This is a genomic window from Bacillus cereus group sp. RP32 (genome assembly GCF_040459735.1).
Taxonomy (GTDB): Bacteria; Bacillota; Bacilli; order Bacillales; family Bacillaceae_G; genus Bacillus_A; species Bacillus_A wiedmannii.
Map to the genome: position 1 here is coordinate 4,381,596 of NZ_JARVHO010000001.1, position 56,691 is coordinate 4,438,286.

Sequence of the window (56,691 nt, forward strand, 5' to 3'; positions counted from 1 at the left end):
ACTCACCATTAATTGTGTGAGATGCATTTTTCCAGTTCACTATATCTATATCTTTAACGTATTTTTTTCCAGTTTCAACTGCTTTTACCGAATTGTGCATTGTACTTTTTTCAGCCATTAAGGCAAGCACTGGAACATTGATATTTTTTAAGTCTTCTTTACTAAATAAATCAGGCGCCGGTGTTTTCAATTTATAGTTACGCATGCCCGACTCGATTAACTTAGCGATCGGCTCATCATCATTTGTTTCTGCTCCTCCAGAAACATAGCTTAACATCTTTTCTCTTAAAAACTTAGGTACAATAGGAACGGAAGCTGGAATAGATGCCAGAATCATCTTTATGGATATTTGTGCAAATACAAAGACTGGGTCCAATAAACTAGCCGTCGCAATATGCTTAGGGTTATATCTGGCCAAATTCATTGCTGTCCAACCTCCAATAGAGACACCCACGATATGCACTTTTTTTAAACCTAATCCTTCAATTACTTCATTTAACCATTCTGCTTGTTGTTTTTGGTTTTCAATCACCTTCGTTTGCACGCTCATTCCAGGTTCACCAAGTAAATCGATTGTGTAAACAGGCCTTTTCTCCCTTAACCCTTCTAAATTCGGTACCCACATTGGAGTAGATGCACCACGTCCAGGGAGTAAGAGTATTGGTTCCTTATGTTTATTTTCCTCTTTAGTAAAGTAATACGTACGAATTGTGCCAAATGTAGTTTCTATATCTTTCATATCGTTAGGTGTTGGAAGAAGTGCCATTGATTCATCGTAGGCAATTTGAAAGTCTTCTTTTCCTTTTTCAGATATAAAGTGACCAACCTTATTATCCTCTCTCTTCATTTGAATCCCTCCTTGCTACAAATATATGGATAAACTTTATTTATATATTCATGGGAATCATCCATTGAAAATTTATCTTCTTTAAGCCAAAACTGTCATTTAGAAAAAAGAAAAAGACACCCTAAGGTGCCTTTCTCTGACTTGAACCATCTTAATTTTAATAATATGTATTGGACTCCCATCCCATAACAAAAACGCTACCTTTTAAAAAGATAGCGTTTTTGTATTATCCTTGCTTATTCTTCGCTTTCATTTGCTCTTCATAAACAAACTTTGCAGTCATAAAATCGTTAGGAAAATCTCCCAATGCCTTCTTCATCACATTTAATTCTTCTTGTGATTTGATCTCTACTCCGTTTAAGAAATCAAATGCTTTTGATTGTTCATCCGCAACAAAGTTTTGCGTCATATAGTCATCTTGGAAGTCTTGCTTCGCTTTTTCTTTCACTTTGTTCATTGCATCTGTTTTATTTATACTTTTCACAGGGTTTGCGAATGCGCCTGTAGGCTGTTCTGGTTTCGGCTCTTCTTTCGTTTCCGGCTGTGGAGCTGGGGCTGGTTGTTGCTTAGGTTTTTCTTGTTGAACTGGCTGTTGTACTACTTCTTGCTCTTTTTTCGCTAATTCATCTTTTAACTTCTTAACTTGCGCATCAAGAGATTTTTTTTCAGTTTCTAATACACTCATATCACTTTTTAACTTTTGCATTTCTTCATAATGTTCATCTACTAATTTATTGTATTCTTTCTCAGTGTACATTTTTTCACTAGTTGATGTCGTTTTTCCCTTCGCAATAACTACATTAATAATTACAAGTAACACTATGATCCCTATTAACGCAGCTAAAATCTTCTTTTTATTCATTATTAATCCTCCAAAATGTAAAATTACCAAACTCATCATAACAGATGTAGCTACGTTCCTTTGTCATATTTTGTCGAACTAAAATAATAAAAAAGCATCTGAAACAGATGCTTTTTCTCAATCTCACTACATAAACATAATCGTCACTAAAGAATATCCTTCTTTCGCATTATACGGCTCAGCTTTATAAGAAACACGGTTCGCCCCTTGCGGATAACCGATTTCTCCAATTACTTTTTTCACATCTTGCAATGCGCCATCCATTGATTGTTTATAAAGGATTTCAACCTTTGGTGACTTTGCGTTATAACGTTGCTGCATTTTATTTTTGAATTCATTATAGTTGTTTGCAATGTATTCATTTCCTAAATAATTTAACTTTGTATCTTTTAAAATTTGCTGATATGCAGGGTTTTTCGTACTACCTGCCGCAATTTTATTTGTTAATGTACTATAATAATTTGTTGTAGCTTGCGGATAGTCACTTCTGTTCCACTCATGATTTCTTGCGATTTGCTCATCTGATAAGTTGAAATAGGAATACGTAACGCGGCCTTGTTCATCTGGCACTGGATCATCGAATGTTGTATCAAGGTGATACCATTTGTTTTCGATTTTCACTAAATTCCAAGCATGAGGCTGACCGTCCCCAGTTCCTACTACAAAATGATTCTCAATACCTGCTTCTTTTAATAATTGATAGGTTAATAGTGCGTAACCTTGGCAAACCGCAGAACGATTTACGAGTGCTTCATATGCTGTGTAAGCTTTATAAGACGTATCGTAAGAAATATGCTTTACGACATAATCATGAATCGCCTTCACTTTTTCATGATCATCCATTCCAACTTGCGTAATAGAAGAAACAATTGCCTTTGCTTGCTTCATTACATATTCCGTTTGTTCTTTCGTTTCACGATATGTAATCTTTAACGTAAACGTATAATTTCCAGGTGATCCAGAAATTCCATATGAAACATTCGACCTATTATAATTTGTATACTCATTTTTACTTGCAACTTCTTTATAGGCATTGAAAAGTGTCTTCATTACTTCTTCCTGATCACTATTTTTCGTTTTATATGGAAGTGTAATATTCGTTTCATACGTATTAATACGCTTTTGCACTTCATCTTTAAATGCTGCTAATAATACCGCATCCCCTGTATCTTGCACCGCAACTTCAGGCTTTTTATATTTCAAAGTATTATATAAAAACTGTGCATACTGTTCACGTTTTACTGTGCTAGTTGGTTCAAACTTCCCTTCGCCTGTACCAGAAGCAATCCCGTTTGATTGCACTGCACTTATCGCATTTTCGCCCCAAAAACCACTTGGAACATCGTTAAATGTATGCTTTTGTTTCGTAGAAAGATGGAAAGCGTTTGTAAGAATTTGTGCCATTTCTGCGCGGCTAACAGAATCTTTCGGTCTAAATCCACCGTTTGCATCACCTTTAAAAACCCCTAATTTCGTTAACGTTAAAACCTCTTCTGGAAACAATGTTGAACCTGAGCGAATATCTCGATACGGATTATTTAAAGTAGATCCATCTTTTAATACGTAACGAGCACCTTCATTACTGAACGTACCACCTTGCTTATTTGGTTCTAACACACGATAAATTAAAGCTGCAACTTGCTCTCTCGTCGCAACATCACCGAAACCAAACTTCCCATTTCCATAACCGGAAATAATATTTTTACTCGCTAAATCTTTAATCGCGGGATACGACCAATGCGATGTAGGCACATCAGAAAAAATACCCGCCTCAGCAGCTTTCACATCACTGCCATTCGTATATAATAAAGCGCCACCAATAAGTGTTAATGATGTAATTGATTTTAATAGTTTTGTGTACATAATTCCTTCTCCCAATACGTTCTCTATTTTTATATTTTGTCGAAAAATCTAAAATAATATGACAAAACATATTATACTATTAAAATTTTTTGAAGGATATATTAAGTTTTGAAATATGCAAAAACTCATATTATTATATTTTTCCGTATTAATATTATGTTGTTTTATTTATGAATATGTATAGGTAGTAACTCGTTATAACTCCCCTCATGGTAATCTCTAATTTTATATTGAAATTCTTTAAAATAATTATTCTTTATTTCTCAATATAAGGAGCCTTGGATTTTCATTAACACTCCTGTAATATTATTATCAAAGAGTAAGGTAAGAGTTACTCTTTGCCATTTTAGAAGAGGTTCTGTTGGAGACAACAGAACCTTTTTTCATATAGAGATAGTTTTATTGAATTTTTCACCGCTAACTATAAAAAAACATCTTATAATCACAATGTAACAAATTAATGCATTTAGGATAAAACAAATGCCAGTTACAATAGAACTTATTCTTTTCATTCTTATAGTAATCAGTGCTGTTGGCTATTTAATAAAAGAATACCGACTATCATAATCTAATTTATAAAACATGAATTCCTTCGAATAAAACTCAATATTATGTCCATAATGTTGATAGGCTGTATGCCAAAAAATTCATTTAGTTTTCTCTGTATCTCCTTGTATTGAGCAGTTAGCCATTGCTAGCTGCTCTTTTATATGTAACCTTGTTAGACAGGTTTTCATATAATGTAGTCATTCCTTTCTTATAAAGTGAAACTTTAATCAGTAGGGGTTTTGTTCATCCCCCACTGATTATCAGCCCCGCAAATAGTGGGATAAATTAAACTCGTCACTTGAATTATAAAAATTGAATTATATCCTATAACATTTTCAGAAATAATCCATATTTTATTTCTAAAAAAGTGCTTTACTTTACTGAAAGGTGGTTGTGGAAACAACCGTCTTTTTATTTATGGCAAAATGAGATTTCTATTAAGATTCATTACAAAGTATGTTATTACTGGTACAGGCTGGTATAATAAATACAGATCGAACATTGAAAGGAAATATGACAATGAAAAGATATTTTAACTTCATTTCACTTTTCTTAACTGTACTTGTAATAATTAATCTTACAAATATACATACGAAGTACCAGTTCTTTATAGGTGCATCTATAGCACTATGTTTAACTATTATTTCTACAAATGAAATTATAAAATTCCTTGCTACTAGTAGCTTATTAGTTTACGCATTTGCCGCTTTTACTCTTTTAAGTATTGCTTGCTAACTTTCAATTTCGCTTTGTATTAAAATAGCGTTTCTATGTAATTCTAATATTGAGGCACATACGACTTTTTTGTTTATGGGTTCTTACGTAATAGTAAGAACCCTTTTTTATTCCAATCACGATTTGTTCATTTTTTTGATACATTTATGGAACATTCATATGTTACGTTGGATAAATCCTTTTTTGACAGAATGAATAATGAGTTATATCCTTTTCTCAATGAATTTAGGTATTTAACATGGTAAAATAATATTCGTATGGGATTCCAATACATATTATTAAAATTAAGATGGTTCAAGTCGCAGGAAGGCACCTTTGGGTTTCTTTTTTGTACATATTAAAATCCTCACCACCTTATGAAAACGGTAAGCCCTTTACAACAAACAATAATTGCAACTACATTGTTTTTACATTACATTAAGGTTAAGGAATATTCTTTTACTAATAAAGTGCTAGATAGTAGGTGGAAAAATGGAATTTAATGATTTGGGTATTATCATTAAAGAACTTAGAATGAAAAAAAATATATCACAATCCGAATTATGTCATGGAATATGTTCACAAAGTCAAATTAGCAAGATCGAAAAAGGTATGATTTATCCATCTAGTATATTGTTATATCAGTTATCAGAAAGACTTGGTATTGATCCAAATAATATATTTGCACTAACTCAAAACAAAAGATTAAAATATGTAGAAAATGTAAAATATGTAATAAAAGACTGCTTAAAGCAAAAACAATATAAAGAACTTTATGAAATAGTAAAAAAAGAGAAAAACTTAAATAATTTTCAAACAAAAGAAGAGAAACAGTTTCTAATATGGCACGAAGCAATTGCTATATTTATGGTGGATAGATCAATAAAAACTGCTTTAGATCTTTTAAATAATGCATTAAAACTGACTTTAACTAATTCTGATTTTTTATCAGAAAGAGAAATAGATATTATGCAAACAATGGCTATATTTTATGCAGAAAATAAAAATTATGAAAAAGGTATTAATATATTAAGAAGATGTTTAACTAATTTTAATAAGTTAGATTTTCCTAGAGATAAAGAAATTAAATTAAAAATCATGTTAAATTTAGCAAAATGTTTAGACTCCACATATCAACATGAAGAGGCAATAAAATACCTTGATAAGGGTATAAAATTAGCAATTAATCTAAATACTTTATACCTATTAGGTGAACTATTCTATTTAAAAGGTCAGTATTTATTAAAGATTAAACAACATAATGTAGAAGATGTTGTTTATAACTGGAAAAAAGCATTATTTATATTTGAACTAACAGAAAAAGAATATTATACAAAAACGCTACCAGATGAACTTATTGAAATACAAAATAAAAAACACTCATAATTTCGTAAAAGCTGCTTACAAAAACCACAGGAAAAATCCCTGTATTTTTAAAATTAAAGTGGTTCAAGTCGCAGGAAGGCACCTTTGGGTGTCTTTTTTGTGGAAAATCAGTTTAAAAACTAAAACTAAAAGAACCTCAATAAATGAGGTTCAAAAAATCTACTATTTTAAATTACCTTCTTAAAAAGCAACTCCATTTTGAACATGTTTTAAATACCATGTAATCGTCCCGCCACAAACATTTTCATTAAAACTATTAGCATATACTCCATTTGAGTAATAAAGAGTTCTTTTGAATTTACCATTAGAATACTCATAAGGAATTGAGCATGCTGCTTGCTTCGGAGAGTTCACAGCTTTTTGCGTATCAGCCGAAGCTGCCCCAATTCCTCCTGTTAATGCAATACCAGTTGACAATAGCCCTACTACTAATTTCTTGAACATAATAAATCCCCCTTTAATAGTTTTTATAGCTTACAATTTAAATGTATCACTTTTGTAATTTATGTAAATATCTTGAATATGTAGAAATATTTATTTATTTTTTGGTAATATTAGGATTTTATTTTATCAAATGAAAAATAGAGAAGTTAGAAAATTATGTAACAATGCATAATAAATCAATCAGATATTATGATATACTCACAAAGAACTGATACCAAATTTATTTAGATTGGAAAACTAAAGTCTTATCTACCTAACAGGAAGGCGCCTAATGACGTCTTTTCTTTATTTTCAAAAGGACCTGCTCCATTCATTCTTTAAAACATAAAGTAAAGTGAACCCATTAAAATCCATGGAATGAACCCTAGTTTTACCCTCTTATCTAAAGGAGGCACTATTGTTATGGGATATGGTGGTAGTTGCGGCGAAGGCTGCGGTTTCGCTGGAGGATTTGCTTTATTAGTTGTATTATTTATTCTATTAATCATTATCGGATGCAGTTGTTTCTGCTAAAAAACTATTAGAAAAGGTACCTATATATAGGTACCTTTTCTTTATGTGCCTTATTCATTATCTAGTTCCAAACTTTTATCACGATTGGATTCGGTTTTTTCATTTTTCGCATTCATCATACCTCAAATATGAATCGATTTCAGACATGAGCTTTTAACTAAAAGAATTTGGGACCATTTTTTCCCACAAAGGAAATACCTTTTTGAAAACCTCTACTATAGAAGGATCAAATTGTGTACCAGATCCTTCTATAATACGTCTATAAGCTTCTTCAGGAGATAGAGCCGAACGATATGCTCTTGAAGAAGTCATTGCATCGAATGCATCTGCTATTGCAACAATTCTTGCGCATAATGGTATTTGATTTCCTTTTAATTTTTGAGGATAGCCCTTTCCATCCCATCTTTCATGATGAGAAAGAATTATGTCTTCACTACCTTTTATTAAAGATATATTTTTAAAAACTTCTAGTCCTAATTGTGGGTGTGTCTTAATAATATTATATTCTTCTTCTGTAAGAGAAGATGCTTTCTTTAAAACTTCATCCGGAATACCTATTTTCCCTATATCATGTAATAAACAAATAAAATGAAATTGTTTTAAAGAATTATCATCATATTCATTTGTTTCTTTAGCAAGAATAGTAGCATAATTGGCTACACGTTCACTATGTCCTTTCGTATATTGATCCTTTAATTCCATTATCCTCATTATCGATACAGCTGTTTCTTTCATTTGTTTTTCATAGGATGCTTTAATTTTTTGTACTAAAAATTTTAATGAAAGAAATACAAAAAATGACGTAACAAAAATTGTCAGAAACAATAATATTAATGATATCGGATAGTTAATTTCAAAATAATAAATAGCAATTAAAAATCTACATATCATACAGATAGATACCGATAGAAGATAGTGAATACTTAAAAATAAAGGTGCAGAAATTACTAAGAAGCACTCTAAATAAGGGATATGTAAAGAAGCACCTGGATTACGTATAAACATAAGATCGTATGCCAAAAGATAACTAATACTAACGCCAAGAAAAATATATTTTGTAAACATTTGTTTATTCATTTTTTGTAAACACTTATTATATAAAATAAATGAAACAAAAATAAATAAAAATACGAGTTCAAATAAAAGTTTCTGTAGTGAAAAGTCCTTTCTAAGAATAAAATGTTGATAAATATTATCAAACAAAAGAATACTACAGGGAACCAATAGAAACATTTTTATCGGTTCTTTCGTTTCAATATTTTTAATACCTTTAATCATTTTACACACCGCCAAACCTTTTTTAATAAAAAAGAAGTTCATATAGATATTATTAATAATATCCAAGAATAGATAATAGTGCAAAAAACATCATTTCTCATAACCTATAAATGGGGTACCGCCATGATAGGAATGTATAAAAAGATGAATAGGGTTATAGAAAATGAAAAAGGCGAATTCCTTTTGAAAGTAGGAATTCGCCTTTTTCTTTTATGTAAATAAAACATATGCAGAAACTTCACGTACAATAGCTTCACCAATTCTTTTAGAAGCTCAAACAAAAACTCCATAGGTATATCACCCTTACAATATACAGTTAATTCTATTCTTTCATACTAGTACAATCTCACCAATATAAAAAAAGGCTCCATTGCTGGAGCACTCAAAAATAAAATAAAATAAGTAAATGAATTAAAACAAATAACAGACAATTTAACTATATAGATTAAATATAAATAAATCTATATATATATTAAATATTACATATTAAAACCTATTTATTGATGCTATAATAGGCTTACTCGATGATTGTTATATTTTTTATGGTTTTTAAGCAATATAATACCTTCTTAACACCAAGTGTACAAGTAAGAGAAGACATCTTAATCGATGTCTTCTCTTACTTGTACACTAACAACACAATAAAATTAAGTTGATTCAAGCTGCAGGATGGCACCTTGATATGATAGTAAAGAATACATCATCACGGTGTCAGCAAGCAAAAGTATATTCTGCATTTCTGAAAACAGTAGATGGCAGATTGTGACCTGCTGAATCTGCTAAGAAAGAATATACAAGAACATCCTTAACATCATCTTTATTTCCACTAATAATAACATCAAGAAAATCTTCTATTTCGAATTCTGGAGTAAACAACACAATCTTAGTTGTTCTGTTTGGTTCTAAAGAAACAAAAGTACGAGAGATTTCAACTAATTCATTTTGAGTTGGGAAAGAAGTGTTTGGACTTCTCTTAACAGTTACCGTTACATTACTAGTATGACAGCGTGAATCATTGTTTAACATAATGTTGAGAGCAGTTGGAATAATCCCATTTTCAGAAACTGGAACTCGAAACACTCCAGTAGATTTATGAGCCATATAATCACATCCTTTCAAAATAAAATATATTTACAATATATTAGATGCAAAAGACGTTCATTTTGATAGGGACAAATTATGTGATTAATATATCTATAATAACCCTTGGTATTACTAAGCCAATGTTTTAAAAGATTAACAAATATCGTGAGAACCAATCGAATGTATATTAAAAGTAAAAAGAATAAGGTATCTAAAAGATTCCCTATTTTGAGCCAATAATGAGACATTAAGTTAATCTTATATGTATAGTTGCACAAAATTGAGAAACTTAAGGAGACAGATTAATTTTATGAGAAAATCATTCATATTACTTACTTTCATTCTAGTATTAGTCAGTTTTACGGCTGCTTGCACACAAGATAAAAAAGATAGTGCCGTTGAAAATGGTCCAATAGAAGAACCAACCGCAAAAAATGAAAATGAAGAATTAATAAATCTTGAAGAAAAAGAAGATATGAGCCGCTTGGAACAAGGTATTTTATTAGTTGGTGAGAGTGTTAAGGGAGGCTATTACTTGACCGCCGTTCAAAATGCATATTTAAATGCTAGTAACGATTCCGTCGTTGTTAATGTCTCTGTAAAAAATGTACGAGGTCAAACGATTGGACTATCAGAATTAAAATATAACTTAAAAGATGAAAAAGCCGGAAAGGCCTATGAAGGAAAGGTGCTTGATCAAAACCCTTCTGATATACAAGTTAAACCAAATGAAACGTTAGAATTAAAAATAGCTTTTGAAGTACCAAGTACCGCAGATGAATATATGTTTTATATTGAAAGCTCTTTAGATCCTCTAGGAGCACACTGGAAAATCGATAAGCTGCAATCACAAAAAAACTAAGTCTAACATACAATTTGATTGAAGAAATCTCTCAAATAAGCAAAAAGTACCGAAAGAAGTCTTCTACATATTAACTATATAAAAGTCCCTCCGACTTAAGACAGAGGGACTTTCTCATTCCTATTTCAAACTACCCGCAATCTCCGTAAAGATAACTCCAAGCGCATGTGCACCTGCATCTGGATAGCCTAAGCTTCTTTCACCAACTGTACCGGCGCGGCCCATGCGAGCTACGATTTCTTTCGTATACTCTGCTCCTTTAACGGCTGCTTCTGCTCCTTTTTCAAAGGCAGTTTTTATTTCTACTTCGTTTGAAGCGCTGTCTAACCAAGAATCTACACATGGAGCAAGTGCGTCAACAAGTGTTTTATCACCAACTACTGCTCCTCTACCGAATGATCTTTCACCGATAGATTGTATACCTTGCAGTGCCGCTTGTAACATTTCAGCGAATTCTTTCACTGTTAGTTCACGTTTTTCGCCTGCTGCTTTACTAGCTGCGCGGAATGCACCGCCCCAAATTGGGCCAGATGCGCCGCCGCAATGTTCCATAATAATCATCGAACAACCGTCAAGGAATGATCCGATCGTTACGTTCTCTTGATCTACAATAGAATGCCACTCACGTTTTAGTTGCTTAAATCCTTTTGCTACACTCATTCCAAAGTCGCCGTCACCAGCGTGCGTGTCTAACTCACAGAACGGTACTTCATTTTTAATAATAACGTCGCTCATTTTATCAACGAGATAAATCATGTTGTTTAATGTAATGACATTATTTTTAATAACAGCGTGCTCTTCCGCTGTTTCTATTTCAAAGGAAACTTCTTTCTCTTCTACATCTTCAAGTACATTCACGTACTCTACACTTTCAACTGGTCCATCTACTTTAAACGCTGGTGTATTACATTCTTTAGATAGTAATGTTTTTAGCTCATCATCTAGTTTCATTACTGTTAAAGACATACCAGCCATATCGATACTCGTCATATAGTTTCCGACAAATACTCTATTAATTTTAATGTTTCTAGCAGCTAATTCTCGCGTCACTGCGTTGTTAAATAAGTAAAGTTCTTGTAGTGGTGTTCCGCCAAAACCGTTAACTAGAAGTGCGATTTCCTCGCCATCTTTTACTCCTAAATCTTTTATTAAATCATTTGTCATACGGTTAGCTAATTCATCAGCTGACATCGTTTTTTCACGCTTAATTCCTGGTTCACCGTGAATACCTACGCCGTATTCCATTTCATCTTCCGCAAGTGTGAAAGTAGGTGATCCGCTCGCTGGAACTGTACAAGAAGTTAACGCTAAACCGATTGTACGCACGTTAGCCGCTGCTTTTTCCACTACAGCTTTCACCGCTCCTAAATCCATACCTGCTTCCGCTGCTGCGCCGGCAATTTTATGAACGAGAATAACGCCCGCAACGCCGCGACGTCCTACTGTATACAAACTATCTTCTACCGCAATATCATCGTCCACTTTTACGTAGTCGACTTCAATTCCATCTTCCGTCGCTAAATGTGCACCGTTTTTGAAATTCATAATATCGCCGCTATAATTTTTAATAATTAATAACGTACCTTTTTTACTAGCTGTCTCTTTAATTGCTTGATATACCTGAATTTGTGAAGGCGAAGCAAACACATCTCCGCACACTGCCGCATCTAACATTCCTTTTCCGACTAATCCTGCATGCGCTGGCTCATGACCACTACCGCCGCCACTAATTAACGTTACTTTATTTTCGTTCATTTCTTTCTTCTTAATTACTTTATATTTTTTCAAAAGCTCAAGCTCTGGGTGCGCCATCACCATTCCGTTGCACATTTCCATTACTAATGTTTCTGGTTTGTTTATAATCTTTTTCATTGTAGTTCTCCCTCAATTCCTTTAATATATTGTGATATATTTGAAATCTTCTTCTTACTACTCATGTTAAAATGAAAGCGTTTTATAGTAAACGGACAAAATGGACAATCTGTCTAAAGACACCGCTCTCATTTATGGGTAGGATTTTCATATTACTAACATTCTAGGGATGATTGAGATGACCTCTTCTATAATTTCTAAAAAGATAATCGCGAATTCATTGAAGTATTTAATGGAAACAGAATCGTTTCATAAAATATCAGTGAGCGATATTATGTTACACTGTCAAATGCGTAGGCAAACTTTTTATTATCATTTTAAAGATAAATTTGAACTATTAAGCTGGATTTATAGAGAAGAAACGAAAGAAAACATTATCGACTTTCTCGACTATGAAACGTGGGAAAATATTTTTGATTTATTATTTGATTACTTTTATGAAAATCAAAAATTTTACCGAAATGCTTTTAAAGTCATTGAGCAAAACTCGTTTAATCACTATCTATTTGAGCATACGAAAAACTTATATATGAAGATTATTGATGAATTATCTGTGAGCTGTGGATTCAGCCTTTCTGATGAGACAAAAAATACGATTGCCTCCTTTTATAGTCACGGCTTCGTTGGAACGATAAAAGATTGGATTGAAAGCAAATGCGAAGTAGATCCTTCCATTATGTCTTCTCTCATGAAAAATATGATAAACAATCAATTACTACTATTACTGGAACAATCAGCAAAGTAATTAAAGGGTGGCAAAAGCAATGAAAAAGATTATGAATGATGTAGAAAATGTTGTTCAAGATATGATGCATGGCTTTTATTTTGAACATAACGAAAAAGTAAATTACGACGAAACAAATAACATCATTTATGTAAAAGATATCGAAAAACTGAAGCAAAACGTTGTCATTATAAGCGGTGGTGGTAGCGGTCATGAGCCTGCCGATATCGGTTATGTAGGAAATGGTATGCTTGCTGCGGCCATAAACGGCAGTATTTTCACTCCGCCTACAGTAGAACAAATTGTAGCGGCTACTCGCCTTATGCCAAAAGATAAGAGTATTCTATTCATCATCAAAAACTTTAAAGATGACGTTGAAAACTTTCTTGCGGCTGAACAAATTGCTAAAAAAGAAGGAAGAAAAATTGACCATATCATCGTAAATGACGACGTTTCAATTGAAGATAATGCTTCGTTTAATAAAAGAAGACGCGGCGTCGCTGGTACTGTTTTCGTTCAAAAAATACTTGGTGCGGCTGCTGAGTGCGGACATTCTTTAGAAGAACTAACAACAATTGGCCGTTCTATCACCGAAAACTTACACACATTAGGAGTCGCCCTTTCACCTGCAAACGATCCAGTGAAAGGAAAAGCTTCATTCACATTAAACGACGATGAAGTCTTTTATGGCGTCGGTATCCACGGCGAAAAAGGTTACCGTAAAGAAGCACTATCCTCTTCTGAAATATTAGCAATCGAACTAATGAATAAATTAAAAAGCATTTACCGCTGGAGAAAAGGTGACAACTTCGCCATCCTCATTAACGGACTAGGCGCAACTCCATTAATGGAACAATATATTTTCGCAAATGATATTCGCCGTTTATGTGAGCTGGAAGGATTACATATTACATTCGTAAAAGTTGGTACGCTGCTTACTTCTTTAGATATGAAAGGTGTTTCGCTCAGTTTGCTTAAGGTAGAGGATTTCGATTGGGTGAAGTGGTTGAAGGAAAATACGGAAACTGCTAGTTGGTAATACAAATAAAAATAGGATGGCTTCAATTGTCCATCCTATTTTTGTACGTAATTCAGCTATTAAAAAAATTCTGCCCTCAATATTACAGCAAATTTACATTAAAAATGTAAATCCTCATTTCCTTCGTATTTTCCTTTACTAAGTCTTTTTCTTATGAATAATTCTGCAACAATTAAATTGGGTACCCACGCTAACCAAGCAATAATAGCGTAACTAAGTTCAAACCGCTCTATTCCAAATAGAACGATAAACAACGGTAGCCAAATTCTTAATGTAACTGCTCCAAAGGTTAAAGAATAATTTCTAACCATCCAATTCCGATGGTCTTTAATTTTTTTATTCTTAACTCTATTTAACGCTTGATATGCTGATGTTAGCCAAAATACGGATAACGAACCGAAACCTAGCTTCGCTACCAATCCTCCCGTAGCATAAAAGGATAGATATAGTCCAGAAACGCCTCCTAATAATATACCAACCATATAGATTCTCCCAACTATTCGATGACGGTTGATATTCCTTTCTCTAAATTTAGTGGATAATGTAAAAGGACCAATTACTAATGCTACTATACTAGTTGTAATATGTATAAATAACATCATATACCAGAATTCACTTAATTTAGATCCAAACATAAGCTTCGCTTTTACAAGCCCTGTTTGAAATCCATCCATAATAAAATATTGGACAACAACATAACCAGATACTAAAAGAGCAAAAAAAGTAAATACAAACCAAATTTTCCTGTTCAAATTTTACTGCCTCCCCATTACATTCACGAAAATTAGATTATATATTACTGTTCATTCTCGGGAAAAATAGAAAAGCCTTCTTCATACATAAAAACCCTCAAGTATATCGTTCTATACTTGAGGGTTTATTCATTTATTCCTTCTCGTCTCTCATTTTCTTACATCAATAATTAGCTCTTCTGTAATCTGCTCAAGATGGAAAAATCTTTTTATATAATGGATATGTGACCATTTCTCTTCTCCACCAATAATAAATAATTCTTGCGCATCATACATAAATGAAAAGCTTGGGTAAAAACTGTCAGCCTTTATTTCAATCTCATCATTACGATTACTGATCATCTTACAGTCTGCTGAATAGCTTAATAACGTATAGAGAGAATCTTGTGCTGATTGGAAGAAATACGAGAATCATTTTATAAACGAGATAGCACAAGAACATAATCACCTCACTAAAGGATGACAGGTCTTCCAAATAAAGCTGGATGATAAATTAACATCGCACCTACAAATGAACACACTAAACAAAAAACGGCCTCGTATTTTATGACTAGAGAAGCGTTGGTATCAAGCTTTTTTCCCTCTCTTTTACATATCATTTTAAATAATGCTCTATATAATACATACCCAATAATCGCCCCGAGGGTATTCGTAAATACATCATCAATATCTGTAATTCTATTATTTAGTAATTGATTTAACTCAATTGCCAATGAAAAAAAGAATCCCGCACATACGGTGTTTTTCATTTTTCTAAACTGTGGCCAAATAGTCGGTAATAAAAAACCGAACGGCATAAACAGTACAATGTTCAAAAGATAGGTAGTACTACCTGCCGTATCAAATAGAGTCAAGTTAATTTGGCTTACGCGAATCCACGTTTCATATCTACTTATATCCCATACAGTCGCGATTTGAGTCACCTTATACACTAGCGAAAGGTAGAACAGAAAAACATATACCCATAAAAAATGCCGAATAGATATATTGTTTTTCACTTTAAAATAACATCCAATTTGAAACACAATACAAAAAATAATAGTAAAAAAATAAGTATACAAATAACTCATCAAAACTTCTGTATGCATGCAGAATCCCCTAACTTTACATTTTCATCTATAACTTTATCGTTTTTAATATCCTTCTTGATGTAACTCATTTATAGGATAGGAAAAACTTTTAAAATAAAAAGTGGGGTAAACATAAAATTTTTCTTAAATCTTCAGTTAGGTTTTATTATTACTCTTCTTAGGAATCCGCCATTGATAGCTAGGCAACAACATGCTTAAACGTAACAAGATTATCATTTTTGCACGTAATCCTCGTAGTACTTTAATCGATGAAACATATATAAAATCATGTGAATCGTTTGTTCAGTTTTAACATGAAATTAAGAAATATATGACGTACTATAATCATTCTTGCTATCAATAGAATTTAAAGAAGATGACTCCTGTTTGCATACAGAAATCATCTTTTTTAGGCTGCCTAACTTTTTTTAGAATGTCCTTTACAAAGGGTACAGATCAAGAGCACCTTATTCCTATTCAAGGGGATCAACTATACCTTCTTCCCTTAAAATTACTAAAACCCATTTACAAATCTATAAAAGTAGATATAATATCCTTATGGAACCTTTATTAATTTATAAAGCATTGTCAAATGAAACAAGATGTCAAATTTTATCATGGTTGAAAAATCCAGAAAACCATTTCGATGAAAAACCTTATCTAGAACAAGACCTTAACTTTCAAGTTGGCGTATGTGTAGGAGATATCCAGCTTAAAACTGGCTTAGCCCAATCGGTTATTTCTAGTTATTTATTAACTATGAAAAAAGCAGGATTACTAGAGTCTGACCGAATTGGAAAATGGACCTACTATCGTCGAAATGAAAAAACAATACGAGAGTTTTCTGAATACGTCCAAAACAAATTATAAAATGAAAGCTAATAATCAATCAGAATACTAATTGATTATTAGCTTTCACACATTCTGCTTTTTTACAGGTATCCAATGACTTTTATATAAATTGCACTGCCTATAAAAGCAAGAAACATCGAAAGGAGAAATTTTTTTAACATATCATATCTAGTTATTCAGATATCTGTTATTGTATTTAGAATTACATACTCCTGATAATATTGGCATCCAATCATGCTTATAATAATACTTCTTTGTTAATGAATTTATTTTCAAAATACTGATACGAATGGAGAGTTTTATAAATGAAAAAAGTAAATCCTTTACTTATTCTGACACTCGCAATAGGTGTGTTCGGAATTATTACTACCGAGATGGGTATTGTCGGCGTATTACCACAAATCACTGAAAAATTCGGAATTTCAACTACACAAGCTGGATTTTTAGTAAGTATATTTGCACTAGTTGTTGCTATTTCTGGTCCATTTTTAATTCTGCTCGTCTCTAGTATGAATCGCAAAATAATTTTATTAACAGCAATTTTCATATTTGTTATTTCAAATTTAATCTACGCTTATACAACGCAATTTGAAATCATGCTTATTTTTCGTATTTTACCGGCAGCGCTTCATCCACTCTTCTTTTCAATCGCTCTTGTAACAGCTGCTAAACTTGTCCCTCCAGAAAAGAGCGGTCAAGCGGTTACAAAAGTTTTCATGGGAATTACTGTTGGCTTTGCTTTAGGTGTACCACTAACCTCTTACCTTGCAGACCAATTTTCACTCGAAATGGCTTTCTTATTCGGAGCATTCGTTAACACTGTTGCATTCATTGGAATACTACTCCTACTTCCTTCTATGCCTGTTAAAGAAAAAATGTCTTTCGGCAAACAAATTCGTATACTCGGCAAACCAGGATTATGGTTAAATATTTTAACCGTCACATTCCTTTTTGCAGCCATGTTTTCCGTATACAGCTACTTCGCTGAGTACCTTGCAAAAGTAACTTCCATGAATGGATCTCTCATCAGTATCATGCTATTCATATTTGGTATAGTTATGATTTTAGGTAATCATTTATTTGGTGGTCTCCTGCAAAAAAACATAATAAACACTGTAATATCATTCCCTATTCTATATTCTATTGTTTACGTATTGGTTTATTATTTAGGTTCCTACCTTGTTCCAATGATTTTTATAGTATTCGTTTGGGGAATCGTACATGCTGGTGGATTAATTGTTGGTCAAACATGGTTAATAAGTGAAGCTAAAGAAGCACCCGAATTTGGTAACAGTCTATTCGTTTCATTCTCAAATCTCGGAATTACTTTAGGAACCACTATTGGAGGCTGGTTCATTTCAAACTTAGGTATTCACCAACTTATTTGGAGCGGATTTATATTCACACTACTCTCATTTCTATTAATTATAATAAAACTAAAATTTTTCAATTCTAATAGCCAGGCTTCATTATCAAGCTAGTACATTTTCAGTTCCAAATTCGATAAAAAACATTATAAATTCTTCTTATAAGATTTTATTAACTAAAAAGTATAATGCTCAAAGCCTTTAGCCATAATTACGACTAAAGGCTTTTTTGTATATAAAAATAATTCTAAAAGGAGCTAATTTTATGGAACATAATCAAAATGGAGTACTTGCTTTAATTGTTTTGTTTTTAGGATTAGTGTTTTTTGTTAGTGGAATGGTTTATCATTTATGGGGTTCTTTTTAATGGTATGATTATAATCACTCATAAAAACCCTCAAGTATATCGTTCCTTTTTTAATTTCAACTTTTAGACAGATACATAATTCAAAAACTAAAACGTGTACTGTAATTATCGATATGGAATATTTCCAAAAACAACTTAACATGGTAAAATAATATTCGGACGGGAGTCCAATATTATTAAAATTAAGATGGTTCAAGTCGGAGGAAGGCACCTTAGGGTGTCTTTTCTTTATTTTCAAAAGGACCTGCTCAATTATTGTGTAAAAAACATAAAGTAAGTTGAATCCATTAAAATACATGAGTGCCCCCTTGTTTTCCCCTCTTATTAAAGGAGGAACTATTATGGGATTTGGTGGTAGTTGTAGTAGTGGTTGTGGCGGCGGCTTTGCTTTACTAGTTGTATTGTTTATTTTATTGATCATTGTTGGAGCTTCTTGCTTCTGCTAAAAAACTATCGGAAAAGACACTCTTATAGGTGTCTTTTCTTTGTAATAAAAAGCTCTCTATAAAGGAAGGTTTTTAGGCTTTTACATTCAAATCATCCAAATTAGTTATTTACACAGCACTTTATTCCTTCGCATCCCTCATACTGTAATACCCTAAATTAATAATAATTAAGAAATACCCAGCCATAATTCCAGCTGCAAATGTCCACATGAATTCATGGTGTTCAATTTCATACATAATAATCGCGCCTAGTATTGCGGCTGCAAACCGGTTCATCATGCCAAGCATTGGTGCTTTTTCTTTTTTTACGATGCTATCTCCGAACTTTTCGATACGCCTTCCTAAAATCCAGGCGCAGTACATACTTACTAAAAGGCCAATGCTTATCCCTACAAACTGGGCTGAGAAAGGTGTCATCAACCATCCCAATAACATCACGCCTAGCAAACAATATATTTGTATGTTGAATGATCTTAATGCCATACGAATCATGGTATGCTCCTTATCTTTCCTATTAATCCCATCTTTCGGACTTCAAGCTTTCCGATATATCCTTTTTAAAATGGGGGAATTTGATTTTGCTCACCATTAAATAAGAAAGTACACATGTGCCAAATGCCACGGAAACTGGGTTATTTAGGAGGCATAAAATGAGAAGACACATTGCCGCAAATGGGATGGGCATTCCGATAAATGTTGGGAGTTTGCTTTGTTGTGTATTAAATCTAGCAAGCCGCAGCATTCCGCAAATACTATACGCGAGGGCACATAGCATCCCGATAGACTGCAAATCTTTTAACGAGGCACTATATGCAAGAATAGACGGTGCCACACCAAAGGTCACTAAATCCGCAAATGAATCTAGTTCTCCGCCCATTTCCGAAACAGCATCAAGTTTCCGAGCAACTATACCATCAAACAGATCAAATACCATACCTGTAATAATGAACATAACTGCACCATACATATCGTGAACGAAAACAGCGTGAATAGCCAAAAGCCCGCACACAAAATTTGCTATCGTAAGCATATTCGGTATGTAACTCATAACACGCTTCTCCTCCTTTCTACTAATTGCTTCATCTTCATTCTCACTCATTGGACTCAAGATCCTTCTGTTTTTCTTCCAATATCACTTTATTTATTTTCGTTAACGTGTCAGTCATTTGCTGCAAAGCTTCAATATCAATTTTCGAGAAATACTTCTCGATTAATACATCATCTAACTTCGACAATCGCTCCATATACTTACTACCGTTTGGACCAAGTGTAAGGAAATACTCCCTTTTATTATTCGGATTAACTTGCTTTGAAATCATCTGTTGCTTTTCCAATTTCGATAAAACTTGGCTCACAGCACTTTTCGTTATATTAAAAGTACTCGCAATGTTATTTGCTGTCGTGTTTTCATTTAAATTAATATGAAATAGCATGCTCTCTTGCTGCCCAGTAAGACCGAACTCATCCTTTAAATCCTGAAATAGTAAAATGTAGAGTTCCGTGTAGGCTCGATTCACTTCATTAATTACTTCTTTATACGATCTAGTCATAGCGTTCTTCCTCCAATTATGGTGATCTTTTATCTTATCTAACAGTTTAGTTTAGTTAACTTAACTATATTACACCTTTATGTTTGTGTAAAGGGGCATGTCGATAGCACTGAATAAAATACGCTCTTTTATCTTTTTTTACTGCTTTTAATTGGTCAAATTTCTATCTCTCTGGCACATTACATTCGTAATTCCTAATAAATAAACATATTCATTCCGAAAATCCCATATAGACCCAGTAATGGTTAAAATGTTATAATGAAATTACCCTACATAGTTACTCATATTTAGATTGAGGAACTAGCGTCTTATTAAGCAATGCGCATAACTCAAATAAAAAAGACACTTTACAGTGTCTTTTTTATTTATTTTCATAAGAATTATCTCTTTTATAAACAAAATCTATTAAACAACAAAGGAGACTATCGAATGGAGAATACTGTATCGAGAGAACTACGTAACATACGTATATGCCTTATCATCTTGATCATTGTCATTGCATTTTGGGATCGTGAGAAAACTGTGGAAATCACTGACCACGGTAGCGATCCTATCGTAAACACCAGCAATATGACCCCAGTTGGCAATAATACATTTGCTTATAAAGACGAATCTAATCAAATTAAAATATTTAAATTTAACCCAGATACAAATGAAATAAAACTAATAAAAGAGTTTTATGCTAACGAATATTAATGAAATTACATTGGACAAAAGGCACCTCAAGGTGTCTTTTTTATTTTCAAAAGGACCTGCTCATGTTTATACTTCAAAACATAAAGTAAATGGAATCCGTTAAAAAACACGAGTGACCCTTTGTTTTCCCCTCTTATTAAAGGAGGAACTATTATGGGATTTGGTGGTAGTTGCGGTGGAAGCTGCGGTTTTTCTGGAGGATTTGCACTATTAGTTGTATTGTTTATTTTATTAATCATCGTTGGAGCTTCTTGCTTCTGCTAAAAAACTATTGGAAAAGACACTCTTATATGGGTGTCTTTTCTTTGTAAACTAAAATGTATGTGAAATGAAAACATAGTAAAAATGGGATACTTACTCAAATTGTTTTTCACCTTATAAATTATATCCAAAAAGTTGGATAGCTCCTTTTACTACTCATATTATTAATAAATAAAGCAATAACTACAATAACAAGGGAACCAACTAAAACCGGTGTTACTAAATAACTCCAACTGTATGCTCCTAAAATAACGACAATGGGATCAGCCCCTGCCGGAGGATGCGTTGTTCTTGTTAACATCATAATAGCAATCGACATACCAACTGCTAAAGCAATTGTCCAATATTCATTTCCAAACAAATGATATATTGATAGACCAATGAAAGTTGAAATCAAATGTCCTCCAATAATATTACGCGGCTGAGATAGCGGTGCATTCCAAACTCCAAACGCTAATACACAACTCGCTCCAAATGGAGCCATTAGTAATTCTGTAGAAGTTATACTCGTTAAATATGTTAAGGTGAGAATCGTTAAAAATCCCCCCAATAATCCCGTTAAAGAGTCCTTTATATTTACTTGTAATGGACTTCTTCCTTTCCCTTTCATTTTTGCAAAATATCGTACACTTATTGGTTGATCCTCTTTCTGCTTAGCTGCTGTTATATTACTCATCATTCTCCTCCTTTATTTACCAATAATTATATCCCGAACTAACTAACCAGTCAACATTGATTTTAGAGGTTAGTTTAAAGACACAGAAAAAAAAAGAATCAACTGTTATAAGTTGATTCCCTAAACTTCTTCAGATTTTCGAACCTGAAATTTTGCTACCTTTTTTCGATTCCCACATATTTTCATAGAACACCATTTTCGCTTTCCACTTTTATCTATAAATAATAAAACACAGTCAGGGTTTGAACACCTTTTAAGAGAAATAAGCTCATTTTCTGCTATTAACGTTAAAGCATCAAATGCAATTAACGATACAAGTACATCCTCAATTTCTCCAACTGGAATAGGTACTAAACTCTGTTCAATAACTTTATATGTAAATGGTGCCTTCTCAAGTTGTTTTTCTAAATACGTAATAAAATCATCAGAAATTTCGTGCTGATCGGCAATTGCCTCAAACTGTTTTCTCAGTAATTCTCTTAGCTCTAGTATGCTAGATGTAATTTGATTCATTCGCTCTTGAATTCCTATAAGTGTTTTTTCATTCCAGAAAGGAAGATTAACCTTTACTACATGTAGCCATTCTAATACATCTTCATCTGTTATTAATAAATCATAACGGTGTCCACGCCTAACTAACTCTGTATTCACTAAATCTAATGAGAGATTTCCAGATATAAGCGGGAATTGTTTTCTTTCCTGCATGTACTCATCACCTACTCTTTAAACAATCATATTCCAAATTAATACAGAAGTGCAACTTTTTTATAAACTACAAAGTATGAAGACCAAAGCCTTTAGCCATAATTACGACTAAAGGCTTTTTTATATGTAAATAAAAAAGGAGCTGACTTTATGGAACATAATAAAAACGGGATGCTTGCTTTAATCGTTCTGTTTGTAGGACTAGCTTTTTTTATTTTCGGTATGGTTTATCATTTATGGGGAACGGTGTGAACTACCCACCACTGAGTATCTCTTACGAGCCTACCCCGAGTGGGGGCTTCTCGGTTCATCGCTACTTTTGACAGCTAACGAATTTGTCCTAGGACAGCCGAGCTAACTCCCTTGTTCCAAAGGTTATTTTGTTACTATTTATGCCAACACTAATAAGCGGATGGCTTCCTTTTTGATATTGATCGCTGCATTATAATCACGGCCAATTATGAGTCCACACAAACACGCATACGTGCGTTCACATAATGGCATTTCTTTTTTATTTCCACAATTACTACACATCTTTGTAGAAGGAAACCATTTATCTATTTTTACAATCTGTTTTCCTTGTTCTTGTAGCTTATATGCTAAAAATGTCGTAAACATCCTCCAACCGTTGTCCGCTACACTTTTACCAAAGCGAAGTGCTCGTGACATACCTTTCATATGTAAGTCTTCGATTGCTACAACGTCAAAACTCGTAGCTAATTCTTTAGACTTATGATGAAGAAAATTTTTACGTTGATTGGCGACCTTTTCATGCAACTTCGCTACACGAATGCGTTGTTTATTCCAGCGTTCTGAACCTTTCACACGTCTTGCTAACACTCGCTGTGCCTTTGCTAATCTATCTAACATCTGACGATAAAAGCGAGGATAATTGGCTTTCTCATCTTCGCTACTCACGTACAATTCAGCCATTGCGAAGTCTAATCCAACTACACGTTCTACTTCTTTTGGTGTGATTTCTTTTTCATATTCGGTCAAAATAGACACGTAATACTTACCAGTTGGTGTCATCGAAATTGTGCACGATTTGATGATATGGTTTTGCGGTATCTCTCTATGTTGCTTCAGTTTCACCATTTTCAATTTCGGTAATTTGATATAACCATGAAATAACATAATATTTCCATTTACTCGATTCGTTGTATAGGATTTTCTACTCTTTTTGCTTTTGAATGTTGGAAAATCATTTTGACCACTAAAAAAATTCTTATACGCAGTTTGCAAATTTAATTGCGCGTTGGCCAATGCTAAGGAATCGACTTCTTTCAACCATTCATACTCCATTTTGTATTTCGCAGGAGTAGGGAATTTTTGTTTCTTCAGTTCTTCCTTATTCGCTTTGTGTTTTTCATATGCTTCTTTTCGTTCAGCCAGCATTTTATTATATACAAATCGTACGCAGCCGAATGTTTTACGTATGAGATGTGCTAGTTCTTCTGTTGGATACAGACGAAATTTGTAAGCCTTATTCTGCTTTGCCATATCCATTCACCCCATTTTCCGCTTCATTTCCCATAAGCTATGACGGTAATCACACAACCTGAACACTACAAAATTATTATCTACTTCCATTGTTATACCAAACTTTACCTCTTATAAGAATAATTATATCAAAGGCGAAATAAATAGGAAAACCAAATGTTTGGCTACGCCAAACCGAAATTCATCTCCCACCTGCCGCTAGACTATCGTCTTTCACACGCCTGAGGAAGGAGACTTCTTTCGGATAATACGTTAAAACAATTATAAAAAAAGGCCCCATTAATGGGGCGCTCAAAAAATAATATAAGTAAATGAATTAAAACAAATAACAGACAACTAAAATATATAAGATTAACATCACATAATCTATATATATGCAAAATTACATAAAATTATTTACTATTACATGCTATACTAAAAAAGGAGTCGACAATCGTTATTTTCTTCTTAGTTTTAAAGCAATATGGATATATACCTTCTTATCGCATTTGGATTGTACAAGTAAAAGAAGACATCTTACTAGATGTCTTCTTTTCTTATATTTTTATGAATTCCTTTGAGCAGATGCTCTCCAAGCACGAAAAGATGTTGGGTGTCCAGAATGAGCTCTTTGCTTTGTAGCAGCAACAGCTGGTTTTTCTTCAATAGTCGTTGGTTTTTCTTCCACAATCGCTGATTTTTCTTCAAGAGTAGTCACAGCTGTTTGTATTTTTTCCAGCTGCTCTTTTAAAGCTTGCTGTTCAATCTTTAAATCCGTAAGTAATCGTAAAATCATTTCAGAATTGGCCATAAAGATCCTCCTTCCCCCAATACACAGAATAAAATACAATATGTCATCAGCATAATACCCGTGACAAAAATAAGGTCGTCAACTCTTATAAAATCTAAGCACCTTTTATTTTTCAAAAGGACCTGCTCAAGTTTATCCGTAAAAACATAAAGTAAATTAAATCCATTAATTAATGGTCTTTATGGAAGGAGGAGTTAATATGGGCTATGGAGGTACTTGTGGTGGAGGCTGCGGTTTCGGCGGCGGTTTCGCTTTACTTGTTGTACTCTTTATCTTATTAATCATCGTTGGCGCTAGCTGTTGGGGCGGCGGATTCGGCTGCTAAGGAGAGGCACTCTTGAGAGTGTCTTTTTTTCGTTTCTCAATATGTATCTCGTATATTAATATTAAAATTCGATATTTCTTTATTACTTTACTAAGCGGCGAGTAGTTCACTTATGCTTGTTCGATGCTTTGCTAACGATTTAGCTAACTTGTTGGTCTCGGAAATATTGTAGGATCGAGATGAATTTGTTGCCCTACTATTTTTATCCCCCATCCAATATGTTGTTTACAATTTTATATGTCTAATTAAGAAAAAGTATACTATACCAATTCCAGTGAATACTGTAGCTTTATATTACAGTTGAAAAAGCACTCGATTGGATTGATGGTAAATTTTGTTTAGGTAATGAATCTGCTGGAAAGCTTTAGAGTTATTGTGGACCAGGTTGCGGAGATAACATGAGTTTAGGTGGAGGAACACCTATTAACTCAATCGATAGTTGCTGCCGTGCTCATGATCGATGCTGGATTAGTTTTGGTAACGGTGATAAATGTTGTGATTAAACGCTTGCAAGTTGTATCGCTCCCTACCAAAATCAAGATTATTGGAGCTGGTTACAAATCAACTCTTACTTCCAACTTAAAGGTGGGTTATGCTAATAATTAAACATGAAAAGGAATTTTATGTTATTTTCTTGTTAGTTGTAATATTGTTTTATGAAAGGTGGGATTTGTATTAAAAAGCTATCAAGTTTTGTTCCTTTTATTTTGTTATTAGTGGGCATAGTTTTATTGGGTTTATATTTACTTACCGGAAATAGAATAATTGATGATAATTTTTTAATATCTACAACCTTATTAGTTTTAGTCTTAACATTTATTACATCATTATTTTCGAAGAAAGACTTTTTTCAAAAGTTTTCATGTATTATTTCTGTACTTTTATTTATCATTTTCATTGCATATTTCGCTATTTCTTTACTATTTTGGAGTACACCATAGATTGTATATAAATTAAAAGCTTCCATTTGAGTTTGTATAAAGTGTATCTAACATATGAGCTCTTTCTTATTTATTAATTCCAATATATTTAAGTGGGCATTTTGTAAATCTAATTATAGATTAAAAGAAAATGCAAAAAGTATGCTGGAGCATTTAATTTCACAAATGTATTCTCTCATAAATTCTATGCAATCCAGAGCATCAAACTGCGAAATACTTTTGGCAGAATCCTTCAAGAATTGAGTGCATATCCACTTATAAAAATTCATTATATATAACCGTTTATACGAACTAACAATACATAAATTAAGGAAAATTCATTTGTTTAAACTTAATAATTTCTCCATATTAAAACAGCCGACTATTATACATTAACTAGTCGGCTACTTTTAGTACATCAATTTATACAGAAGCTTTGAATTTTACCTTTACTATTTTCACCATAACTGAACCAAGAATGCCCAAAACTGATAAAGTTGTTACTGCCCAGCAGAAGCGTCCCCCATACCAATTTTTAAATATCCTCTCCTTCATTTATTTCATTCTCATTTATGCTTTCCTCGTAACAAGTTTTCTTACACCTTCTTCAGTACATGTAACATTAACATTAAAATTGACATAACACTTCATGCACCATATACTGTTAACAACAGTATACTGTCATTAACAGTATAAATCCTAATTCATTCTAGGAGGTATATCCATGAAACATACAGGAAGACATACAGGTGCATTTCTTTTGTTATTTTTAGCAGAAGGTGATAACTATGGCGGGCAATTACTACAAAAGTGCGAAGAAGAACTTCCAGTCAATCCAATAGATAGTGCCATTTTATATCGCACGCTAAAAAAGTTAGAAAGCGAAGGTGCAATCGAATCTTACGTAAGTACAGATCATCAAGACAAACCGAGAAAGATGTACAAAATTACGCCTGCTGGAAAGGAACAATTGGCACATTTCCAAATGGATATTGAAGAAAAAATGAAGAACTTATCCTTTTTCTTAGACAAATATAAAAACTTAAAGGAATCCAATCATGATTAACGGCGTGATTCTTTACACTTTAGCCATTATTCTTACCGGGATTTCTTTTATGAAAGACCGCAATAAAACGAAAGAAGCTCTAATGAAGTCGTGGAAAATGTTTCGCAATCTTCTACCTGCGATGCTCTCCATCATGCTTTTCGTTGGCTTATCGCTTTCTATATTAACGCCGTCTTTCATCTCTTCTATTATTGGGGAGCAGTCTGGATTCATCGGCATTGTTTATTCAGCAATACTCGGCTCCGTTGCACTTATTCCAAGCTTCGTCGTATTCCCACTTGGTAATACGTTAGTACAACACGGCGCAGGCCTTCCTCAAGTTGCGGCACTTATATCTACACTCATGTCAGTAGGGCTTACAACATTACCGATGGAACAAAAGATATTTGGGCGAAGCTTTGCTTACGCACGTAATGCATCTGCATTGCTCATGTCCCTCCTATTCTCCTATATCATTTGGATGGTGATGGTATGAAAGAACTAAAAAAATATCGCTTCTTTTTCATCTTATTACTGGGACTCTTCGTATTAACTTTTATAAATCAATCTTTAGGATGGAGCGCATTACAACTAACAGGCAATAGCATTTTAGATATGTTGTTTCTCCTTCCCCCTGTTCTACTATTTGTAGGATTACTTGATCAATGGGTGAAAAAAGAAACGCTCATGAAATATATGGGCAAAAATTCCGGTATATACGGAATCTTATTATCTCTCTTATTAGGCGGCATTGCAGCTGGTCCTCTCTACGTTGCCTTCCCAATTGCAGCACTCCTTCTAAAGAAAGGCGCAAGTATTCGGTACATCGTATTTTTCTTAGGCGTTTGGACAACTGCGAAATTGCCAATTCTCGTGTATGAATTCTCTTCATTTGGCACTATCTTTACACTTATTCATGTTGGTTTCGGTTTAGTATTCTTTTATGTAATGGGGCTTATTTTTGAGAAGGTTTATGATCAGGGGCAGTTGCTAAAATATGATGTTACGAAAGAAATGTAAAAAGACATCTTTATCTCTTAAAGATGTCTTTTTATATAAACCTTAATTCTCGTTCTGTAAAACCCTCGCTGCCGTTACTCCCTGTTTCTCTTCTTTTAAAAACAACGATACGATAAAAGCAACAATGATAAAGACTAACCCTAGTGTAAAAGCACCTTGGAATCCTGATGTTAAACCGTTTAACTTCTCTACTGGATCCATTGGATTTGCGGAGCTTTCCATATAGCTAGCTGTTCCTGAAGACATTTTCGAAATAAAGATAGCCGTACCAATTGCGCCAGCTACTTGTTGCAACGTACTAAACAGTGCTGTTCCGTGTGGATATAAATCTGGTGTTAATTGATTTAAACCGTATGTTTGTGCTGTCATGACAAACATGAGTCCAACCATTAATACGCTATGCATAACGATAATTTGTACCATTGATGTGTCAGGAGTAATGCCTTTAAACAAGAACATCGCAATCCCTACTAACACAATACCAGGAACGATAATAACTTTCGGGCTAAATTTATCAAATAGTTTACCCGCGATTGGTCCCATTATGGCGCTAATAACACTTCCTGGAAGCATGATAATCCCTGATTTAAAAGCTGTAACGAGTAACACTGTTTGCAGGAACATCGGTAATAACGTCATCGTTGAAAATAATGACATCATCACAATGACGATTAATCCAACTGATAATGTAAACATCGGAACTTTAAATGCGCGTAATTCTAAAATTGGATTCTCAATTTTCAATTGTCGAACGGCAAAAATACATAATGAGATAAGCCCAACAAGTAAAGTGCCATACACTTTCGCATCAGACCACCCTAAATCACCCGATGCACTAAAGCTATACACAAGTCCTCCAAATCCTAATGTCGATAAAAGGATTGATGGATAATCTACTTTTGGTCTTGTTAACTCTGAAACATTTTGAATGTACTTCATACCAATCATAATGGAAATGATCACGATTGGAATAACAATATAGAATAACCAGCGCCAATTTAATGAATCCACAATTACTCCAGATAATGTAGGACCAATTGCCGGAGCTGCCATCATCACAAGTGCGATTAATCCCATTGTGGCACCACGTTTTTCAGGCGGACAAATGATTAAAATCGTATTCATTAATAACGGTGTAATTAATCCCGTCGCTACAGCTTGGACGATACGGCCGACTAATAAAACGGAAAATGTCGGTGCGAATCCCGCAATTAATGTACCGACTAAAAACGTTACCATAGCGATTAAAAACATTTGTCTCGTTGTGAGCCATTGCTGAAGTAACGCTGTAATCGGAACTAAAACCCCAACCACTAACATGTAAGCTGTAGAAAGCCATTGAATCGTTGAAGCTGTTACACCAAACTCTTTCATTAATACTGTTAACGCATTACCAAGTAATGTTTCGTTTAATAATGCAACCATTGCCCCTAAAAGTAATGCAATTAAAATGGGGGTATGTTTCAAATTAGAAGTATCAACTTTGCCACTTGCTGGGCTCTTAGTTGTCATATTCATTTACAAATTCTCCTCCTATTTCTTACTTAAAAAACTTTAAATACACCAGAACACATGTAATATAATATACATATGTAGATTAAAAAGGGAGAATCAATTGTCAGCCACTGTATACTTAATCTACAAAAAAGGAGAATTGTAGATGAACGATAATGAAAAACAACTCGATTTACGTATTAGACGTACACATAAATTACTATGGGATTCCTTATTTGAATTAATGACGCAATCAAAACAAAAATATAGTACGATCACCATTAACCAAATTTGCGACCGTGCGATGGTACACCGAACAACCTTTTATAAACACTTTGAAGATAAAGATGCTTTATTAGCATTTGGATTTAAACGATACAGCAAGATGATTGTTGAAATACCAGTTTCAGATCGATTAAGTAAACCATTTCAAGTAATGGAACAATTTCTACACCATGAAGAAATCGGTAAAATATTAGAGACGCAAATGTCAGATGAACAATTTATTAACCGGACACAGTATTTAAGTCACGAAACGAGAAAACAAGAAATAGAAGCGTTAAATCAACTACGCAAAAATCATACGATGCCAAATGATTTAATCATTGAATTTTATTCAGGGGCAATCACCTCATTAAGCGCATGGTGGTTTAAAAATGAAAGAAGCGTTTCTGCTGCTGAAATGGATAAGTATCTCCACCAACTTATTAACCGGGATATTTTTCAGTTTGAAGAGGAATAACTTCCCCATCAAAAAAACGCCTATATGAAATAGGCGTTTTTTTGTACATACTACATACCAATCTTCTTCAAATCCGAACTTTCAATAATCGAATGAGAATATCCATCTTTCCCAACTCGCACACATACAGGCCTTATCTTTTCATCAGAACCTGTATTTTCCGCAGGTTTTGCTTTCGTTTTCACAGGTGAAACGCTCACAGGAAAAGGATACTTAGGCGCGACGCTTATATTGTTGCGGGTTGTTTATAAAAAGAATGTGGAATAGGTATTTCACTAAGATAGATAAACATACCCCAGAAAAATATGAGTTTATACTATTTTAATTTTCTTCACTTAGATCTTCTTTTAAATGAGACTTTTTTAAAGAAATTCCCCCTGGTATCTTCTTATACTTTATGTAGCCTGCATAGTTAACCTTTTCTACATTACTTACTGCACATAGTCATACAGATTTTTCGCTAACAATAAACAAGTTACTGTAATGAAGAGGGCGCGAACATACCCGCTTCCTTTTTTTATAGCAAATTTGGAGCCAACAATCCCTCCAGCAATTTGAGCAATCCCCATTATAAAACCATACGCATAGTTTACTTGCCCCACATACATAAATATCAACAATGCACCAACATTACTTCCTAAATTAAGAAACTTCGCATTACCTGCTGCTTTTAAAAAATCATACCCAATAAATAAAAGAGCAAACATTAAAAACGAACCTGTGCCAGGACCTAGAAATCCATCATAAAAACCAATAGCAAAAATAAAAAAGGTAAAAATAATGAAGTGTCGACCAGATAATTTCTTATGAGTAGAAATACTACCCCAATCCTTTTTAAATATTGTATAAATAGCAACTGCACCAAGCATTACCAGCATCAATGGCTTCAGTACTTCTGGGTTCATTAAATGAACGGTCCATGCCCCTACTATAGAGCCTATGAAAGTGATTGGAAATAATTTTAAAGCCGATTTCAAATCAAGATTACCAGAACGGTAAAACACAATATTACTAGTTGCACTTCCCATTGTTGATGCTAATTTATTCGTGGCTACTGCACTTGCTGGATTCAGCCCTGTAAATAATAAAGCTGGTAAGGCAATCAATCCACCACCACCTACAACTGAATCAATAAATGCAGCCACAAACCCAAAAACAATCAAAATAATTAATATAGATGGGTCTAAATACAAATCCATACTAGTAGCCTCCCCTTTAGTCACTATTGTAATAGTAACTATCAATTTGCTAAATGTAAAGAGTTATTGTAACGTTGAAATATAAAGTGAAACTTTAATCAGTGGGGGGGTTGTGTTCATCCCCCACTGATTATCAGCCCTCACCAATCGGGCTTTTACGGGCAGTTGATCCCCACCTAACTTCTTTGCTTCCGCTGAATTTTGAGGTGGGGGTCTTACTGCCCGTTAAAGCGGGATAAAAGCAAACATCGGAGGACGAAAAAGTGGACTACATAGTACAACAGCTTAAAAAAATTGGTTTTAATGAATATGAAGCTAAATCTTATGTATCTCTTGTGAAACAGGGGCCTGCTACAGCCTACCAAGTAAGTAAGGATTCAGGGGTCCCAAGAGCGCGAATTTATGAGATTTTGGGTAACCTTGTAGAAAAAGGAATTGTCATGAAGGAAGAAATAAATGACACCACTCGCTATTCACCTCTACCTGTTGAAATCTTTTTACAGAAAGCTCAATCAGAATGGCAATCTACTTATGAAGGAATCAGTGATTCATTAAAAAAACTCGAAACTTCCGAGGAAAAAACGGATAATCGAGTGATTACTTTAAAAGACAACAAAACAATCATTAGCTATTGTCAGGCATTAATAAAAAAAGCAGAACACCGTATTGTCATTTCAATGTGGGATGAGATGTATGAAGCGTTAAAAGAGGAACTATCTGAGGTAGCTGATAAAGTTTCAGTACAAGGTATTACCTTACATGTTGAAAATCCAATTAAAAATCTAGAAGCTCATCGTATCACACCCTATACAGAAACTCTGTCTACAGAACATTGGTTTATTTTATCGATAGATTCTAAAGAGATGATTTATGGACCATCAATTGAAGAGCGTAACATTGCTTTTTATACAGATGACCCCGTTCATATATACTTACTAGAGGATTATGTATGGCATGATGTTTTAGTGAATCGACTTGTCCGACGTAGCCAAGATGACTTGGAGCAATGGATTACTATAGAGAGAAAATCCTTCTTTATGGGAAAATAAGAAACATATTCAAGAGCAAATCAAAAAATTTGCGTATTAAACCTAACAACTTCTCCTTATAAAAATAGCCGACTATTACATAATAGTCGGCTATTTTTAACATGTTGATTTATGCAGACACTGCCACTTTCTCTTTACGAAAGATTCCCATTAGCCCACCGATTAATAGTAAAACTGCAGGTAAAATATAAATGAAAGAAATACAAATAAATCCTCCAATTGCAGCGATTGTCATCATAGCTCCGCCAACTTTTGCTTTGCTTTTTACCATAACTGATCCAACGATACCCAAAACAGATAAAGCAACTGCTGCCCAGCCTAAACCTATAACATTACTTGCTCCTTCTGCCTCCATAGCAGAAGCGACTCCACCTATAAATAAAGCGATAAATGCACATAAAATACCGAAAATACCACCAATAAGTCCTAATACAAATTCTGTTGTACGTTTCATTTTGAATCCCCTATCCTTCCTTTATTTCATTCCCATTTGCGCTTTACTCGTAGCAAGTTTTTGCCCATCTTTTTCAGTAAATGTAACATTAAAGTTCGCTCCAAGGTCACCATTAATATTTTTTGTCCAGCTAGCAATAATCATTTTAATATCCCCAGCTTGAGACTCCGCTTTATTATCCGGCTCTCCAAACTTTGCGACCACATCTTCATATTTCTCCCCACCCGCACCAGTTAAAGAATCACCAACCTTAATAGCTTCTACGTCAGCTGCTGTAATTTTCTTTTTACTTTCTTTATTTTCTTTCTTCGCTTCTTGCTTCGGCTCTTCTTTTTTCTCATTAGAAGCTTCCTTAGTAGCATCATCACATGCCACTAAACTTAATGCTACAGCACTTCCTAAAACCAATGCTCCTAGTTTTTTTAACATTTCAAATCTTCCCTATTAACTATAATGTAAGATTCCCAAGCCTATCTTAGCAAATAACCCACCCGGAATTTGTCATATTATGTCATGGATAATAAAAAAAGAGCAATGCTGAACATTGCCCCTTTTAATGGGATAAACGCTTCTCCCACTCTCTCACCTTTTCAATTGTTACATCTAATTTTCTTAGCCACTTCCTCTATACTCATTCCTTTAAAGAGCATTCCAGCTGCCGAAAGTGCTTTATCAATTTCTTCTTGCTTCTCCTGTTCATATAAACGACCCACTTTTGTCATCCGTAACCACTCCTTTACTTTTCTATATACCTTCTTCTATTTTATCATCCAACCTCCACAAACCGCCCAAACTCCTTCAAAAATCTCAACTTAAAACTCCCCACAGGCCCATTCCGGTGCTTCGCCACATGAATCTCTGTCATCTCTTTCTGCACCGTTTCCTTATCGTAATAATCCTCTCGATACATAAGCATAATGACATCCGCATCTTGCTCAATTTGTCCTGTCTCTCTTAAATCAGATAAAAGAGGACGCTTATCTTGCCGTGCTTCTACCGAACGAGACAATTGCGACAACGCGACTACACAAACATTTAATTCACGTGCTAATACTTTAAGCTTACGAGAAATTTCACTAATCTCTTGAAATCGATTGCCCTTATGCTTCGGATCGCCCGTAATAAGCTGCAAGTAATCTACAATAACTAAAATCTTTTTATCACCATCCTTCCTCTTTAACTTACGAGTTTGCATCCAAATATCTTGCACCGTAACACCTGCATTGTCGTAAATCTCAAATGGTAGTTCACCAATCTCCGCAAATGCCTTACTCACCTTTTCCCAGTCCTCTATCGCAAAACGATGCTTCGGATTTTTCAGCCTACCTCCTGACACTTCCCCTACACAAGACGCCATCCTTTTTAACAATTGCTTGCTACTCATCTCTAACGAAAACAATCCAACCGCTGCTCCAGACTTCGCCGCATGCAGTCCAACATTTAGCGCAAACGCAGTCTTCCCCATAGAAGGACGCGCTCCAAGAACGACAAAATCACCTTCCTGCAATCCGCACGTCATTTTATTTAGCGATGTATAACCAGTCTCAATACCAGTAATCTCTTTCGCATCTTGATGAAGCTCTTCATATAAATCAACTAGCGCATCCTTCAAATCAAACTCACATACACAGTCCTTTTCCTCTAACTCACAAAGTGCCGTAATCGTCTCACCAATAATTTTCTCATTCTTCTCCGCAATAAGACGCTCTCCCATCTTGTGCCCGAGAACACCTGCCTGATACATTTTCCAGGCACCTCGAACAAGCCCCTCATAATAAGAGAAGTTGGCAGTTGTAGGCACCCCATCCATTAACCCTATAAAATACTCCATTCCCCCGATCCCCTCTAAAAACTTCGGATCTACCCTAGAAATGAACGTCACAAGATCAATCGGTTGCCCCTCTTCTTCCATTTTTCGCATTAACTGAAATATAGACTTGTGCACTGACAGAGAAAAATACTGCTCCGTCAAACGGCACTCCTTAATAAGCTCTCCATCAAGTAATAGAGAACCTAACACCGTCTTTTCCGCCTCCACATTTTGAATACTCATGGACGCCACCCGCGCTCCGCTAAAAAGCGCTGCAACTCTTCCTCAGACGGCGCATTCTTCTCCCACTCCTCACACCTCGCCAAAAACTCCTCCGTCTCCCCCGTACTAACAGACGACTCCTTCTTCCTAAAGCTCGCCGTATCCGCCTCAACCTCAGAAACTTTCGTAAATCCTTTCCCGTGCCAGCCTCTCAAAATCCCCTTTACATAAGCAACCGTCCGCTTATTATTCTCAAACGCAATTTGAAGAGCCTTCAGCACAAGCTCCTCTGACAAATCTTCCATCCACGCACTCAGTTCCTCCACAGTATACGGAGACAAACTACCGAAATGTTGCTCATAAAAGGAAAACACGCGACTTCCCGTCTCTTCCTCTATAACCTCTTCTTCCTCTGTCTCCCCGCAAACTGACTCTACATCATCCACAGCCAAATCACTCGGCATACCGAAATGCGCTAAAAGCATCGGAACATTCAGCTCCTCCTCTACACACTTCTGAAGAAACATATGTACAAACTCCTTATTCTTCACACCCTTCAGCTCACGAAGAACGCACTTCTCCACATTCGTATTCGTCACCGGATTATAACGAAGCCAATTCAAAACGAATAACTCTCGCGTTTCCGCATCATAAAGAATCTTCCCATAATCAATGAAGCGCTGCACAAGCTTATCAACAGTCTCCCGATTATAACCCGTCTCCATCTCCGCTAATCGCTTCGGAAAAGGAAAAATCCCACACTGCGTCGTCTTCGAACAAGTCAGCAAATACACATAAAAATACCGCTCCTCCGGCGTCAAATCCAAAACAAAATCATCCTGCCAAAAATTCACCTGCACAGTACGATACACCGCCATCCCAATTCCTCCCGTCTCCGTTCAAAAGTGAAAACCTCTTCATAATATATATGGGAGGATGGCCGGGTTTTTGGCGTGTTATTTCAAATTTTTTTCGACTCCTACTACGGTGTTTGTTGGTGTTTTTGTTTTGTTATGTTTTTTCTTAGTGATTTATTACTTGGTAGGGGCTTGTAAGGGGCTTATGAGGGACTAGTTATCGGTTACTTCGATTAGGAAGACTCGATCTGAGAAGCCACCTCGTTCTTCTTCTTTCTTTTTACGGATGTTGTTGATTTCTTCTAGTGTTGTACCTTCGTTTTCGGCTAGGGCGTTTATTAGTTCTAGTAGGTCGGATAGTTCTTCGAGTTTATGTTCTTTTGTGTCTGCTTCTAGGTATTCGGTTAGTTCTTCTTGTGTTTTTTTACAGAGTTCTTGTATGTATTCTTCTTTGGATAAGATTCTTGTTGTTGGTTTTTTTCTGTTGGATTTTATTATTTGTGGAATTTTATTTCGTATTAGTTTGTTGTAGGTTGGCATGGGATTTCCCTCCGTTTGGTTTTTCTTCTATTATAATGGAAAAGCAGTTTAACTAGGTGTTAAACTGCTGAATTGCTTCTTTTATATAGTTTTCTTCTTCAGCTGTGAAAAGGGTTGGGAATTCGGATAGTGGGAGGTTTGATTTTTTAAGTATATCCTCTATATCACTTTGAGGTGTATCAAGATAGCTCGTTACCTCTTCTATTACATTGAAAAAATCCTTCAAGGTAACTTGAACGTCATGATGACTCGGATTCTTCTCCTCTTCCTTATACTTTTTCAACTTCCCTATTACATTCATAAATCGCCGATCGAACTTTTCTTTAACTTCCTTATTGCTATAAAACGCTTGAACACACTCATTTGAAAAGTGTTCCTCTAACCATTCCTTATTTTCTTTCTCCCAAATAAAAGTTTCAGCAAAGAAGAAAACAAAGCGATATCTACTGAATATTACCCCAAGCTAAGAAAAAATTCATTTACTTATGGTACAGTCCACTGTATAGATTTAAAGAGCAGTTTTCATTATAAAAAATATCATGTAGTTTCCAAATTACCAAATTTTTATTGCCTCACTAGCTAGTGATTTTTGTCTTTCTTCAATGGTTTCCGTATTCCAATAACGATATTGGGTAATTTGCTTAGTTATTTCTATACTACTTTTACGGTACATTTCTACCTTTTTATCAAACAACTTATTTAGAATTTTTTTATTATATTCATTACCCAATAAAGTAAGATTGCCTAGACGCCATAAATATTCTTCCTGTACATCCTCACTAATATTCCAATCACCTATTGTCACAGGCAATATATGTTCTATATGAACATTATTATTATTAGAAATCTCTATTTCATTACTCATATACAACTTGTTTAGTTTCTTATATATATATCTTATTATTGGCTTTGTTTTTAATGCTACTGTTGCAAAATGTATTTTAAACTCCTCATCATTTATTTTCATCTTATTTATTTTAGTAATCACCTCTTTAGTGGATAATTCATCATTGGAAATTGAATAAGCCAAACCAGCAAAAAATACTTCATATTTATTAGCCACATTCTTAGCAATAATAATATTCCTAAAAATGAGATTTTCAATTTCTTGTGCTACTTGTAATATTTGTTTCTCGTTAAACTGTCTGTTATACATAGCCAATATAACAGGATAAAATGAACTAGCATTAAAGTTTTTCAAAAGAGAGTGTAGATGTAATAACAGGAGGACCGCCTTGCGAAAGTTATTCCATGGCTGGTAAACGTCAAAAAAATGATGAACGTGATCATCTTTATAAACACCTTTCTCGAATTGCAAAAGTAGTAGATGCATCAATACTTTTATTTGAAAATGTAAAAGGTATCCTATCTAAAAAAACAGAAAACCAACAAACTTTTTTCTCTCAAGTTTGTGAGGAATTTGAAAAAAACCAAAATGATGTTTCATTCAGAGTAACATCCTCCCATAAAAAAGATGTACTCCTTAATTGTGCAAATTATGGTGTACCTCAAAATAGAGAGCGCGTATTCATTGTCGGAGTAAACAACAAATACGAAAACACTTATTTTTCCTATCCTCAACAAACACACGGTAGTGATTATTTGATGCCTGTAGTTACTGTTGGACAAGCAATGTTAGACTTACCTGAAGTTAATGTTCTAGAAGAAAACGAGGTCTATGAAAAAGATAATAATTACATTGAAAATTTAGATGATCCTTCACGTAAAAACTTTTTAAAGTTTGTTCGAGGCATATCTCCTTTTTCTTTAACAGAGAATCCTTACGATGGAAAAAATTTAGATTCACATAAAGCTAGTAAACATCTCGATAAAATAATTAAAAGAATGTCCTTGATTCATCAAGGTGAAGGTATGAAAAAAGCAGGCGAAAGACTTATTAAAGAGGGAAAACAAGAACTAAGAGATCAATATTTCCCCAAAAAATTATACGCAGCTAGATACAGACGACTAAAGGATGATAAACCATCCTTTACTGTAACCTCACATTGTTTTGATGAAATTATTCACCCTATAAAAAACAGAGCACTAACTCCGCGTGAAGCTGCTAGGTTACAGTCATTTCCAGACTGGTATATTTTTAAAGGCCCTTATGTAATCTTCCATTCAGATCCGAAACAAGATAGATATGAGCAAATTGGAGATGCTGTTCCACCTTTAGTTGGCTATCATTTAGGATTAGAAATAGTAAATACATTAAATGAAATAGAGAAAGATTCAACTTCTCTTATCTTCAACTAAAAATAAGAGAAATATCATATAAGCTGCATTTAAAATTACAATGCAGTTTATATGACTTTGTTAAACTTTTATGCTGTAATATGTATTATCCCTTTACAAAACCGATAATTATAACCATACGTTTTGAAAATTAATTAGTGTTTATTCGCTCGTTATTTTCCCATACCAACCATCACTCTCCTCCAAAAACCCCCTCGTCTCCCCACTCCCCTTATAAAAACTCTCCCAACCCCGCTCCCTCAAAATCCCCTTCCAACTATCACTCTCCACCATCCTCTTAATCACACCATCCCAATAAGCAACCTCTTCCTCTGTCATATCTTTCGGGCCCATAATACCTTTCCAGTGCTGGAATATGACGTCGATTCCTTGTTCTTTCCATGTTGGAATTTCTGGTAGGCGGTCTAGTCGTTTTGGTGCGGATACGGCTAGTATTTTTATTTTGCCGGCTTTGTATTGTTTTTCGGCTTCGGATAGGGTCATGGTTGCGGCGCTGATTTGTTTGTTCGTTAGGGCGTTTATGATTTTTTCTTTGTTTTCGTAGACGAAGAATTGTAGTTCGGCAGGGTTTATGCCGAATGCTTTGCTTACTTGTACGAATGATAGGTGATCGTCGTTTCCTAGGCCTGGGGCAACACCGATTTTGAAGTTTTTCTTGTCTTGTTTTAGTTGTTCCACTAGTTCGTTTGCGTTTTCTATGCTTGAATCTTTTGAGACGACAACGACTTCCCAGTCCGATGCGAGTGTCGCGAGCGGCGTGAAGTCTTTATATGTTAGTTTACTGTGGCCTAGTAGGTTGTTCGTTATGAGTAAGCTTGAGTTAATCGCCAGTACGTGACCGCCTTTTTGTTTCGTATATTTCCATCCGACATCACCGCTTCCACCTACTTTGTTTGTGACATTGATTGGTTTTGTGAAGATTTTTTCTTCTGCCAGCGTTTTTTGCATCGCCCGCGCTGTTAAGTCCCAGCCTGCTCCTTGAACGTTCGGCGCAACGATTTCTACTTTGTCGATGTTTACTGTATTCGTTTGAGATTCTTCCGAGGAACAACCAGCTATTACTCCTGTCATGATCCATATACATAGTAATAATCGTTTTTTCATAGTCCTCGTCCTATTCGATATTTTCGTTCTGGTCGTCCGATAATGCCGTATGTGTATTCTACTGTGCATTCGTTTGTCACTACTAAGTATTCTAAATATCTTCTTGCGGTTGTTCTGGAGGCCCCCATTTGTTCTCCCATTTCTTCTATTGTAATTCCCTCTTCGAACCCTTTTATAATCCCTTTCACTTTTTGCAGTGTTAATGGATCTACACCTGTCGGTAAGTTTTTTATGTCTTGTGTTTGCGAAGTCCCGAAGAAATTATCGATGAGTGCTTGATTTACTTCATTGTTACTATGTAATAGTTGCTTCTTTCTTTTATAATCTTCAATTGTGCGAACGAATTTTTCTAACGTGACCGGTTTTATAAGGTAGTTACTTACACCATTTCGAATTGCTTTTTCTAACATATGATTTTCATTCGCCGCTGTTACCATAATGACATCAACGTTTGGAAAGTCAGCATGGATTTTCGGCAATAAGTCTGTACCAATTCCATCTGGTAAATAATTATCTAATAGAAGTAAATCGATTTCTTCCCTTTGTAGTAGTTCCATCGTTTCTTTCGCATTCAATGCTTTTCCAATCACTTTTACATCTTTTATTTTTGATAAAAATTCCTCTTGAATTTGCGCGACGCGGAAATCATCTTCTGCAATTGCAACCTTCAACATATGCCCATCCCCCTGTTTGTCATGTACTTTCTCTCAATGTTTTCGGTAGGTAAATTGTAAAAATAGCTCCCCCATTTTTCTCGTTTTGAATTTCAATTGTTCCCTCTAGTAGATCTACCATTTCTTTCACGTTTGCTAGTCCGTAACCACGATCAGTTCCTTTCGTTGAAAATCCTTTTTGAAAAATGGTCGTTATTTTTTCTGCCGGTATCCCTATCCCGCTATCTATCACTTCAAACACAATATCGTGCCCAATATCCGTAACAAAGAAGGACACATTCTTTTCCTCTCGTTCGCTCACCGCATCAAATGCATTATCGATTATGTTTCCAAGAATCGTAATAAGATGCGACACTTTTATATGTTCTGGTAAAGGATGAAGCGCACTATCTCCTTCAATATGAAAATCAATTTTCTTCTCAGACGCTGTTCCGAGTTTTCCTAATAAAATAGCTTGTACTTTCGCATCGTGAATTTGATGAAATAAAATATGATTTTGGCTTTGATGAATATTAGATTCTTGTTGGATAAATTCAATTGCTTCTTTGTAATGTCCTAACTGAAGTAATCCTGATAAGACGAAAAGTTTATTTGTAAATTCATGTGTTTGAGCACGTAAGTCCTCTGAATACTTTCTTACCTCAGATATCGTATTTACTAAGTTTTGCAGTTCTGTTTTATCTCTAAAACTACATACAACGCCTACCGTACTGTTATTTTCGAGTATTGGTGTCCTATTTAAAATAAACACTTTATCTTGAAACGCGATTTCTTGATCGTTTTCTAACACTCTCTCCATATTAAATTCTGGTAAAACTTTTGAAATGTGGTGCTGCATATAATCATCATTTACATGTAGCATCTCTTCTGCCGATGTGTTCATCATCGTAATAAAACCGTTTTGATCGATAGCGATAATCCCTTCTTTTATAGATAGTAGTATCGCGCTTCGTTCCCGGTATAACGCCGCAATTTCATTCGGCTCTAAACCGAGTGTGTCTTTACGAATGCTACGTGCTAAAAGAATACCACCAACAATTCCAGCTAATAATACAGCTAAAGAAAAGAGTATAATTTCTTTCGTTCTGCTCAGTATGTTAGATTCAATACCTTTTATTAAAAACTCTACTGTCACAACGCCTACGACTTGATCATAGTCTCCGTTATGAACAATAATGGGCGCCTTCGCCATTAAAGCAGGACCACTTTCCCCATTTCCTTCAAGCGTATAATAGCCACCAAAAGTGAGTGCTTCATAGTTATATGGATTGTTACTCATTGTGCCAATTAAATCCGAATTAGAATGGGAATACATCACCCCAAAGCGATCTTCTATAATGACATAATCTGCACCAGCTTGCTCACGAACTTGTTCCGCAATGGATTGAATGGTACTTTTATGCTCGTTATTTTGAAAAGCTTCTTTTATAGCTGGCATAAAAGAAAGCGACTTCGCTGTTTGCAGTGCTAGTTGCTCCACTTGGCGCTTCGTATCAACGGACTGAATGTAAACAAATATTCCCGCTAATAGGAGAACAACAAATAAAATTAACGCGATAATTAAGCTTACTATTTTCGTTTGTAATGACACTTTGCGTGATTTCTTCATACTTCATATCCTTTGATAAAATATTCAAAACTATCAATCTCCTTTTTCTATTATTATGACAAAACTAATAATGAAGCAACTATTAAAACTCTCCGTGTACATAAAGTACAAAAAGAATAAAATTGTCATAATATTGAGATTTAATTCTACAGACAGTACAATTCAACTATAATGAACGCGCTTTCATATTTATCATTTTAACTAAGCAAGAGGAGGAACGATTATGGCTCAAGCAAAATCTAATCGAGTCGCCCGCAATATTTTCAAAGGTTCCGTCGGCAATTTAATTGAATGGTACGACTGGTACGTTTACTCTGCTTTCGCTGTTTACTTTTCAGCAGAGTTCTTTCCTAAAGGAGATCCAACGAGCCAATTACTGAACACAGCGGCTATTTTCGCAGTTGGTTTTTTAATGCGCCCTATCGGAAGTTTATTAATGGGACGCTATGCGGATCGGCACGGACGCCGGGCAGCATTAACGCTTTCAATTACGGTTATGGCCGGTGGTTCTTTAATTATCGCCTGTACACCTAGTTACGAAAGCATCGGTATTATGGCACCAATTATTTTAGTTCTTGCCCGTTTACTGCAAGGATTATCACTCGGCGGAGAGTACGGAACTTCCGCAACGTATTTATCTGAAATGGCTAGTAGTGGACGCCGTGGCTTTTATTCAAGTTTCCAATATGTAACGCTCGTTGCTGGGCAAATGGTTGCGTTAGGCGTTCAAATTATTCTTCAGCAATTACTAAGCGAACCGGATATGAAAGCTTGGGGCTGGCGTATTCCATTCATTATTGGAGCGATGGGCGCAGTAGCTGTATTATGGCTTCGCCGTACGATGGATGAGTCGGAGCAATTCGCAAACATAAAATCACAAAAACGCGAAAGCGCAGGAACCGTTCGCGCGCTTATGAAACACCCGAAAGCAGTATTAACAGTAGTCGGCCTAACATTAGGAGGTACTGTCGCATTTTATACGTACACAACATATTTACAAAAGTTCATGGTAAACACAGTCGGTCTTCCGAAAGAAGTTGTAAGCTGGATTAACTTTGTCGCACTACTTATTTTCGTCGTACTTCAGCCAATTGCAGGGCTATTATCCGATAAAATTGGACGCCGCCCACTATTAATGGCTTTCGGTATTCTCGGAACATTACTAACAGCACCGATCTTCTTCTTCCTAGAAAAAACGACAGAACCAATGGTAGCATTTTTACTCATGATGGTCGGCCTCATTATCGTTACTGGTTACACTTCCATTAACGCAATTGTAAAAGCAGAACTCTTCCCAACTGAAATTCGCGCACTAGGCGTAGGTTTACCGTATGCATTAACTGTTGCGATATTTGGCGGAACAGCTGAGTTCATCGCTTTATGGCTAAAAAGTATCGGGATGGAATCACTATTCTACTTCTACGTAGCTGGATGTATCGCGATCAGCTTTATTACGTATTGGCGTATGGATGAGTCATCGAAGACTTCGCAGATTGAGGCGGAGCTTGGTGGTGGGGATCAATTAGTTAATAATAAATCTAGTTAAAATGATGTATTCTATAATCATCGTTTACCTGAAAAAGCATAATTCATTAATATGAAATTCAAAAACCTCTACTTATATGTAGAGGTTTTTGAATTTTATAACAGAAAAGATAATCAATTGTAAAAAATAGTATCCTTGTACCAGAAGTATATGTATAGCTTGGGTTAATTTTTTGTTACTTTCTATTGAAACCATATTAGCATTCCAAAGAAAAATTCCCTATACAAATCTTTAATTGATACGATAATCTATGGATAAAATTAATATTTTATTTATATTAAAACATCGAAAAGAGGTGATACTTTGAACAAATGGGCTATATTATCTTTATCCTGTGTACCTTATGCTCTTGTAACTATAATAAATGAGCATACATTAGAAATAGGTGGATCCGCGAATATCTTTTGGAAAATTGGTTTATTTGCACCACTTATAGGCGTTTTATTTTCAGCTGGAGCCAGTAAAACTTACCAACGCGTTATGCTTGCCATATTTAATTTTAGTTACTATTTTGTACTCTACATCTATATGATATACACTTTTTAAAATACTCTTATATTCGTTTTATGAACATATATTTTGGAGAGAAAATCATGAAAAATAAAACATACTATTTATCAATAATTTTCACCAGTCTTGTTTGTTTATTTTTATTTACAAAAGCTTTAGGATTTATCTTCTGGATAAATGGTGCACCAATAGACAAATGGGTACCTTGGGTTGGTTTATTTGCTATTCCGATTTTCATCTACTACTCTTTTCCAGGACAAAGTTTTAAAAAAACACAAAAAATTGTCACCATAGTTATAATAATAGTTCAAATCATATGGCTAAAATGGGCCATTAATCAGCCTAAATATTATGTATATGTTAACAGTAATAACATTCTTCCATCTCCATATATAATTCAGGAGACTCCAAATTCAGATACTCCTATTTCTCTTGGTCAAAGAATTTTAACTAACTATACATTTTATAAATCAATTCATTCATATCTATATGTAAGAGAAAATGTCACAGAAAGTGATCAAGGCATTGTTGATTGGATAAAACATTTTGATAGCGAAATAAAAGAAGAAGACGACGGGCGCATCTATATAGAAACTTATAAGGGGAAGTTATTTTTCAAGTAAATTGTAAAAGGGAGAACTCAATTTGAAATCTCCCTTTTACTATCTACTCTCCAAATATAAAAGTAGATACAACAATTTTTGGAGCTTGCAGCATAAGATACAATTCCATTAGGAATCTATACGCTTTATTACCTTTTATTCTATTTTTGCACTAGAACCTTCTTTTTTGCTTTGTTCTTTGAGATATGCTTTTTCTTCTTTTGGAGTAGCTAATCTTTTTGCTTTTCCAGTACTTTCTCCACCTGCTTGCTCCCACATATAATCATGTTCCTCAACCGCTTGAGAAAAATCACCTTTTTCCCAACGATTTAAAATCTCAACATATTTTTCTTTTTCAATTATTTTATCGCTTTGATCTAACAAGTGACGAAGCTTTTTAATATTCTCAGGAGACATTACGATAAAACCACTCTTTTTATCAGCTATTACTTTTTGATGCAACATTTTGTGCATAGAGTCGATTATGACACCCTCAGAGTTGACCAAATCGTCAATTTCCTCACCTTTTGCATCAACTGTTCTCTCTTGTATTTGCTTATTGTCACTTCCGGGATTGAAAAACATTCCTACCATATATCCTATAAATATACCAAATACCATGATACTGACTACAATCATCGAAAACTTTTTCCATCTATCCATTTGCAATATCCCCCCACTCATTTCTCTAATCAATTACCAAGGCGTTCTGAACATAAATATCTTATATTCTTTAAGATGTATATCTTTAGAGTATTAAATAAACAGAAAAACAGCCGACTCTTTGTATAAAAGTCGGCTGCTTTCTTATCATTCAAGCTCTCCCTTGCGAAGGAGTTCAACAACTACTTGTGAATGACCTAACACTAGCTTTTGCATTACATTTGAGGTGCAAAAGCGTATTATAAACAATAAAACACCACAATCTCAACACATTTTCATATACAAAAATATTTGAATCGCCAAACAGAGTAACTTATCCCAAAATTAAAAAGACCACCAAAAAGCAGTCCCTCAAAACTCAATCCTATTCCCAACCCCATTCTCCACCGCTTTCTCATACAAATACTTCGCAACGATAATATCCACTACTGCCAAACCAACCGATTTGAAAATAGTAATCTCTTCATCGTTTTCGCGGCCGGCTTTTTCCCCGCTTATGATTTGGCCGAGTTCAGCGTGGATGTCGCTTGCTTCAAATAAACCTTCTCGCACTGGAACTTGAAGGTCTCCTGTTTCTTCTAGTGCTGCTTCTTTTGATTCGACTACTACTTTGTTTGCGTCCGCGATGGCGTGGGATGGTAGTTCTTGCATGTTCGGTTTGAATGAGCCAACGGCGTTTACGTGGACGCCTTTTTGTAGTTTTTTTGAGAAGACTGGTGTGGATGCGTTCGTAGTTGTGACGATGATGTCTGCTTCGCTTATTGCTTCATTTGCATTTGTGTAAACATAAGCAGGTTTATTGAATCTCTCTTGTATAAATTGTGCAAATGCATACGCCTTTTCTTCTGTTCGATTGTATAAAATGACTTTTTCGATATCTCGAACCGCAAATACAGCTTCGGCAATCCCTTTTGCCTGTTCACCGGTCCCGATGATACATAAAGTTTTTGCGTTATGACGAGCTAAATGTTTTGTCGCTACTCCTGATAGAGCCCCTGTTCGAATTATCGTTAAGTAGGATCCTTCTAAAAGTGCGAGCGGTTCTCCCGTTTGAAAGTCTGATAGCATAACAATCCCGTTTATCGTTTTCTTTCCTATCTTTTTGTTCTCGGGGACTACTGTTACTACTTTTAAGCCAAGTGCCTCAATTCCTTCCGCTACTGAAGGCATAATTAATGCCGTATTTTGCTCGTTCGCAAATGGTAATGAGCTGCGAATTGGTGTAATCGTTCTTTCTGCGGAAAACTCTTTTAAAGCAAACGCCGCATATTCAATGACTTCGTTCATATTTACTAAGTTTCGTTGTTCGTTCGCGCTTATGACTAGCATATCTTTCCACCTCCTCCTTCTACTCTAACAAAAATCCCCTATTCAAATCATCTCTCGGGTCTACAACAAACTGATGAAATCCTGTAATAAATGTATTCCCCGTTACTTTCGGAATGACAGCTTCATATGTATCTACTGCGGTTACCGACAATACTTCTCCCTCGAATTTCCCGTCAGTAATGCATTCGTGGACGAAAATTTCTCCCTTTTGTAAGGTATCTCTTTCAAAAAGAGTTGCGATTCTTGCGGAAGTTCCTGTGCCGCAAGGAGAACGATCTACTTGCCCATCAGCGAAAATCGTTACATTTCGTAAAGTTGCGTCTTTCCCTTTCGGTTCATCTGAAAAAATAACGCCGTATATTCCTTTTAAACCTTCTTCAAGTGGGTGCTTTACTTCCATTTGACTCTCGATGTAGTGCTTAATTTTACCGCCCCACGTTTGAATAGCAGATAAGTCTTTGAAATCGACTTTCAAACCAAATTCTTTACTATCTACTACCGCGTAGAATGCTCCACCAAACGCGATATCTACTTGAAATTCATAGTTATCTATTTTAATAGGAACGTCTTTCTTATATACAAATGAAGGAACATTTTCAAATGATACGGACTCTACTTCGCTCCCCTTATATTTTGCGTATGCAATTACTTCCCCAGCAGGGCTATCAATAATGAACTTTTGTTTCTCACCTGTCACTTCAAACATACCTGTTTCAATTCCGACTGTAATAACAGCAATAATGCCATGACCACACATCGTACTCCAGCCTTCATTGTGCATAAATAATACACCAAAATCAGCGTGAGCACTTGCAGGTGGAGTAATGATACAACCGTACATACCGTGATGTCCTCTCGGTTCATACATAAGAACTTTGCGAAGATGGTCCAAATTCTCCATACAGTACGCGCGTCTTTCTAGTTGCGTTTCCCCTTTTATTTCTGGCACGCCGCCTGTAATAATTCGAAGCGGTTCCCCAGCTACGTGAGCATCAATTGTCGTGTACACTTTACTAACCTTCATTTCTATCTCTCCCCTATATGTTGATACTATTTTTATTGCAAATATCATGCCAACGCATAGGGTATAAATTTGTATACATTGTGTAAAAAAGCATACACTACTGTCTATTTTTTTATACACGGTCCGGAAATTATTTTATGGAACACCTTGATACAGCCAGGCTTATTATTTTCAATGGAAAGTTACTTCCACCCCCAACATATACTGTTCAAAAGCAAAAAGGAAGTGATCCAATGTATTACGGAACAAAAGGCTGGTACGTAGCTGAATTTAAAAAATTAGGCGTGCGCTATCTTGAAGGACGAAAACTAGAAAGTTACCGCGGGCACGTCTTACGCAATTTATTACTTGCACAACAAGAGAAATTAAAAGAACAGTAATATACTAATGTAACGATATCGTCGATTCAACATAGGATATCGACTTATCGACAAATTCCGCTAATTCATCTATCTACACTACCAACCAATCACACATCAATATCAAACAAAAAAGGTCACCCAAACGGGTGACCTTCCTTTCTTATTCACAAACAAGAATTTGTCTAGTAAATGATCCTTTTCTTGTAATACAGCGATCTGTAATTTCAAATCCTGCTTCATGAATCATGTCGTCCATCGTTTCCATCGTGACAACGACTACTTTTTTAGCGATGCGGCGCGCGCTTGAAAGAATGGAGAACTGGTCTTCTGGTGTTGCATGCGTAAATAAGTCGTACGGCATATCAATAATTGCAACATCGTAGTTCTCAGTAATTTCTTCAATTGGGCCTTTTGTTACTGTTCCTTCAAATCCGAAATGTGCGATGTTTTTTCTCGTTCCAAGAACTACAAGTGGATTTATATCTCTACCAACGATGTTAATCCCCATAGAAAGTGCTTCTACTACTACTGTTCCAATACCGCAGCACGGGTCAATTGCTCGTACTCCATCTGGATTTGGTACAGCAATATTTGCAACTGATCTCGCAACACGTGTGCTAAGAGATGTCGAATAACTATGCGGTTTTTTTATGTGATGATACCAAACTGGCTCACTTTCTACATAGTGTCCGAAGTACCAGCGTCCTTCAAGAGGAACAATCCCGAATACACGCTCTGGATTACGAACATCCGCTTCTCCTTCAATATGCATACCGAGGTCGCGTTCAATGAGACGTCTTTCCCCATATTCAATTTTATTTTCTTTGCCAAGATCATTGATTTTTACGAAGATAACTTTAAATGACGCCCCCGCCAAATCAATTTGTTCCACTTGTTTTAAAATACTTTCTAAGTCGTCTCCTTCATACATAACCTCAACGCGCTCTTTCATAAACGCACTTCTACTCGGATCAATTTTGACATCACTTTTCAAAATATTAACGTGAGACTCCATTCCAAAGAACGAGCGCATTTCCAAGTAACATAAAGCACGCTCCTCCTCACGAAACGCATACGTATATATACATGCAGGTGTTGTACTATGATTACTCAATCTATTATCATCCTTTATCGTTTAAAATTATTATGATTACAATTATTCGAATATCTTTTTTACGTAAAATTAAATGATATCACATGCCAGAAATAAAGAGAAACGTTAATAAATAAAAGAGACTGCCTATTGGCAATCTCTTTTTATTTATTAACGGAAAGAAGATACTTTCTTACCCTTTGCTTCGTAATAATCTAAAATACCTTGATAAATCGCTTCTGCTGCAGCTTGTCTCTGTTTTGGTGTAGCAATTTTATCTGCATCGGTTTTGTTATCTACAAATGCTAATTCTGTTAATACAGCTGGCATTGTATTTTCTCTAGTTACGTATAAGTCCTGATGTTTCGCACCACGATCTTTTGTTCCAAGTGCTGCTACAAGACGGTCTTGAATTTTTTGTGCTAATAACTTACTGTCTTCTACATGCGGATTCGTTACTTTTGCTCTTGCTGACTTATAATATAATGTTTCTGTACCTTCTCCATTTTTCTTTTCAGAACCATTGGCATGAATACTTACAAAAATATCTCCATTATGTTCCTGTGCAAACTCTACACGTTTCTTTAATGAATCAGGACCACTTGTTCCTGGGCGTGTATCATCTGTACGAGTGAACATAACAGTAAATGGTGCCTTTTGCTCAAATATTTTCTTTAATCGTAATGATACATCTAATACAGTTTGACTTTCTTTCTCATAATAACCAGGATTACCTGAGTCAATTCCACCGTGACCTGGATCAATAATAATTGCTTTACCTTCTAAGAAGTTCTCTTGTTTTACTGGGTTTAATTGATTTTTATCAACCCATTGGAAGCCAGCGCCTACGCGAATACGAATCCAGCTGCCACTCTCTTCCATGATCGTTACTGTCTGTGCATTATATGTACCTAGCACTTTAGAACTATGTGAAGCTGTTTCATATGCAGTAAAGTCTTGGTTAATTGTTTCTGTTTTTTCTTGTAGAGGTGTCCACTTCTCACCTTTACTTGTTACAATTTTCAACCAGCCGTCTGCTCTTTGCTCTTTCACTTCAACCATTTGTGGCTTATGCTGAACGTCAGTAATACCAGATGATAATGATGGTTGATGATATGTAATAAAGTTTCTGTTCATATACATTCTTTTTGATGTATTTGTTTTATTTTTATCAGCCTTCGCAATGAACTGAGCTGCTTCTGCACGAGTTACAGTTCCTTCAGGATTCCAGCCATTTCCCGTACCATTAGAAATCTCTAAGGCTACTAAAATATTAGCTTGTTTCTTACCCCAATGAGGTTCCAAATCTTTAAACTGTGTTGGAAGTTCTCCAATAATTTTCTTATCTAATGAGTACGCTTGTACTAACATAGATGCCATAGATGCACGGTTCATTTTATTGAATGGATTAAATTTACCAGTACCATCTCCATTAATTACCCCTGCTTTTTCCACTGCAGCAATGTACGGTGCTGCCCAATGGCTCTGTGCGTCTTTAAAAGATGGTTTTGCTTTTGGATCAATCGGTAAACCAAGAACGACTGCTATGATTTTTGCAGCTGATCCTCTATCTACTGCTTCAGATGGAGAAAACGTTCCATCTGGCTTTCCATCAAGCGCTTTTTTTCCTACTAAATAATTAACTGATTCTTGCGCCCATGTAGGAACATCCGAAAACTTCTTCGCTGCTGCGAAACTACTTACTGGAGACGATAATAAACTTGCGGCTAAAATACCTGCCGCGACTGCACGATACTTCATAAAAAATAATACTCCTCTCGACAATCACTTTTTAATAACGCGTAATCTTAATATATAAATTTCAATAAATCCGAACAAAAAAAATTAATGCGCCTCTATCATTTTATAATACTCGAATTATGTAGTAAACCTACTTTCTTAATATTGTAAAATAAAATACAATTAATTTACTTTTTGTTAAATAAAGTCGATTTCTCTGCAAACAAAAAATAGGCCACTAAAGGTAGCCTATTTCTTTTCTTATTCTGCAATCATCTCTGATAATACATATGCATAAACAAGTGCTTCTGTATGAGCAATCGAACTTTCATGTGTACGCTCAAATGCATGAGAAGAATCAATACCCGCTCCAATTAATGCATGTTTCACATCAAATCCAGCGTGAATCGCAGCTGATGCATCCGATCCATAGTACGGATAAATATCTACTTTATATTCAATATGATTCGTTTTCGCAAGCTCTACTAAATGTTTACGCAATGCATAATGATACGGACCACTAGAGTCTTTTGCACAAATAGATACAGTATACTCGTCAGATGCTTGTCCATCACCTAGCGCTCCCATATCAACTGCTAAATATTCAACCGTTTCTTCTGGAATGTTAGAGTTACCACCGTATCCAATCTCTTCATTATTAGAAATTAAGAAATGAGTTGTATATGGTAATGTTATGTTTTCATCTTGTAATCTCTTAATTAATTTTAATAGAATCGCAACACTTACTTTGTCATCTAAATGACGTGATTTTATGTATCCACTCTCTGTAATTTGAACGCGCGGGTCAAATGAAACGAAGTCTCCTACTTCAATTCCTAATTCGCGTACTTCATCAGCTGAAAATACACGCTCATCAATACGAACTTCAATATTTTTCTCATCGCGTTTCGCTTCACCTGCATCTTTATATACATGCACAGATGTTTGATGCATTAAAATCGTTCCTGTATACGTCTTACCGCTTGATGTTTCAATTTCGCAATATTCTCCTTCTACAGAGTTCCAGCGAAATCCGCCAATCATAGAAAGACTCAGACGACCGTCAGGCTTAATTTCTTTCACCATCGCACCTAACGTATCAACGTGTGCCGTTAATAAACGGTGCTGTGCATCATTTTTCCCTTTTACCGTTAAAATGAGAGCGCCTTTATTGTTACGCTTCGTTTCTACATTCCACTCACTTACATAGTTTTCAATAAAACGAATGATTTTCTCTGTATTTCCAGATGGACTTGGAATAGAGACAAGCTCCTTAATAAGTTCCATCGTTTCTTTCGCATGATGTGCCATTGTCGTTCCCTCCTCATTTTCTCTATTATTTAGTATACCGAATTTACTATAAATCCTCTACTCATATAGCTTAATTTTCTAAATTGCGGTAAAATTCTTTTTAGTATACAAAAGGAGTTATAAAATATGAATATATCAAAAAAATATATACACATTGCACTCATTTGGTTTTTAGCATCATTATTTTGTTTACAAGTTTCTTATGCAGTTCACACTACTACTTCTATTACAATTGGCTGGGTATTAACAGTTATCTTCTTCATTATTAGTTTAATTGCAACAAAAAAGCATAGCGTTACTCACTAACGCTATGCTTTCCCTACGAAACTATTCTTCTGAAACATCCAACAAATAAATGCCTCTTTCAAATCCACCGCGCTCTATTTCTTTTTTCTTACGAAGACGTTCTACATCTTCAATTGTTGCACCTTCTGCACGCGCTAATGAAATGATCACTTCCAGTGCATCCGCAAGAGAATCTAGCGCATGTTCACGCTCTTTCATAGAAGCAAATTCACGAATTTCTTCCGTTCCAATTTTCGCTAAAGCTTGTATGTATGCTTGTCCTGTTAATTTTTGTGCTGTATATGTTTTTCCAGACCTTAAAATCTTCTCTGGAACACGATCTCTTACTAACTTGTTATATGCTGACATCATTCAACCTCCTATATTTAATAACATCCGAGCTCTGCTTTATAGAAAAACCATTTTTTCTTCACGCACGCACTAAGCATATCAATTCCTGATCCATGTGCCCTTACGTGAGGAAAGAAATAGTGCTCTGATTCTTCTTCCTTACCATATAGAGTTTGGTATTCAGCTGGAATTGCTTCTTTTTTCACATCTTTTTCTTTCGTCACTTCGCCAGAAAACGCAACGCTTGGATGTCCTTCAAAAAACAATGCAGTTCGCACAGCCATAGATTGTGTACTATGCAAAGCATAATATGCTATTACAATCATGCCGATAACACCAATAATTTTCTTCATATATTACTCCTTAAAAAAAAAGTGCTAACACAATTATACTAAAATGTGTTAGCACTTTCTCCCCTTTACCTTAAATTAACCGGCAGTAAAACTACCATTAATTCAAATTTCACTTTATTCCCCTTTAAATGCAGGCAAACGTTTTTCTAAAAATGCAGCAATGCCTTCTTTATGATCCGCTGTTTGTCTCATCGCATATTGGCCGCGCTTTTCAAGTTGCAGCGTTTGTTCTAAATTGGAGCGATTTACTTCACATAAAATTTGCTTCGTTTGAATCATCGCTTTAATCGGCTTTTGTGACCATTCACTAATTTTTTGCTTCACAGCCGTTTGGAAATCCTCGCCGATTACTTCATCAATTAAACCGATATCAAGCGCTTCTGTTGCTGATAATTTCTTTCCTTCCCAAATAATTTGCTTCGTCATATTTTCACCGACGCGCTTTTGAAGGAAGAAATGGCCGCCACCATCTGGAATTAAAGCGATTCCAATAAAGTTCATCGCAATAACGGATGATATATCTGCCATCACATAGTCAGCTGTTAACGCAATACTTAACCCAAGACCAGCAGTTGGTCCATGAATAGCACTAATAACAAGCTTCGGCATCGTATATAAAGTCACAACAACTTCAGAAATGGTATTCATAATGCCATCAAACTTGCTTTCATCATTACTTGAAAGCATCGATTTAATATCTCCACCCGCAGAAAAACCACGGCCGTTTCCGCATAACACAACAATGTGTGCAGAACTCTCCGCTACTTCTTTCAATTTTTGTAATAACTCTTTTAACGTTGGCTCATCTAATGCATTTAACACCTCTGGGCGATTGACCATAACCGTTGCAACGTGCCCTTCATATTTCACAACGACAGATTCTGTTTTACTTGTTACTTCCATTATATATACCCCTCTTTTCTACATAAAGATTATACTTATATAATTATAGAAAGGTGATGAAAAACCCTTCTTTTTTCTCAATTTTCTGTCTAATAATCTCGTAATTTGTATATGACCTTGTATAAAACATACAATTCCGTTGAAAAATATAGAAATTAAAGTCGGTTTATCACCTCTCTTCATCTATTTACCATTACAATGAAATGGTGTATTCTTAAGTCTGATATAAAAATTAAATATAGAAATTCATTCTCCTTCCTATTAATATAGAGGTTCTGAAATAAAGGAATGAAGAAATGGAGGAACATATGGTTACTAAGTTCAAACAGACGGATAACTACTTCCCGCATTTCCTACTGCTATTCATTGTGTTTCAACCAATTTTAGATTTATTAACGTCTTTTTCAATCTATGTATTACACATGAGCGCAACAGTCGGAATCGTAGTCCGTTTCGCCTTTATGCTTCTTGCATTAGGTTATCTACTTCTTCATCATAAACAACAAGGCGCGAAAAAGTATATTCTTTATTTATGTCTATTTGGCATTGTACTCGCAATTGGCCTTGTGAATAATTTAATGGTCAAATCTCCAGTTTCATTTGGAGAAGAAGTGAAATTTATTTTGAAAAGTGTATATCCAATAGTACTACTGTTTGGATATATTATCGCACTAAAAGAATTAAAAAATAACGACTACGCGTTGCATAAAATCATTACGTATTTCTTATATGCAACGTTAATTTTAAGTATTTCAATCATCGCGGCTATGGCAACTGGTACAGATTTCCCAAGCTATCCGAACTCAAAGATCGGTTCAAGAGGATGGTTCTTTGCTGGAAATGATTTAAGTTCCATTTTTGCAATTATGTTCCCAATCGTTGTCTTATACTCAGTTCATAAAACAACTTCTTTCTCAAAAGCGTATTACTGGATTCCAACTGTAGTTGCAATGTATGCAAGCATTATGATCGGAACGAAAGTAGGCTATGGTGCCATCGTTATTACACTTGGTATCGCCCTTTTCTTCTTATTCATTGAATATATAATACATCGTAAAAAAGAAGGAAAAGGATTCACATATCTTGTAAATACAGTTGTTGCTGCTGTCGTATTAGGAGGGGTACTCGTACTTACACCGCAAACTCCTATCGCAAAAAACATGACCATCCATTTACAAATATATGAATACAAAAAATCAGTACAAGAAGAAAAAGACCGAAAAGAAGGAAAAGTAGTTACAGAAGAAGAACATGAGCAAGGCGAACTAACAGACTCTGAAATGAAAAGTTTAATTTACAGTGATCGCGACAAGTTTTTAAAAGTATATAAACAATACTATAAAGAAGCACCACTATCTCAAAAACTATTTGGAATGGGGTACGCTGGTAACTATACAACGAAAATGAAGTTAGTCGAAATGGATTTCCACGACCTATTCTTCGCATTCGGAATTGTTGGCTTCCTTATGTACTTACTGCCACTTCTTTATTTCGGTATAAAAATATTCATTCGCTTGATCAAAAACTTCAAGAAACTATTTAGCGTAAAACATATGCTACTAGCTAGCACACTCGTCCTATCGCTCGGTATCGGCTTTATGTCTGGACACGTATTAACAGCACCAGCCGTTAGCATTTTCTTTGTTGTGATACTCGCTTACTTAATTGTTGATTTAGAAATAGAATAGAAAGAAGCAGCATCCATCTGGATGCTGCTTCTTTTCTATTCCAACCCTTTACCGCCTCTAGCAAAATATTCGTTAATTCTTCCCGATTACGTTCTTCCACAATAAACTTACCATACAATCCGAATTTACTCATTTTTCTCCCCCCTAATTATGCCACTTCTCTTATCTCAAAATTAATAATTCCCATAAATCACTCAAATACCTTCTTTTCCATTAAAAAACACTTAATGGCACACCTTTCTTATATATGAAATGAGAAACTACTTATATAGAATAATTATTTTAATCGAATTATTAACATGCTAAAATATTAAAGGCACTATTATATAAAAGAATATATAATAGATATGTCGGTTTTTTTTTGCACGAAATGTATTTCGAAAAAAGTGAGGAGAGTCCTTTGGTATTTAGTAGTTCGATTTTCTTATTTATCTTTTTACCTCTCGTATTATTTTTCTATTTTATAGTGCGTGCCGAGCTACGTAATTTCGTATTACTTGCATTTAGTTTAATTTTCTATGCATGGGGCGAACCGCG

The 56,691-nt window shown here is 35.0% G+C and carries 61 protein-coding genes and 5 pseudogenes (2 of these 66 running past the window's edge); 26 read left to right on the forward strand and 40 right to left on the reverse strand.

Annotation, left to right across the window (positions count from 1 at the left end):
* The 3 genes from QCI46_RS22605 to QCI46_RS22615 form a co-directional block, all read right to left on the reverse strand.
* On the reverse strand, positions 1-847 hold the 5' portion of the coding sequence (locus QCI46_RS22605) for an alpha/beta fold hydrolase (protein ID WP_353841450.1). 62 nt of this gene lie to the left of the window's left edge; the window shows 847 of its 909 coding nt (coding positions 1-847); its start codon is at positions 845-847; the stop codon falls past the left edge of the window.
* A gap of 226 nt (positions 848-1,073) precedes the next feature.
* Complete coding sequence (locus tag QCI46_RS22610) at positions 1,074-1,709, reverse strand: hypothetical protein (protein ID WP_353841451.1); 636 nt, start codon at positions 1,707-1,709, stop codon at positions 1,074-1,076.
* A 126-nt stretch (positions 1,710-1,835) separates the two neighbouring features.
* Positions 1,836-3,572 (reverse strand): S-layer homology domain-containing protein, encoded by a 1,737-nt coding sequence (locus tag QCI46_RS22615; RefSeq protein ID WP_353841452.1) that lies wholly within the window; start codon positions 3,570-3,572, stop codon positions 1,836-1,838.
* A 1,068-nt stretch (positions 3,573-4,640) separates the two neighbouring features.
* Here QCI46_RS22615 and QCI46_RS22620 point away from each other — a divergent pair.
* Together QCI46_RS22620 and QCI46_RS22625 are read left to right on the forward strand one after the other, a co-directional pair.
* The gene (locus tag QCI46_RS22620) at positions 4,641-4,856 is read left to right on the forward strand and encodes a hypothetical protein (RefSeq protein ID WP_137014997.1); all 216 of its coding nucleotides are present in this window, start codon (positions 4,641-4,643) and stop codon (positions 4,854-4,856) included.
* Between the two features lie 471 nt (positions 4,857-5,327).
* Positions 5,328-6,221 carry a helix-turn-helix domain-containing protein gene (locus QCI46_RS22625; RefSeq protein ID WP_353841453.1) on the forward strand — a complete coding sequence of 298 codons (894 nt, stop codon included), beginning with the start codon at positions 5,328-5,330 and terminating at the stop codon, positions 6,219-6,221.
* Between the two features lie 180 nt (positions 6,222-6,401).
* Here QCI46_RS22625 and QCI46_RS22630 read toward each other — a convergent pair whose 3' ends face one another.
* Positions 6,402-6,665 (reverse strand): hypothetical protein, encoded by a 264-nt coding sequence (locus QCI46_RS22630; protein WP_353841454.1) that lies wholly within the window; start codon positions 6,663-6,665, stop codon positions 6,402-6,404.
* 402 nt (positions 6,666-7,067) lie between these two features.
* Here QCI46_RS22630 and QCI46_RS22635 point away from each other — a divergent pair, with 402 nt between their 5' ends.
* On the forward strand, positions 7,068-7,178 hold the full coding sequence (locus QCI46_RS22635) for a YjcZ family sporulation protein (protein ID WP_000540371.1): 111 nt from the start codon (positions 7,068-7,070) through the stop codon (positions 7,176-7,178).
* Between the two features lie 153 nt (positions 7,179-7,331).
* On the opposite strand, the gene QCI46_RS22640 is transcribed toward QCI46_RS22635, so the two are convergent.
* Together QCI46_RS22640 and QCI46_RS22645 are read right to left on the reverse strand one after the other, a co-directional pair.
* On the reverse strand, positions 7,332-8,456 hold the full coding sequence (locus QCI46_RS22640) for an HD-GYP domain-containing protein (protein WP_353841920.1): 1,125 nt from the start codon (positions 8,454-8,456) through the stop codon (positions 7,332-7,334).
* Between the two features lie 711 nt (positions 8,457-9,167).
* Complete coding sequence (locus tag QCI46_RS22645; protein WP_353841455.1) at positions 9,168-9,557, reverse strand: hypothetical protein; 390 nt, start codon at positions 9,555-9,557, stop codon at positions 9,168-9,170.
* A gap of 292 nt (positions 9,558-9,849) precedes the next feature.
* Here QCI46_RS22645 and QCI46_RS22650 point away from each other — a divergent pair, with 292 nt between their 5' ends.
* Positions 9,850-10,401, forward strand: a complete 552-nt coding sequence (locus QCI46_RS22650; RefSeq protein ID WP_353841456.1) for a DUF4352 domain-containing protein — start codon at positions 9,850-9,852, stop codon at positions 10,399-10,401.
* Between the two features lie 120 nt (positions 10,402-10,521).
* Here the strand turns inward: QCI46_RS22650 and dhaK are convergent, their stop codons facing one another.
* Positions 10,522-12,273, reverse strand: a complete 1,752-nt coding sequence (gene dhaK, locus QCI46_RS22655) for a dihydroxyacetone kinase subunit DhaK (protein ID WP_353841457.1) — start codon at positions 12,271-12,273, stop codon at positions 10,522-10,524.
* A gap of 178 nt (positions 12,274-12,451) precedes the next feature.
* Here dhaK and dhaS point away from each other — a divergent pair, with 178 nt between their 5' ends.
* On the forward strand, positions 12,452-13,018 hold the full coding sequence (gene dhaS, locus QCI46_RS22660) for a dihydroxyacetone kinase transcriptional activator DhaS (protein ID WP_000204220.1): 567 nt from the start codon (positions 12,452-12,454) through the stop codon (positions 13,016-13,018).
* Positions 13,019-13,037: 19 nt separating this feature from the next.
* Entirely contained in the window at positions 13,038-14,036 is a 999-nt protein-coding gene (gene dhaQ / locus QCI46_RS22665) for a DhaKLM operon coactivator DhaQ (protein WP_353841458.1), read from the forward strand.
* 98 nt (positions 14,037-14,134) lie between these two features.
* On the opposite strand, the gene QCI46_RS22670 is transcribed toward dhaQ, so the two are convergent.
* The 3 genes and pseudogenes from QCI46_RS22670 to QCI46_RS22680 form a co-directional block, all read right to left on the reverse strand.
* Positions 14,135-14,788: a DUF2306 domain-containing protein gene (locus QCI46_RS22670; protein WP_353841459.1), complete on the reverse strand. Its 654-nt coding sequence runs from the start codon at positions 14,786-14,788 to the stop codon at positions 14,135-14,137.
* A gap of 150 nt (positions 14,789-14,938) precedes the next feature.
* A pseudogene (locus QCI46_RS22675) lies at positions 14,939-15,193 on the reverse strand (hypothetical protein); the annotation flags it as partial.
* A 47-nt stretch (positions 15,194-15,240) separates the two neighbouring features.
* On the reverse strand, positions 15,241-15,876 hold the full coding sequence (locus QCI46_RS22680; RefSeq protein WP_353841460.1) for a VanZ family protein: 636 nt from the start codon (positions 15,874-15,876) through the stop codon (positions 15,241-15,243).
* 540 nt (positions 15,877-16,416) lie between these two features.
* On the opposite strand from QCI46_RS22680, the gene QCI46_RS22685 reads away from it, so the two are divergent.
* The 3 genes from QCI46_RS22685 (at position 16,417) to QCI46_RS22695 (ending at position 18,890) form a co-directional block, all read left to right on the forward strand.
* Positions 16,417-16,728, forward strand: coding sequence for an ArsR/SmtB family transcription factor (locus QCI46_RS22685; RefSeq protein ID WP_064473110.1), 312 nt, complete (start codon positions 16,417-16,419; stop codon positions 16,726-16,728).
* Between the two features lie 287 nt (positions 16,729-17,015).
* A complete protein-coding gene (locus tag QCI46_RS22690; RefSeq protein ID WP_353841461.1) occupies positions 17,016-18,191 on the forward strand; it encodes an MFS transporter in 1,176 nt (391 codons plus the stop codon).
* Between the two features lie 594 nt (positions 18,192-18,785).
* The gene (locus QCI46_RS22695; protein ID WP_000505689.1) at positions 18,786-18,890 is read left to right on the forward strand and encodes a YjcZ family sporulation protein; all 105 of its coding nucleotides are present in this window, start codon (positions 18,786-18,788) and stop codon (positions 18,888-18,890) included.
* Between the two features lie 120 nt (positions 18,891-19,010).
* On the opposite strand, the gene QCI46_RS22700 is transcribed toward QCI46_RS22695, so the two are convergent.
* Genes QCI46_RS22700 through QCI46_RS22710 form a run of 3 tightly spaced genes read right to left on the reverse strand, consistent with a single transcriptional unit; the run spans position 19,011 to position 20,440 of the window.
* Positions 19,011-19,382 (reverse strand): ATP synthase subunit I, encoded by a 372-nt coding sequence (locus QCI46_RS22700; RefSeq protein ID WP_353841462.1) that lies wholly within the window; start codon positions 19,380-19,382, stop codon positions 19,011-19,013.
* A 22-nt stretch (positions 19,383-19,404) separates the two neighbouring features.
* Positions 19,405-19,989: a CDP-diacylglycerol--serine O-phosphatidyltransferase gene (pssA, locus tag QCI46_RS22705; protein ID WP_353841463.1), complete on the reverse strand. Its 585-nt coding sequence runs from the start codon at positions 19,987-19,989 to the stop codon at positions 19,405-19,407.
* Positions 19,982-20,440, reverse strand: a complete 459-nt coding sequence (locus tag QCI46_RS22710) for a MarR family winged helix-turn-helix transcriptional regulator (protein ID WP_353841464.1) — start codon at positions 20,438-20,440, stop codon at positions 19,982-19,984. The genes pssA and QCI46_RS22710 overlap by 8 nt, the downstream gene beginning before the upstream one ends.
* Positions 20,441-20,869: 429 nt before the next feature.
* On the opposite strand from QCI46_RS22710, the gene QCI46_RS22715 reads away from it, so the two are divergent.
* Entirely contained in the window at positions 20,870-21,136 is a 267-nt protein-coding gene (locus QCI46_RS22715) for a YmzC family protein (protein WP_353841465.1), read from the forward strand.
* A 153-nt stretch (positions 21,137-21,289) separates the two neighbouring features.
* Positions 21,290-21,400: a YjcZ family sporulation protein gene (locus QCI46_RS22720; protein ID WP_000505686.1), complete on the forward strand. Its 111-nt coding sequence runs from the start codon at positions 21,290-21,292 to the stop codon at positions 21,398-21,400.
* Between the two features lie 118 nt (positions 21,401-21,518).
* Here the strand turns inward: QCI46_RS22720 and QCI46_RS22725 are convergent, their stop codons facing one another.
* The 4 genes from QCI46_RS22725 to QCI46_RS22740 all read right to left on the reverse strand — a co-directional run bounded on the left by QCI46_RS22725 (position 21,519) and on the right by QCI46_RS22740 (position 25,071).
* On the reverse strand, positions 21,519-22,073 hold the full coding sequence (locus QCI46_RS22725) for an HPP family protein (protein WP_000065737.1): 555 nt from the start codon (positions 22,071-22,073) through the stop codon (positions 21,519-21,521).
* Between the two features lie 120 nt (positions 22,074-22,193).
* Positions 22,194-22,778 carry a CGNR zinc finger domain-containing protein gene (locus QCI46_RS22730; RefSeq protein ID WP_327959409.1) on the reverse strand — a complete coding sequence of 195 codons (585 nt, stop codon included), beginning with the start codon at positions 22,776-22,778 and terminating at the stop codon, positions 22,194-22,196.
* Positions 22,779-23,168: 390 nt separating this feature from the next.
* Positions 23,169-24,281: an RNA-guided endonuclease TnpB family protein gene (locus QCI46_RS22735; protein ID WP_483299022.1), complete on the reverse strand. Its 1,113-nt coding sequence runs from the start codon at positions 24,279-24,281 to the stop codon at positions 23,169-23,171.
* A 544-nt stretch (positions 24,282-24,825) separates the two neighbouring features.
* Positions 24,826-25,071 (reverse strand): hypothetical protein, encoded by a 246-nt coding sequence (locus QCI46_RS22740; RefSeq protein WP_353841466.1) that lies wholly within the window; start codon positions 25,069-25,071, stop codon positions 24,826-24,828.
* 199 nt (positions 25,072-25,270) lie between these two features.
* Between QCI46_RS22740 and QCI46_RS22745 the strand changes: the two genes are divergently transcribed.
* From QCI46_RS22745 to QCI46_RS22760, 4 genes are all read left to right on the forward strand, one after another.
* Complete coding sequence (locus QCI46_RS22745; protein ID WP_000540385.1) at positions 25,271-25,396, forward strand: YjcZ family sporulation protein; 126 nt, start codon at positions 25,271-25,273, stop codon at positions 25,394-25,396.
* 1,644 nt (positions 25,397-27,040) lie between these two features.
* Positions 27,041-27,382, forward strand: coding sequence for a PadR family transcriptional regulator (locus tag QCI46_RS22750; RefSeq protein ID WP_353841467.1), 342 nt, complete (start codon positions 27,041-27,043; stop codon positions 27,380-27,382).
* On the forward strand, positions 27,375-27,857 hold the full coding sequence (locus tag QCI46_RS22755; protein ID WP_353841468.1) for a hypothetical protein: 483 nt from the start codon (positions 27,375-27,377) through the stop codon (positions 27,855-27,857). Before QCI46_RS22750 ends, QCI46_RS22755 begins: the two co-directional genes overlap by 8 nt.
* Positions 27,854-28,381, forward strand: coding sequence for a permease (locus tag QCI46_RS22760; protein ID WP_353841469.1), 528 nt, complete (start codon positions 27,854-27,856; stop codon positions 28,379-28,381). The genes QCI46_RS22755 and QCI46_RS22760 overlap by 4 nt, the downstream gene beginning before the upstream one ends.
* A gap of 42 nt (positions 28,382-28,423) precedes the next feature.
* On the opposite strand, the gene QCI46_RS22765 is transcribed toward QCI46_RS22760, so the two are convergent.
* Entirely contained in the window at positions 28,424-29,899 is a 1,476-nt protein-coding gene (locus tag QCI46_RS22765) for an MDR family MFS transporter (RefSeq protein ID WP_353841470.1), read from the reverse strand.
* Between the two features lie 142 nt (positions 29,900-30,041).
* Between QCI46_RS22765 and QCI46_RS22770 the strand changes: the two genes are divergently transcribed.
* A complete protein-coding gene (locus tag QCI46_RS22770) occupies positions 30,042-30,617 on the forward strand; it encodes a TetR/AcrR family transcriptional regulator (protein WP_353841471.1) in 576 nt (191 codons plus the stop codon).
* A gap of 108 nt (positions 30,618-30,725) precedes the next feature.
* Positions 30,726-30,884, forward strand: a pseudogene (locus tag QCI46_RS22780) (EamA/RhaT family transporter); the annotation flags it as partial.
* Positions 30,885-31,048: 164 nt separating this feature from the next.
* On the opposite strand, the gene QCI46_RS22785 reads toward QCI46_RS22780, so the two are convergent.
* Positions 31,049-31,816, reverse strand: a complete 768-nt coding sequence (locus tag QCI46_RS22785; RefSeq protein WP_353841472.1) for a TSUP family transporter — start codon at positions 31,814-31,816, stop codon at positions 31,049-31,051.
* Positions 31,817-32,079: 263 nt separating this feature from the next.
* On the opposite strand from QCI46_RS22785, the gene QCI46_RS22790 reads away from it, so the two are divergent.
* On the forward strand, positions 32,080-32,865 hold the full coding sequence (locus QCI46_RS22790) for a TrmB family transcriptional regulator (protein ID WP_353841473.1): 786 nt from the start codon (positions 32,080-32,082) through the stop codon (positions 32,863-32,865).
* A 109-nt stretch (positions 32,866-32,974) separates the two neighbouring features.
* Here the strand turns inward: QCI46_RS22790 and QCI46_RS22795 are convergent, their stop codons facing one another.
* From QCI46_RS22795 to QCI46_RS22830, 8 genes and pseudogenes are all read right to left on the reverse strand, one after another.
* A complete protein-coding gene (locus QCI46_RS22795) occupies positions 32,975-33,319 on the reverse strand; it encodes a DUF4064 domain-containing protein (protein ID WP_353841474.1) in 345 nt (114 codons plus the stop codon).
* A 21-nt stretch (positions 33,320-33,340) separates the two neighbouring features.
* Complete coding sequence (locus tag QCI46_RS22800; protein ID WP_353841475.1) at positions 33,341-33,748, reverse strand: DUF3862 domain-containing protein; 408 nt, start codon at positions 33,746-33,748, stop codon at positions 33,341-33,343.
* A 124-nt stretch (positions 33,749-33,872) separates the two neighbouring features.
* Positions 33,873-34,041 (reverse strand): annotated as a pseudogene (locus QCI46_RS22805) (MerR family transcriptional regulator).
* A gap of 44 nt (positions 34,042-34,085) precedes the next feature.
* Positions 34,086-35,372: a replicative DNA helicase gene (dnaB, locus tag QCI46_RS22810; protein ID WP_353841476.1), complete on the reverse strand. Its 1,287-nt coding sequence runs from the start codon at positions 35,370-35,372 to the stop codon at positions 34,086-34,088.
* Positions 35,369-36,229, reverse strand: coding sequence for a DnaD domain-containing protein (locus tag QCI46_RS22815; RefSeq protein WP_353841477.1), 861 nt, complete (start codon positions 36,227-36,229; stop codon positions 35,369-35,371). Before QCI46_RS22815 ends, dnaB begins: the two co-directional genes overlap by 4 nt.
* Before the next feature lie 192 nt (positions 36,230-36,421).
* Positions 36,422-36,748, reverse strand: coding sequence for a nucleoside triphosphate pyrophosphohydrolase (locus QCI46_RS22820; RefSeq protein ID WP_353841478.1), 327 nt, complete (start codon positions 36,746-36,748; stop codon positions 36,422-36,424).
* Between the two features lie 52 nt (positions 36,749-36,800).
* A pseudogene (locus QCI46_RS22825) lies at positions 36,801-37,195 on the reverse strand (MerR family transcriptional regulator); the annotation flags it as partial.
* A gap of 106 nt (positions 37,196-37,301) precedes the next feature.
* Positions 37,302-37,904, reverse strand: a complete 603-nt coding sequence (locus QCI46_RS22830; protein WP_353841479.1) for an HNH endonuclease family protein — start codon at positions 37,902-37,904, stop codon at positions 37,302-37,304.
* 53 nt (positions 37,905-37,957) lie between these two features.
* On the opposite strand from QCI46_RS22830, the pseudogene QCI46_RS22835 reads away from it, so the two are divergent.
* A pseudogene (locus tag QCI46_RS22835) lies at positions 37,958-39,007 on the forward strand (DNA cytosine methyltransferase); the annotation flags it as partial.
* Between the two features lie 141 nt (positions 39,008-39,148).
* On the opposite strand, the gene QCI46_RS22840 reads toward QCI46_RS22835, so the two are convergent.
* From QCI46_RS22840 to QCI46_RS22850, 3 genes are read right to left on the reverse strand one after another with little or no spacing between them, the layout of a single operon-like run.
* Positions 39,149-40,111 carry a tripartite tricarboxylate transporter substrate binding protein gene (locus tag QCI46_RS22840; RefSeq protein WP_353841480.1) on the reverse strand — a complete coding sequence of 321 codons (963 nt, stop codon included), beginning with the start codon at positions 40,109-40,111 and terminating at the stop codon, positions 39,149-39,151.
* Positions 40,108-40,785, reverse strand: coding sequence for a response regulator (locus tag QCI46_RS22845; protein WP_353841481.1), 678 nt, complete (start codon positions 40,783-40,785; stop codon positions 40,108-40,110). Before QCI46_RS22845 ends, QCI46_RS22840 begins: the two co-directional genes overlap by 4 nt.
* A 19-nt stretch (positions 40,786-40,804) precedes the next feature.
* On the reverse strand, positions 40,805-42,394 hold the full coding sequence (locus QCI46_RS22850) for an ATP-binding protein (protein ID WP_353841482.1): 1,590 nt from the start codon (positions 42,392-42,394) through the stop codon (positions 40,805-40,807).
* 223 nt (positions 42,395-42,617) lie between these two features.
* Between QCI46_RS22850 and QCI46_RS22855 the strand changes: the two genes are divergently transcribed.
* The 3 genes from QCI46_RS22855 to QCI46_RS22865 all read left to right on the forward strand — a co-directional run bounded on the left by QCI46_RS22855 (position 42,618) and on the right by QCI46_RS22865 (position 45,073).
* On the forward strand, positions 42,618-43,940 hold the full coding sequence (locus QCI46_RS22855) for an MFS transporter (RefSeq protein ID WP_353841483.1): 1,323 nt from the start codon (positions 42,618-42,620) through the stop codon (positions 43,938-43,940).
* 303 nt (positions 43,941-44,243) lie between these two features.
* The gene (locus QCI46_RS22860; protein WP_353841484.1) at positions 44,244-44,486 is read left to right on the forward strand and encodes a hypothetical protein; all 243 of its coding nucleotides are present in this window, start codon (positions 44,244-44,246) and stop codon (positions 44,484-44,486) included.
* 47 nt (positions 44,487-44,533) lie between these two features.
* Positions 44,534-45,073, forward strand: coding sequence for a hypothetical protein (locus QCI46_RS22865; protein WP_353841485.1), 540 nt, complete (start codon positions 44,534-44,536; stop codon positions 45,071-45,073).
* A 135-nt stretch (positions 45,074-45,208) separates the two neighbouring features.
* Here QCI46_RS22865 and QCI46_RS22870 read toward each other — a convergent pair whose 3' ends face one another.
* The 3 genes from QCI46_RS22870 to QCI46_RS22880 all read right to left on the reverse strand — a co-directional run bounded on the left by QCI46_RS22870 (position 45,209) and on the right by QCI46_RS22880 (position 48,068).
* Positions 45,209-45,715, reverse strand: a complete 507-nt coding sequence (locus QCI46_RS22870) for a PRK06770 family protein (protein ID WP_353841486.1) — start codon at positions 45,713-45,715, stop codon at positions 45,209-45,211.
* Between the two features lie 351 nt (positions 45,716-46,066).
* Positions 46,067-47,044: an ornithine cyclodeaminase family protein gene (locus tag QCI46_RS22875; RefSeq protein WP_353841487.1), complete on the reverse strand. Its 978-nt coding sequence runs from the start codon at positions 47,042-47,044 to the stop codon at positions 46,067-46,069.
* Positions 47,045-47,063: 19 nt separating this feature from the next.
* On the reverse strand, positions 47,064-48,068 hold the full coding sequence (locus tag QCI46_RS22880; RefSeq protein ID WP_353841488.1) for a proline racemase family protein: 1,005 nt from the start codon (positions 48,066-48,068) through the stop codon (positions 47,064-47,066).
* Between the two features lie 137 nt (positions 48,069-48,205).
* On the opposite strand from QCI46_RS22880, the gene QCI46_RS22885 reads away from it, so the two are divergent.
* A complete protein-coding gene (locus tag QCI46_RS22885; RefSeq protein WP_353841489.1) occupies positions 48,206-48,448 on the forward strand; it encodes a YflJ family protein in 243 nt (80 codons plus the stop codon).
* A 142-nt stretch (positions 48,449-48,590) separates the two neighbouring features.
* Here the strand turns inward: QCI46_RS22885 and QCI46_RS22890 are convergent, their stop codons facing one another.
* From QCI46_RS22890 to QCI46_RS22900, 3 genes are all read right to left on the reverse strand, one after another.
* On the reverse strand, positions 48,591-49,544 hold the full coding sequence (locus QCI46_RS22890; protein WP_353841490.1) for a TRM11 family SAM-dependent methyltransferase: 954 nt from the start codon (positions 49,542-49,544) through the stop codon (positions 48,591-48,593).
* A 150-nt stretch (positions 49,545-49,694) separates the two neighbouring features.
* A complete protein-coding gene (locus QCI46_RS22895) occupies positions 49,695-51,284 on the reverse strand; it encodes an N-acetylmuramoyl-L-alanine amidase (protein ID WP_353841491.1) in 1,590 nt (529 codons plus the stop codon).
* A gap of 240 nt (positions 51,285-51,524) precedes the next feature.
* Positions 51,525-52,574 (reverse strand): M42 family metallopeptidase, encoded by a 1,050-nt coding sequence (locus QCI46_RS22900; RefSeq protein ID WP_098857240.1) that lies wholly within the window; start codon positions 52,572-52,574, stop codon positions 51,525-51,527.
* Between the two features lie 126 nt (positions 52,575-52,700).
* On the opposite strand from QCI46_RS22900, the gene QCI46_RS22905 reads away from it, so the two are divergent.
* Complete coding sequence (locus QCI46_RS22905; protein WP_087985735.1) at positions 52,701-52,880, forward strand: hypothetical protein; 180 nt, start codon at positions 52,701-52,703, stop codon at positions 52,878-52,880.
* A 21-nt stretch (positions 52,881-52,901) separates the two neighbouring features.
* Here QCI46_RS22905 and QCI46_RS22910 read toward each other — a convergent pair whose 3' ends face one another.
* The 3 genes from QCI46_RS22910 to QCI46_RS22920 all read right to left on the reverse strand — a co-directional run bounded on the left by QCI46_RS22910 (position 52,902) and on the right by QCI46_RS22920 (position 54,466).
* Positions 52,902-53,228 (reverse strand): nucleoside triphosphate pyrophosphohydrolase, encoded by a 327-nt coding sequence (locus tag QCI46_RS22910; protein ID WP_087985736.1) that lies wholly within the window; start codon positions 53,226-53,228, stop codon positions 52,902-52,904.
* Between the two features lie 17 nt (positions 53,229-53,245).
* Entirely contained in the window at positions 53,246-53,563 is a 318-nt protein-coding gene (locus tag QCI46_RS22915) for a hypothetical protein (RefSeq protein ID WP_098135146.1), read from the reverse strand.
* Positions 53,564-53,677: 114 nt separating this feature from the next.
* Complete coding sequence (locus tag QCI46_RS22920; RefSeq protein ID WP_046957213.1) at positions 53,678-54,466, reverse strand: enoyl-CoA hydratase; 789 nt, start codon at positions 54,464-54,466, stop codon at positions 53,678-53,680.
* Between the two features lie 308 nt (positions 54,467-54,774).
* Here QCI46_RS22920 and QCI46_RS22925 point away from each other — a divergent pair, with 308 nt between their 5' ends.
* Positions 54,775-56,154 carry an O-antigen ligase family protein gene (locus QCI46_RS22925; protein ID WP_353841492.1) on the forward strand — a complete coding sequence of 460 codons (1,380 nt, stop codon included), beginning with the start codon at positions 54,775-54,777 and terminating at the stop codon, positions 56,152-56,154.
* Here QCI46_RS22925 and QCI46_RS22930 read toward each other — a convergent pair.
* Entirely contained in the window at positions 56,096-56,287 is a 192-nt protein-coding gene (locus QCI46_RS22930; RefSeq protein ID WP_353841493.1) for a hypothetical protein, read from the reverse strand. The two genes, QCI46_RS22925 and QCI46_RS22930, sit on opposite strands and share 59 nt — an antisense overlap.
* Before the next feature lie 267 nt (positions 56,288-56,554).
* Here QCI46_RS22930 and QCI46_RS22935 point away from each other — a divergent pair, with 267 nt between their 5' ends.
* A protein-coding gene (locus QCI46_RS22935; protein WP_353841494.1) for an MBOAT family O-acyltransferase crosses the window boundary here: on the forward strand, positions 56,555-56,691 show its start. 1,279 nt of this gene lie beyond the right edge of the window; the window shows 137 of its 1,416 coding nt (coding positions 1-137); it begins with the start codon at positions 56,555-56,557; its stop codon lies beyond the right edge, outside the window.

Bases quoted from the DNA above. Each gene is read 5' to 3' on its own strand.
- QCI46_RS22610 (WP_353841451.1), bottom strand. From the start codon at position 1,709: ATGAATAAAAAGAAGATTTTAGCTGCGTTAATAGGGATCATAGTGTTA.
- QCI46_RS22615 (WP_353841452.1), bottom strand. From the start codon at position 3,572: ATGTACACAAAACTATTAAAATCAATTACATCATTAACACTTATTGGT.
- QCI46_RS22620 (WP_137014997.1), top strand. From the start codon at position 4,641: ATGAAAAGATATTTTAACTTCATTTCACTTTTCTTAACTGTACTTGTA.
- QCI46_RS22625 (WP_353841453.1), top strand. From the start codon at position 5,328: ATGGAATTTAATGATTTGGGTATTATCATTAAAGAACTTAGAATGAAA.
- QCI46_RS22630 (WP_353841454.1), bottom strand. From the start codon at position 6,665: ATGTTCAAGAAATTAGTAGTAGGGCTATTGTCAACTGGTATTGCATTA.
- QCI46_RS22635 (WP_000540371.1), top strand. From the start codon at position 7,068: ATGGGATATGGTGGTAGTTGCGGCGAAGGCTGCGGTTTCGCTGGAGGA.
- QCI46_RS22640 (WP_353841920.1), bottom strand. From the start codon at position 8,456: ATGATTAAAGGTATTAAAAATATTGAAACGAAAGAACCGATAAAAATG.
- QCI46_RS22645 (WP_353841455.1), bottom strand. From the start codon at position 9,557: ATGGCTCATAAATCTACTGGAGTGTTTCGAGTTCCAGTTTCTGAAAAT.
- QCI46_RS22650 (WP_353841456.1), top strand. From the start codon at position 9,850: ATGAGAAAATCATTCATATTACTTACTTTCATTCTAGTATTAGTCAGT.
- dhaK (WP_353841457.1), bottom strand. From the start codon at position 12,273: ATGAAAAAGATTATAAACAAACCAGAAACATTAGTAATGGAAATGTGC.
- dhaS (WP_000204220.1), top strand. From the start codon at position 12,452: ATGACCTCTTCTATAATTTCTAAAAAGATAATCGCGAATTCATTGAAG.
- dhaQ (WP_353841458.1), top strand. From the start codon at position 13,038: ATGAAAAAGATTATGAATGATGTAGAAAATGTTGTTCAAGATATGATG.
- QCI46_RS22680 (WP_353841460.1), bottom strand. From the start codon at position 15,876: ATGCATACAGAAGTTTTGATGAGTTATTTGTATACTTATTTTTTTACT.
- QCI46_RS22685 (WP_064473110.1), top strand. From the start codon at position 16,417: ATGGAACCTTTATTAATTTATAAAGCATTGTCAAATGAAACAAGATGT.
- QCI46_RS22690 (WP_353841461.1), top strand. From the start codon at position 17,016: ATGAAAAAAGTAAATCCTTTACTTATTCTGACACTCGCAATAGGTGTG.
- QCI46_RS22695 (WP_000505689.1), top strand. From the start codon at position 18,786: ATGGGATTTGGTGGTAGTTGTAGTAGTGGTTGTGGCGGCGGCTTTGCT.
- QCI46_RS22700 (WP_353841462.1), bottom strand. From the start codon at position 19,382: ATGATTCGTATGGCATTAAGATCATTCAACATACAAATATATTGTTTG.
- pssA (WP_353841463.1), bottom strand. From the start codon at position 19,989: ATGAGTGAGAATGAAGATGAAGCAATTAGTAGAAAGGAGGAGAAGCGT.
- QCI46_RS22710 (WP_353841464.1), bottom strand. From the start codon at position 20,440: ATGACTAGATCGTATAAAGAAGTAATTAATGAAGTGAATCGAGCCTAC.
- QCI46_RS22715 (WP_353841465.1), top strand. From the start codon at position 20,870: ATGGAGAATACTGTATCGAGAGAACTACGTAACATACGTATATGCCTT.
- QCI46_RS22720 (WP_000505686.1), top strand. From the start codon at position 21,290: ATGGGATTTGGTGGTAGTTGCGGTGGAAGCTGCGGTTTTTCTGGAGGA.
- QCI46_RS22725 (WP_000065737.1), bottom strand. From the start codon at position 22,073: ATGAGTAATATAACAGCAGCTAAGCAGAAAGAGGATCAACCAATAAGT.
- QCI46_RS22730 (WP_327959409.1), bottom strand. From the start codon at position 22,778: ATGCAGGAAAGAAAACAATTCCCGCTTATATCTGGAAATCTCTCATTA.
- QCI46_RS22735 (WP_483299022.1), bottom strand. From the start codon at position 24,281: ATGGCAAAGCAGAATAAGGCTTACAAATTTCGTCTGTATCCAACAGAA.
- QCI46_RS22740 (WP_353841466.1), bottom strand. From the start codon at position 25,071: ATGGCCAATTCTGAAATGATTTTACGATTACTTACGGATTTAAAGATT.
- QCI46_RS22745 (WP_000540385.1), top strand. From the start codon at position 25,271: ATGGGCTATGGAGGTACTTGTGGTGGAGGCTGCGGTTTCGGCGGCGGT.
- QCI46_RS22750 (WP_353841467.1), top strand. From the start codon at position 27,041: ATGAAACATACAGGAAGACATACAGGTGCATTTCTTTTGTTATTTTTA.
- QCI46_RS22755 (WP_353841468.1), top strand. From the start codon at position 27,375: ATGATTAACGGCGTGATTCTTTACACTTTAGCCATTATTCTTACCGGG.
- QCI46_RS22760 (WP_353841469.1), top strand. From the start codon at position 27,854: ATGAAAGAACTAAAAAAATATCGCTTCTTTTTCATCTTATTACTGGGA.
- QCI46_RS22765 (WP_353841470.1), bottom strand. From the start codon at position 29,899: ATGAATATGACAACTAAGAGCCCAGCAAGTGGCAAAGTTGATACTTCT.
- QCI46_RS22770 (WP_353841471.1), top strand. From the start codon at position 30,042: ATGAACGATAATGAAAAACAACTCGATTTACGTATTAGACGTACACAT.
- QCI46_RS22785 (WP_353841472.1), bottom strand. From the start codon at position 31,816: ATGGATTTGTATTTAGACCCATCTATATTAATTATTTTGATTGTTTTT.
- QCI46_RS22795 (WP_353841474.1), bottom strand. From the start codon at position 33,319: ATGAAACGTACAACAGAATTTGTATTAGGACTTATTGGTGGTATTTTC.
- QCI46_RS22800 (WP_353841475.1), bottom strand. From the start codon at position 33,748: ATGTTAAAAAAACTAGGAGCATTGGTTTTAGGAAGTGCTGTAGCATTA.
- dnaB (WP_353841476.1), bottom strand. From the start codon at position 35,372: ATGAGTATTCAAAATGTGGAGGCGGAAAAGACGGTGTTAGGTTCTCTA.
- QCI46_RS22815 (WP_353841477.1), bottom strand. From the start codon at position 36,229: ATGGCGGTGTATCGTACTGTGCAGGTGAATTTTTGGCAGGATGATTTT.
- QCI46_RS22820 (WP_353841478.1), bottom strand. From the start codon at position 36,748: ATGCCAACCTACAACAAACTAATACGAAATAAAATTCCACAAATAATA.
- QCI46_RS22830 (WP_353841479.1), bottom strand. From the start codon at position 37,904: ATGTATAACAGACAGTTTAACGAGAAACAAATATTACAAGTAGCACAA.
- QCI46_RS22840 (WP_353841480.1), bottom strand. From the start codon at position 40,111: ATGAAAAAACGATTATTACTATGTATATGGATCATGACAGGAGTAATA.
- QCI46_RS22845 (WP_353841481.1), bottom strand. From the start codon at position 40,785: ATGTTGAAGGTTGCAATTGCAGAAGATGATTTCCGCGTCGCGCAAATT.
- QCI46_RS22850 (WP_353841482.1), bottom strand. From the start codon at position 42,394: ATGAAGAAATCACGCAAAGTGTCATTACAAACGAAAATAGTAAGCTTA.
- QCI46_RS22855 (WP_353841483.1), top strand. From the start codon at position 42,618: ATGGCTCAAGCAAAATCTAATCGAGTCGCCCGCAATATTTTCAAAGGT.
- QCI46_RS22865 (WP_353841485.1), top strand. From the start codon at position 44,534: ATGAAAAATAAAACATACTATTTATCAATAATTTTCACCAGTCTTGTT.
- QCI46_RS22870 (WP_353841486.1), bottom strand. From the start codon at position 45,715: ATGGATAGATGGAAAAAGTTTTCGATGATTGTAGTCAGTATCATGGTA.
- QCI46_RS22875 (WP_353841487.1), bottom strand. From the start codon at position 47,044: ATGCTAGTCATAAGCGCGAACGAACAACGAAACTTAGTAAATATGAAC.
- QCI46_RS22880 (WP_353841488.1), bottom strand. From the start codon at position 48,068: ATGAAGGTTAGTAAAGTGTACACGACAATTGATGCTCACGTAGCTGGG.
- QCI46_RS22885 (WP_353841489.1), top strand. From the start codon at position 48,206: ATGGAACACCTTGATACAGCCAGGCTTATTATTTTCAATGGAAAGTTA.
- QCI46_RS22895 (WP_353841491.1), bottom strand. From the start codon at position 51,284: ATGAAGTATCGTGCAGTCGCGGCAGGTATTTTAGCCGCAAGTTTATTA.
- QCI46_RS22900 (WP_098857240.1), bottom strand. From the start codon at position 52,574: ATGGCACATCATGCGAAAGAAACGATGGAACTTATTAAGGAGCTTGTC.
- QCI46_RS22905 (WP_087985735.1), top strand. From the start codon at position 52,701: ATGAATATATCAAAAAAATATATACACATTGCACTCATTTGGTTTTTA.
- QCI46_RS22910 (WP_087985736.1), bottom strand. From the start codon at position 53,228: ATGTCAGCATATAACAAGTTAGTAAGAGATCGTGTTCCAGAGAAGATT.
- QCI46_RS22915 (WP_098135146.1), bottom strand. From the start codon at position 53,563: ATGAAGAAAATTATTGGTGTTATCGGCATGATTGTAATAGCATATTAT.
- QCI46_RS22920 (WP_046957213.1), bottom strand. From the start codon at position 54,466: ATGGAAGTAACAAGTAAAACAGAATCTGTCGTTGTGAAATATGAAGGG.
- QCI46_RS22925 (WP_353841492.1), top strand. From the start codon at position 54,775: ATGGTTACTAAGTTCAAACAGACGGATAACTACTTCCCGCATTTCCTA.
- QCI46_RS22930 (WP_353841493.1), bottom strand. From the start codon at position 56,287: ATGAGTAAATTCGGATTGTATGGTAAGTTTATTGTGGAAGAACGTAAT.